This is a genomic window from Bacillus sp. FJAT-45066, assembly GCF_002335755.1.
Lineage (GTDB): Bacteria > Bacillota > Bacilli > Bacillales > Bacillaceae_I > Bacillus_CD > Bacillus_CD alkalisoli.
In genome coordinates this window covers 3,766,336-3,823,829 of sequence record NZ_NISQ01000001.1, presented here as the reverse complement: position 1 = coordinate 3,823,829, position 57,494 = coordinate 3,766,336, and the positions used below count along the sequence as shown (strand labels likewise).

The window sequence follows — 57,494 nt, the reverse complement described above, 5'->3', positions numbered from 1 at the left end:
CGCCTCCTTCACTTATCACATATATATGAGATTCTTCGTAAAAACTTGTTAAGAAGATTGTTTTTAGGGTATTTAAGTAAAACGTAGATAATAAGCATAGTTCATCTCAAATGGTAAAACATATGGGGAGACAAGGTTTTATCGTGACAAATAGTCTAAAATGCAGGATTTCTCGATGGTTTTGTAGAATAAGTTAGGAATAAATACAATAGAAAAAGACAGGTGAGACTTATGAAACAATTTGAAAAAATGGATGAAGTGGAAAGAAAGGCAAGAAAGTTATTAGAAGAACGTGGCGTTACGTTAAACGATATCGCTGATTTAGTATATTATTTACAATCTAAATACCATCCAGCTTTAGAAATGTCTGAATGCTTGGAAAATGTGGATAGAGTTTTATCTAAACGCGAAGTACAAAACACAGTTCTTACAGGGATCGAGTTAGACATTCTTGCAGAACAAGGTCAATTACAAGAACCGCTACTCCGTATTTTACAAGACGATGAAGGATTATATGGGGTGGATGAAGTTTTAGCTCTTTCTATCGTAAATGTGTATGGTTCAATCGGATTTACAAACTATGGCTATATCGATAAACAAAAGCCTGGAATTTTAGCAACGTTAAATGACAAAGACACTGGTAAATGTCACACTTTCCTTGATGATATTGTAGGAGCAATCGCAGCCGCTGCATCTAGCCGTTTAGCGCATCGCGCAGCGAATACGGAGTGATATTTTTAGGAAGGCTAGCTTAATTTATGATAAGCAGTTTAGAATGAACTTCATTTTTTTGATGAAGTTCATTTTTTTGTTTTTTCTGTGGACTTCATCTGACTTATCAAGTTCATTTTCTTATATTTTCTTTGGAAGAATGAACTTCATCGGCCTTATCAAGTTCATTCTTTCTTTTTTTCTTGAGCAAAATGAACTTCATCGACCTTATCAAGTTCACTTTTTCTTTTTTTCTTGGGCAGAATGAACTTCATCGGCCACTAATATCTAATTGTTCCAACCTCATAGTCTTTTTAAATATTCTTTATCCATTCTTCTAACGAATGTACAGTATAAGTTGGTTGAGTGTCATACGTTGTTAAATGTTCCTTTGTTGTAACACCAGTGTGAACTAACAGAGTATCTAAACCTGCATTAAACCCCGCTTTAATGTCTGTCTGATAGTTATCGCCTACCATTAACACTTCTTCACGTGGGACACCTAGTACTTTTAAAGCTTGTTCCATAATAATTTTTTCAGGCTTCCCAATGAATGTTGGCTCTGTTTCCGTTGAAACAGTTAAAACAGAAGTTAGAGAGCCGTTTCCTGGTAGTAGTCCCCGTTCAGTCGGTATAGCTATATCACCATTTGTTGATATAAATCGTGCTCCATTTCTAATGTTAATAGCTCCTAATGCTAATTTTTCATATGTAATAGTACGATCAATTCCAGAAACGACTACGTCTGCATTTTCATCCACGATTTCAAACCCTTTTTCCATTAGCGCCGTACGTATTCCTTCCTCTCCAATTACATATACTTTCGCATTTGGGTTCCAATCATAAATGTAGTTTGCCGTAGCATTACTAGTAGTAAATACTTGTTCATCAGTAGTAGGAATAAGAAAGTTACGTAATTTCTCCGCTACTTGTGCTGGCGTTCTTGAAGAGTTGTTAGTAACGAATAAGTAGGGAATACCTTTTTCAACTAATACTTTAACGAAATCGCTTGCCTCTTCTATTTTTTCTTTTCCTCGGTACATTGTACCGTCTAGATCAATTAAATAACCATTATACTTTTTCAAATGTTTCACTCTCCATTTCTTACTCTTTTATTATTGTTACCCATTGTGAATTTAAAAACAATAAGAAAAACGCCTTCTCTATAAGAAAGCGTTTTCTAATTAATTTTTGAATGCTGTGACCGGACCAAGTTCATTCGTTAAGTATGACCTAACAGATTCGCAAAAAGTCATTACAACATCTATATTTTCTCTAACAGTAGCTTCTAACCCAGTATGTTCAATTTCTAAATAGTCTTGAACTAATACTTTACGTAAACGGATCAATTGTTTTAGTTTTTCTTCTTGTTCTTTATTGACAACTTTTTCATCTAGTAAAATGTCAATGATGTCTTCATAGCTACCTGGGTCTCTCATGATAAATCCATCTATCATTGCATTACCAACATCTAATATTCCTTCAATGATAGAGATAGCTATTCTTTCTAATGCTTTTTTTTCTAAATTTGTTTCGTATTTCTCGTGAGTCTGAAATAATTCGATGTTCTCTTCTAAATAGATTAATGTACGCTCTATTTTTTCACGGTCTACAAAATACATGTTGAATGTTCCCCCTTTGATGTTTAATGAGAAGGTAAAATGTGAGGTTTTGCATAAAAATAACCTTGTGCAAGATCAACCTTATTTCTAGTTAATACTTGAACCTCTTCTCTTCTTTCGATTCCTTCTGCGACAACAAGCGAGTTTGTTTCTTTGGCGATTAATAGTAATCCTTGTAGCATCGTTTCTTTCACCCGATTGGAATCAATATCTTTTATAACAGATCGATCAATTTTTATAATATCTGGCATTATTTTGCTAATAGTATGTAAGCTTGCATAGCCTGCACCCGTGTCATCTACAGCAATTTTAAAACCAAACTTTCTTAACTCTTTTATATTTTGCTCAAAGTTTACTAAACCGTCAATGGAATCCTGCTCCGTTACCTCAATGACTATATTATTCGGAGTAATGGCTGGGTATTTGCTTAATAAACGTTGTACTTCCCCCATTAAATTAATATTATTCAACGAAGTTGGGGTGAAATTAAGAAAAACCCGTTCTTTACATTTGGCTTCTTTAATTAATTGGAAGGCTTTTTCTAGTATTAACATTTCCAAAGCAAATAACTTGTTTGTTTGTTTAGCAACGGAAAAAAGTTTTAATGGACTTTCCATCATAGAGTTCTTTGGACCTCTTGTTAGAAATTCCCAAGCTTTAATTTTACCGTTAGACACTTCCATAATGGGTTGAGCGAGTAGCGATATTTGTTTAGAAGCGATTATGGCATTTATATCGAAAAGTAAATTGTTATAATCACTCGCTTCTCTTTTTTCAGCCATTTCTACTGCATATTGATAAGCAGTTCGTAAAGACTCTTCTACTGACTGTTCCTTTAAATTTAGGAATACAAAACCATAGCTAGCATTTAGCTTTGACATTGTATGGTCTTTTAGCATATCCCATTGCAGGTCGGTAATCATTTCTTTAATCTTATTATCAAATTGTACTGAACAAGCTTTACTTGACTCTAGTTTGACAATTAATGATAAAGTATCACTATACTGATCTAATAGGCAAACAATGTGGTCGTCCCCTATATGCTTAATTACTTTCTGCTTAACGAGGTTTTTTATTTTTTCTTTGTTTATGTTACATTGTTCTTGTCCAATTTGCTCCCCGATTTGAGTTTTGTTCGGTATGTAAAAAGCGATCACCGCAATATCAAAACCTTGTTTCATCGTTTTTCTTATCGATTGTTCAATAGGATTTCTAAGAACATATATGGAAGGGTAATAACGAAGTGATTTTGTTGGTAGTAGTAACTTTAACCAATTTTGGAAAGTGTTTCTATCTCTATTTTTATGGCCTTCCCAATGACTCCCCATGTATGTACTCCCCTCTACGTTTGGTGATTTATGTATATTTCTTTTATTCAGTGAATTGATATGAATATTCTACCATATTAACCGGTTTTATAACAGAAAGTATTCTTTCTTTTTCTACAAGGAAATCAATTAATTCATTTTTTCTACTCACCTTTTGTTATACTATAAAAGGATAGACGAAAGAAAGATAAAAAGTCACACTAGCTTTAACTTATTTAGGAGGTTTCTTTTAATGGCAGAACGTTTTTTCTTATATGATGATACAGTGGATACGAAAACAAGATTTTGTAGTTTTATGGGCGAAAATAATCGTTTTGATTTAGCAATAATGAGAACAGATCGTTATTACGGAAAGTCCATTGTATTGGACATTCAGAGTAACAGATTTGCAATAATTGGTCATGATGATTTAGATGAGCCAGGATACATTGAGCATGCTTATCAATTAAATGAAGAAGAAGCAGAAGAATTAAGATCATTATTACGTGAAGTAGTTTAATTAAAACCGCTAAACCATTCAATTATTACGTTGAATGGTTTTTCTTTTTTTACAAAAGCTAAAAAAAACATAGTGAGGTGTGTAAAGATGAAGGATAAAAATCGTGATAAAGAAGAGTATCATGACTTTTCTAACGTGGAAGCAATGCATAATTATGTAACACCAGAAATTACGCCAGAAGGTCCATATGGTGCTCCAAGGGGAAAAGATACACCTGTTGAAAATAAGACCACTCCTTGGCGTGAAGATCAACGATACTATAGTGCTTTTAATTACGTAAACAAAGAATTACATGATGATTTGCCAAGACAACATCCAGGTGCCCATCCAATTCACGACGAAAAGGAATAACAAAAAACTACTAAGGCGGTAAGTTTAATTATCCCTCCCTTAGTAGTTCTTTATCATTCTAAAGATTTATCTATCGTTTCTCAACTGGATCTGAAACATTTGTTGTCGGACTCGGACTAATCTCCGGCTGCGGCTTTTTCACTTTTTTCATGACAAAATATGGACAGCCGAAATTACAATACTCATATATGTAATCAGGAAGCGTGCTTATTTTTGTATCATGAGTTGATTTCGGATTCGTGTCCTCAAAGAAGCCTTTTAATCGTAATTGTTGATAACCCCAGTCACCAACAAGGTAATCGTATTTATTTAATAATTCCACGTATCTATTTTTAAATGCTTCTTCGTTAAAAGCTTCTCGATGTTCTTCTATTATTTCATAACAATAATTTCCAACACAGATCATTTTATTGCCTCCAATTCCAAACTTGTTCTTATTTACATTATAGACCATTCTCCATCAATTTCTATGACAAAAATAAAAGAAAAAGGTCATTCTAATAAATGAGGAGGTGTAATCAATGCGAAAATCACTTGCATTGTTAGGTTTATGTGGGTTTACACTACTATCAACTGCATGTCAAGCTGATATGTCACCACAAGAAAGACAAGTTCGTCACGATAATATGCTTCACGGTGATTCCACATTAAACGTATATGACAGAAACGATTTGTATAATGAACGTAACCAAAATGGGTCAAATGCAAATCAATACGGCTTTGTACGTGAGCAAAAAAACCCTATTCCAAACCACCAAGGGTTTGATGTAAGAGCTACAATGGATTACGAAGAAATTGCGAATGCTATTAGTAAAATGGTGGTACAAATACCACACGTTCAAGACGTTGCAACATTAGTAACGGATGAACAAGTTTTAATTGCATATGAAACAAATAGCGACAGTCGTGAATTAACGGCAGATCAAGTTAGTAAATCTGCTTTATCCATCGTTCCTCGTTACTACCACGTGTATGTATCGGATGATCCGATGATGATGAAAGAGATAGAAGGGTTTGGTTTGTTAAATACTAGTAGCCCAAATGTAGAAAGCATATTAGAACCAACCATTCGCCATATGTTAAAATCTCCTCAAGGTAAAAAGCTTAACGATGGGGAAAATGCGAATGGGGAAGGCTTAAATGAATTAAATGAAGATACAATGCATGATGAGTATGGAAGAAGAGAAAAACAAAATCGCTAAAAAAATAAACGGTAAAAGAGGCTCGTTCTTTGAACGGCCTCTTTCTGTCTACTATGCATTAGCTTGTCTAGCTTTTGCTGCTTCGTTAACTTGTTCATCTGCGTGGTAAGAAGACCTTACTAAAGGTCCTGATTGAACGTGGCTGAATCCTTTAGACATCGCAATTTGACGTAACTCTTCAAACTCGTCAGGGTGATAGTACTTTTGTACTTTTATGTGTTTTTTAGAAGGTTGTAAATATTGGCCAATTGTCATTATATCTACATCGTTAGCACGTAAGTCATCCATTACTTGGATAATTTCTTCCTTCGTTTCCCCAAGACCGATCATTAAGCTTGATTTAGTTGGGATGTCTGGTTGCATTTCTTTTGCACGCTTTAAAAACTCAAGTGAACGGTCATATGTTGCACGTGCACGTACTCTCGGAGTTAATGAACGTACCGTTTCAATGTTGTGGTTTAAAATATCTGGACGAGCATCCATTAACATCTTCAAGTTCTCATACACGCCACCCATGTCAGACGGTAATACTTCAATTGTAGTGAATGGGTTTTCTCTGCGAACGGCACGAACCGTTTCTGCGAATACTTTTGCTCCACCGTCTTTTAAGTCATCACGCGCTACAGCAGTAATAACAGCATGTTTTAAATTCATTAGGCGTACAGATTCTGCCACTCTTTCCGGTTCTGCTAAATCAAGTTCAGTTGGTAGTCCTGTTTTTACTGCACAGAAACGACATGCTCGTGTACAAACAGCTCCAAGGATCATAAATGTTGCAGTTCTTCTAACAGCCCAACATTCATGAATGTTTGGGCATTTTGCTTCTTCACATACTGTGTGTAAGTTATTTTCTCGCATTAATTTCTTTAGGTCAGTATAATTCTCGTTTGTATTAAGCTTTATTTTTAACCAGTCTGGTTTACGTATGTATTCTTCTTTCTTTGCCATACTATCAACTCCAACTTTTAATAATTAACTCCAGAAATTTCTATTTTTAAAATCATTCCACATGGGAAAACTACTATTTCTCTTTTGTCACTTTACCAAACATCAGCATAAGAAACAAGTCCAAAACATTACTGTAAAGTTACTTCCATCATTTAGTATTTATTAAATTTCTATTTCACCACAAACTATAAACAAGAAAGTTACTGACAATTTACTTTTAACTTAGAGCGGTAATATTTCGAAAGGAGATTTACGATGATAAAAAAAGGTCTACTTTGTTTATTACTTTTATCAATGATTCTTCCTAGCCCTTCTTTTGCAGCTGAGAAACCATTATCTGATGATGAGATATATCAAAAACGGTTAGAGCTGTATTATAAAATGGAGGCAGTCACACAAATACCTTGGTATTACTTCGCAGGTGTAGACCAATACGAACGCAATATTCGAAGAGTGCGTAGAGATATCCCGAAGCTTACTGGCATTGTCGGTATTTACATAAAACCTGAACGTTGGGCTGGTCCGGCAAATCCTAATCCCCAAGATACTAATCCAACAACTATTCAACTGTTCGGTGGGTTAGGTAAAGACGGCAATGGTGACGGGATAGCTGATTCGACAAATGATGAAGATGTTCTTTACACCATTGCAACCTTTCTACAGTCATATGGCATGGACAAAGATAATATTAAAATTGGACTATGGGATTATTATCAAAGAGATAAGACCGTCGGGTTAATAATGGGTTATGTAAAGATTTATAAAAACTTTCAAACGTTAAAGTTAGATAAGCATGCATTTCCAGTTCCAATTCGTGCGAACTTTAGTTATAGGAATACATGGGGCGATGCTCGTGGTTGGGGCGGCAGGCGTATGCATGAAGGAACAGATATTTTTGCTGGATACGGTGTTCCCGTTCGTTCAACTAGTTACGGAGTAATTGAAACAAAAGGATGGAACAAGTTTGGTGGTTGGAGGATAGGAATTAGAGATGTGAACAATACGTATCATTATTTCGCACACCTAAATGGTTTCGCAAAAGATTTAGCAGTCGGGCAAATAGTGGAACCAGGACAAATTATCGGTTCAGTAGGAAGTTCTGGTTATGGTCCTCCAGGTACAGCTGGGAAGTTCCCACCACACTTGCATTATGGTATGTACAAAGACAACGGGTATACTGAGTGGTCGTTTGACCCATATCCGCATTTAAAGCAATGGGAACGCGCTGAACGAAGAAGAAGATAATTCGTCAAAGTTCGGGTGGTGCCTGGCCCCTATCCTAAAACAAGCAAAAACCGAACGAAAATATCGTTCGGCTTTTGCTTTAATTTTTACGAAGTTGCATTTTCTTTTGCTTTTTTAAGTGCCCACCATATGCTAGCACCTAAACCGCCCCAAATGATCGTTATCCCGATTACCATCATTACAATCGCACTTAATTCCATTATTTAGAAACCTCCTTTGAAGAGGATGTTGGTACTTCGATTGTTTCTTTTGACCATCTCAACTTAGAAAGAACGAAACCTAATACAATCACAGCGATTGCTACAGACCAACCAAATCCAATTGTAAATAATCTTGTAACACCATCGTCTGCACCGTATACATTTTTAATGTTATCGACAAGGCTTTGGATCATCATAAAACCTAACACAAGTGGCGTAATAATGGCTAATGAAGCTTTCCACCATATGCCTAGAATTCCATCTAGTTTGATGTCTGAAACGGAATTTGCATGGTTTTGTAGGTTAGTTAATTCTTTTGCAAAGTATACAACCACAATAATTTGTATTAAACCAGCAAGCGCTACACCAAAGCTATTAATGAAATAATCCATTACATCTAGGAACCATAGTCCGCCTTGAGTTGCGATTAGGATAGAAAATACCCCCGCTAAACCACCACCGTATAATACTGCTTTCGTACGAGAAATATTGAATTTGTCTTGTACACCAGCAACGTACGTTTCAACGATAGAGATTAAAGAAGACAATCCTGCCAGAACTAACGATCCGAAGAATAAGAATCCGAATAACTGATTTAATGCAGGTAATTCATTAATTATTGTAGGGAATACTGCGAACGCTAACACTGGACCAGCCTTTACTACATCAGCAACAGCTGAACCTTGTGTAAATGCTAAGAAGCCTAAGATACTGAATACACCAATACCAGCTAATAACTCAAACGAGGAGTTACTAAATCCAGTAATGAATGCATTATTCGTAATATCCGATTTCTTCGGTAAATAACTTGAATAAGTAATCATAATAGCAAATGCGATAGATAAACTGAAGAAAATTTGACCGTATGCTGCTACCCAAACTTTTCCATCGGTGATGGAGCTCCAATCAGGTTTAAAGAATGCATTCAAACCATCAACAGCACCTTCTAGAGTTAGAGCTCGAACAACAATGATTAGAAACAGAACTACTAATGTAGGAATAAAGATTCTGTTAGCTAACTCAACTCCACGTTTAATCCCTTTGAATAAAACACCTAACGTTACTGCCCAAACAATTAGTAGAGGAATGAAAACACCTGGAACGATACTTCCTACTTCACCAGGGTTTACTAACTGTAAGTAGTCTCCGAATAAGAAATCTTGTGTTTTTTCTCCCCAACTTAAATTGAAAGAGAATACAGAGTAGGACATCGCCCATGCGATGATGGCCGCATAGTACACGGAAATAACAAATGCGATACCAACTTGCCACCAACCGATCCATTCATACTTTTTATTCATTCTTGCATACGATAGTGGCGCTGACCCTCTATATTTATGCCCCATCGTAAATTCTAAAATTAATAGTGGTATACCTGCAGTTAAAAGTGCGAATAAGTATGGTAAGAAGAACGCTCCTCCACCATTATCATACGCTACTGCCGGAAAACGCCAAATGTTACCTAAACCAATTGCTGAACCTACTGCAGCGAATATAAACCCTGCCCTTGTCCCCCATTGCGGACGGTTTTCCATACCTTTTTCCTCCTCGTTCGCCTCTTATCCTTCTGCTAGAAAAAATAGATATATGTATAAAGACTATTTCGTAGCAACTAAAAGAATGCGAATCTTTTATTTTTTCTGATTATTCAATATAATTTATACATAGTATAACTAGACTTTATGACTATGTCAAAGCAATTTTTTTATTTATTTTAAATGGTATTATTTCAATATTTAATAGTATTTATGACCAGATGCTAATAACAGAATGTAAACTATTAATATTCCATTCATTAATTATTTTAAAATATTAACCGTCCAATAACAGAAAAAAGGTTGTCCAGAAAGAACTTTCTAAAACAACCTTTTTGAATAAAAAAGTCGTGCCGGTTGTGTGGCCGCTTTCCGCGGGGGAGGCGGTGAGCCTCCTCGAGCCCAAGGGCTCTGTGGGGTCTCACCAGCCTGCCCTCTCCCGCAGGAGTCGGCCACACAACCGGCACTTTATGTCGTAATCATCTTAAACTTCTTAGATATAACCTTTTAAATTATGTTGCTGCTTTCATTCCTCTAAATACAAACCCGACTATTACAAAACTTACAACTATCACTAGTAAGCCTACTAATGTGCTACCAGTCAGACCTAATGCGATAAATCCTAAAGACGCTACACCTGCACTAATTAAAGCGTAAGGCAGTTGCGTTAACACATGGTCAATGTGATTACAGTTTGCCCCTGTGGAAGAAAGAATGGTTGTATCTGAAATTGGTGAACAATGATCACCAAATACCGCTCCAGCTAAAACCGCTGCTAACACAGGTAATAATAACTCAATGTTCGTAGCTGCAGCAATTTGGCCACCGATTGGTAAAAGCAAAGCAAAAGTTCCCCATGAAGTTCCAGTTGCAAATGCTGTAAATCCTGCAATGATAAATACAATAACAGGTAACCAAGCGATGTTCATATTCGATTTTTCAACCACATCCGCTAAATATACTCCTGTTTCTAACGCATCAATTAAACTTGTAATCGTCCATGCAAATAATAAAATATAGATGGCAGGTAGCATGGATTTTGCACCAGCCGCTAAGCCTTTTGTAAATACAGAACTGCTAACATCTCCACTCTTCACTTGACGGAAGAACAACGCAACCGTGACAATTAACGCAAAGATTCCACCATATAATAAAGCTGCAGAAGGATCTGTTTCTTCAAAAATCGCTAATAGCGTTACATCGCCATCTAAAGCCGAGTAACCAGTCCATAACATTGCAGACACTACACCAACTACTAACGATACAATCGGCCATACTAAGTTTCCGATAGAGCCTTTCGTGCTAGACGGTAAGTCTTCCGATAATTGACCTGGCACTTCTTTTTCCGGATCGAATAATTGACCTTTTTCCATCGCACGAGCTTCATGCGTTTTCATTGCTCCAATATTTACATTGAAGTAACTTACTAAAAACACCATTAATAAAGCAGAAAGCACATATAAGTTCATTGGAATCATTTGAATAAATGCACTTAATGCCGACATGTTTGCTACATTATGTGTTACTAAAATACCACCGATAATACCAATAATGTACGCACCCCAACTAGAAATTGGCGAAACAACACAAATTGGTGCTGATGTAGAGTCAATTAAATAGGCTAATTTTGCTCTAGAAACTTTGTGACGATCTGTTAAAGGACGACTAATTTGTCCAACTGCAAGCGCATTAAAATAATCATCGATAAAAATGACAATTCCTAAAATAGCAGTTAAAAATTTAGAACCTCTTCTCGTCTTCACACGATCTAATGCCCACTCGCCGAATGCACGACTTCCACCTAATATAGAAATAAATGCCGTAATAATACCTAAAATAATTAAGAATAATAGAATGTAAACATACCAAGTTTCAATTGCTTTATCGTTAACTGAATAGAAAATAGCTAATACTGCGTTAAAAATAATCGTCGCCATTTCAATTGGATTAAAGTCTGCTAGCAACAATGCTGCAGCAACGATACCGGCTCCAAGTGAAATAAGTACACGCCTCGTCAGGATAACCATTATAATGGCTAACACTGGAGGAATTAATGAAAAAATTGTTCCTTCCATAAGAAAAAACCCCCTAAATTTGTTTTGGTTGCTGACTAACGCAAACCGGCTACAAAAAAAGAGGGCTTTTGAACATAAAAAGACGTAATGATAGAAGATAACTATCATTACGTCTACTTGTAATGTATGTTATATTCCATCCGATCAGTAGCCCTCCATTATGAACCCGTTCGCTCTAGTCATAATGACAGTGTTATCTTTATTCAAGATAACCCCAGCAAAAAAAGCATGACGGCTTTTTTTACTTCGGCAAAGCATCCTTTCTACTACTATCACAGGAGTCACCCTCCAGTAGTTTACTCTTATGCTATGCAACCTCTACCTCATTGTATGATAAGGTCAATATTAAATTTTATTATTTGAGTCCGTTTCATAATGTATTACTACTATACGAAAAACGAATAATTACAGCGTATTTTTATTAAGAACACCTTTAAAAACAAATAAATAGCTCCGTATAATAGTAAAACATTCATTTTTCACTAAACGAACCGTAATTATAAAATTGATTCATTAAAAAATATAACATATTGATTCTACTAGTACAACCGTAAAAATATGTTCTTTCTAGTATTAGCTAACTGCCGCTATACTCTCTTTATCGTTACACTTAACAATTGTTACATCTAGTTGCTCTTTAAGGTTTATATCATATGGAGTTTCTAATTCGTTTCCATTTTCTTCTATTACACGTAAAATTGGGCGTTCTGTCATCTCTTTGTTCTGTCCAATGACAATTGCTTTACGATTATCACTAAGTTCAACCGCTAAGCCATACGGATAAATGGCTACTGATTTTCTGAATGCATCAATGATGGCTGGATCATATAGAGAACCTGATCCTCCATATAAAATCTCTAACCCTTCATGAGGTAACATTGCATCACGATATACTCGATGAGAAGTAACTGCATCAAACACATCTGCTACAGCTAAAATTTTGCCAAATAAGTGTATGTCTTTTTCTTTAATGCCTCTAGGATATCCACTACCATTTAATCGTTCGTGGTGTTGGAAAGCACAATGTGCAACAAGAAGTGGCACCGTATGCATTTTTCGGATTAAATCAAAGCCTTTTGTTGTATGGCTTTTCATTTCCACAAATTCTTCACTCGTAAGTTTTCCAGGTTTATTCAGTACTTCTAAAGGTACTAGCATTTTGCCAACATCATGTAATATCCCACCTAGACCTAATATCTCTAAGTCTTTTTGAGGCAAGCCAAGTTTTAAGCCGATAGAAAGTGCATATATGGTTACATTTAATGAATGGGTAAATACATAGTTATCATGAACAAATACATCTGTTAATAAAGTAGAAACTTCATTATTCCCCTTCATATCAGAAAGTAGTAGTTGTATTAAATCTTTTAATTGTTTGGTAGATTGGTCCATTATAAACCACTTACTAAGTTTCTCACCTTTAAATGCTTCGAACGTTTCTGTTATTGTTTGTAATGCCTCTGTTTTAACACGGTCTGATACCATGGATGGAATAATAATATCATTCGTTCTCGCATCTTCTAAATAAACAAAAGTTACTTTTAGTTGGATTAGACGTGAAATCATTCTATCTGTTAGTGGAATTCCGCTTTTAAGCAAGATTCTTCCACTTTCGTTATAAATGGATTTAGCAAGCTTCATTCCTGGCTTCAATGATTTAGTATGTAATAATCTCATGATTTCTCCTATCTATCTCTCGACAAAATTTTTGATTATTTACCTTCATTATATATAAAAAAAAGAATATTTCATGGTTTTTTTGCAAAAAAACACGAATTATTCCTAAATAACTATATTTATACAATTTTATAAGTAAATATAGAATATTTTTTACGTTTACAACACAAAAATATGAAAGGCCGCATAAAAGGTAGCACGGCCCAATACTTGTTAAAGCATTTTTAATAGTGCTTCTTTACCTGGCATTCCAACATGAATCCCTCTGTTTTCTGCTTCTATCGTGACAGATTCTAACGGGGCTTCAAGCAACTGCTCGATTGTTCGAACGCCAACTGCTCTTCCAGCAATAATCCCACGATCCTTTAATTTTTCATTCAATAATGCAACATCGAGGGCACCGCACATTATATAGCCTTTTTCTGCAGTTACTGCCATAAAGTTCGTTTTAGGTAACTTAACGATTACAGCAGTAAACTGTTCTCCATTTATGATAATTGGTTTCATTTCGACCATGGATAATGCTCACTCCCTTCCATTAATACTTTATGAAGGGGGCGTAGAATTCGTGTAATGATTATTAGTCATTTGCACATTTCTTTTGTTAGCTTTTTTAGTTTCCAAGTAAGTACATCTCTGAGCAATTCGGGCATGTAGAATTGTTTTTTTGCTCTTTTAATGGTTGGGAACCATTTGCCGAACGTGAACATATCAATTGTTCCAACACTATAAGTTTCAGCTAGTTTTAGTGGTACGTTAGCGACTAAGATTTCTTTTATTATTTTTACTCCATCTTTGTTTTGTCCATAAATAATTTCCAAATTAGAAAAAGACATTTTCCCCATCACTTCTCCGCGAAATCCTAGTCCTTTTACACGAATTTGTTCATGTTCTTCTTTGTTTGCTTCTAGTATAATTTCTCTTAATTCTTCCCCTTTTAACTCCACTTTACAAGGATTAATAGGGTGGGGACATATTCGATGAATTTGTTCAGCAGAAATTACCCCAGCTTCTAAGTTGTTTAGAATAACTCCGTTGTTGACCATTCCTATATCAGCCCTACACCACTCCTTTAATGCTTCGGCAAGCGTAGAGGCTAATGGTGACTGCTCAAACCATCTGCTTATTAATGGGTAGCTAATATGGACAATTGGCTCACTTAGAGATTTCTTCGCTAGGTTGTAGGCGTCGTTAATTTCTTGTTCTAGCTCCTTGTTAGAATCAACATCATTTAATGAATGTAAAAGACATGATTTATGAATTTGATTGCCTTCTATTGCTATGTTTACCTCTCCAATATAAGCTCCATGTTTTCCTGCGCCACAAAGTAGCGTATTTCCTATCATCTTTCCTTCTGGTAATACGTGATGAGTGTGACCACCTAAAATGACATCTATTTCTGGAAATCTGCTTGCAAGTTGTTCATCATCGGAAATACCAAGATGAGATAACACAATGATGGCATCTGTTTTATCTTTTATGTTTTGTAAACAAGATTCCATTGCTTCGAACGGGTCTATAATGTACCACCCAAGCAAATCATAGAAAAGCTTATAATAGACCGTAACGCCAATAAATCCTATATTCATACCATTTATATTTTCAATTACATATGGTGAGAGCCAATCCGGCCTTTTTTTATCTTTTTCATATAGGTTTGCGGCTAGCACTTGGAAAGTAGCTGAGTCATACAATTCGGAAAGAGCATTATAATCTAAAGTAATTCCTTCATTGTTTCCGAACGTCACGTAATCATAGCCTAATTTGTTTAGCATGAGCGTGTTTATTTTTCCACTAGTTGCTTCTGTTATTGGATGAAAACGGTCCATATTGTCACCAATATCCATTAATCGAGTCGGAATAGTATCTTGTTGTTTTTCTAAGAATGTCGCTAGTTTTGGATATGTCTCAAAGTAACTATGTATATCATTCGTGTGAAGTATGCGGAACTGCTTCATTTGCTCGCTCCTTTTTTCAGTTCAATATTCTATATTAAGCATTGTAAAATATTTCTGTAGTATATGTATAGGTTTATATAGAAAAAACCTAAAAGCAGTGGTGCTTTTAGGTTAGTTTATTAATTCAAATGTTTTTAACATGTTATCCATTCTAACTCCGTGACCTTCATATGCTTCAAAGAAAAACTGTTGTTTTATAATAAATGTACCACCTTTTTCATTTGGGAAGATGTAGAATCGAACAACTTCATCGTTCCATTCATCTCCTTGTCTTGCTTCGAATAGCGTTGCAGATATTGGAGTATGAACGATTGCTTGTTCTTTTATGATTGCATATTCTTTTTGTACTATAGTTTGAATTTCCGTAAGTATCTCTTCTAAACTTTTCTCTGATTGTCTAATTTCCATAAATACTTCGGGATAAGAATTTTCAGTAGATTGTGTTTTTGCTGCTATTATTTTGTTGTCTTGTTCGTTTGTTACTGTATACATTTCTTCGTCAATATAAATGGCATAATCCGCTAATCGATCACTTTGGTTTTCTTTAATATCTAGTGAATAATCAACCTTTTCATCTGTTCCTTCTAGTTGTTCTGTAATCGTTTTTTCTGGAACTAGCAGGTCTTTTATGTTAGACATTAAGGCATGTCCTGTTGGGGTTGCAAGAACATATATTAAACCGATAGATGCTGCTATACTAGCAAAAAAGCTAACTTTCCTCCATTTTTTCACTTTTCTCTTATTTTTTTCTAGAGCAATTGTTTTTTTCTCAATTTCATTCCATATATCGTCTTTCATTTTTACTGCTTCTTCTGTTGAATTTTTTAATACATTGTGAATTTCATCATCTAGATTTTTTTTAGCCAACATAATCACTCCCAATTAACCGTTTTAGCTTTTCTCTACCTTTAAATAATCGTGACTTGACTGTGTTTAAATTTAAGTTAAGCATGCTAGCGATTTCTTTTTCTGAGAAACCGTTTAAATATTTTAATATAATTGGTGTTTTATTAATGGCATCTAAGTTTTCTAATGCTTCATGTAAATACATAAAGTCTTCTGATTCTTGTTGGACGCTAGTTGGAATGTTGTTATCGACAAGCTTTATGTTTTCGGATTCTTTCTTTAAGTAACGATAGCATTCATTAGTTAATATGGTGAAAAGCCAAGTTTTAAAATTTCGATCTATATCAAACGAGTCTATGTTTCGATAAACTCGTATAAACGCTTCTTGAACAACGTCTTTTGCGTTGTGGCTGTTTTTTGTAATGGACATGGCATATCTGATTGCATCTTCTGCATATAGGTCATATAGTTTTTTAAATGCATGAGAATCGCCATTTTTAAATTGAATAATCCATTCTCGTTCCACTAGGTTTCACCTCTTTTTATTCATTTCACTAATAATACCTTAGAAGTTCCTTAAAAGTTTTTTACATGAGTGAGTTTCATAATGTACAATTATTAAACGAAAAACGAATATTAAACCTATTCTTTCATAAAATTAAAGTTTTATATCGAACGTTATTTAATTATAATAAACGGAACATTCGTTTTTCACTAAACGAACAGTAATTATGAATTTGTTTCACATTATAAAAAAAACACAAAGATGAATTTGTGTTTTTTGGTAAGAATAGATCGAGTTGTTTTGGGGCTAGTCCTTCATATTCGATGTTTAACATCTCAATGAATTGTTTGGCGTTGTTTGCGGCATGACCGCCGGAGTTGTTATTGAATAGAATGTATATATCTTTACTCACTTTTGAAAGTTGTTCCACGTGATTTTTCCATTGATGGAGTTCTTCCTGATTGTAATCATATAAGTACCTTACTTCACGCCAGTCGGTCCCTTTTGCTGGTCTTGTCCAACCATGCTTGTTTCGACCGTGCATTCTTATAAGTGTTTTATGTTTCGTTGTAGGATGGAGAACGGTTGGAATAGATCCTGAGCCTGCTTGTGGTTCATCACAAATACTATGTATCCATTTTCCTTGTTCCATGAATTGTAATGTTTTTTGTTCAAATTGTGGGTGAAACCATGATTGATGACGAAATTCTAATGCTACTTCTATATCCCCCATTTGCTGTTTGCACCAACGTATGTATTGAACATGTTCTGATTTGCAGTCAAACCAAGGTGGAAATTGAAACAATACCATTGCTAGTTTGTTCGATTCTATAAATGAAACGATGGATTGTTTAAAAGCGTGAAACATTTCTTCTTTTGTTTCAAATGGAATTTCTCCACGCTGATGCCCAGTCATACCTTGATATGCTTTTACGATAAACTTGAAGTTTTCTGGTGTGTCTTTTACCCATTTTTCCACGTTACGTGTTGGTTGAATGGCATAAAAAGAGGAGTCAACTTCCACTGTAGGAAAGTGTGCTGCGTATTCTTTTAATTTATCACGAGTGGAAATACCGCTAGTATATAAACTATCATGGTCACCCCATCCAGTTACTCCTATATAAATCATGATTGTCACCTCGGGGATATTTTAACATAAATAGTAGAGGAAAAATAAAAAAATAGCTTTTGGAGAATGAAGATTATTGTGTTGGAGGTAAATAACTCAAAAAAAACCCGCCATTTTAGACGGGTTTCATAAAAAATCTATTTATCCAATAGAACCTTCCATCTCGAACTTGATTAGACGGTTCATTTCTACTGCGTATTCCATTGGAAGTTCTTTTGTGAATGGCTCGATGAAGCCCATTACGATCATTTCAGTTGCTTCTTCTTCTGATAAGCCACGGCTCATTAGGTAGAATAACTGCTCTTCTGATACTTTCGAAACTTTCGCTTCGTGCTCTAAAGAGATGTTGTCTGTGAACACTTCGTTGTAAGGGATTGTATCAGATGTAGACTGATTATCCATAATTAACGTGTCACACTCGATGTTGGAGCGAGATCCGCTAGCTTTTTTACCAAAGTGTACAATTCCACGGTACGTAACTTTTCCACCTTGTTTAGAGATAGATTTAGAAATGATAGTAGAAGACGTGTTTGGCGCTAAATGAATCATTTTTGCTCCAGCATCTTGGTGCTGACCTTTACCAGCTAATGCAATAGAAAGTGTCATACCACGAGCACCTTCACCTTTAAGGATTACTGCTGGGTATTTCATCGTTAATTTAGAACCGATGTTACCGTCAATCCATTCCATTGTTGCGTTTGCTTCACAAACAGCACGCTTAGTAACTAGGTTGTAAACGTTATTTGCCCAGTTTTGGATTGTTGTATAACGGCAATATGCGTCTTTTTTAATGATGATTTCAACTACTGCACTGTGAAGTGAGTTGGTTGTGTAAACAGGTGCTGTACAACCTTCTACATAGTGTACGTGTGCGCCTTCGTCTACGATGATTAGTGTACGCTCGAATTGGCCCATGTTTTCAGAGTTAATTCGGAAGTACGCTTGAAGTGGAGTGTCCACTTTTACGCCTTTTGGTACGTAGATGAAAGATCCACCAGACCATACTGCCGAGTTTAATGCAGAGAATTTGTTGTCTGTTGGAGGGATAACTTTCGCAAAGTGCTCGCGGAAGATATCTTCATTTTCTTTTAACGCTGTGTCTGTATCTTTAAATACTACACCAAGATCTTCTAAATCTGTTTGCATGTTGTGGTATACAACCTCAGATTCATACTGAGCAGAAACACCTGCAAGATATTTTTGTTCTGCTTCAGGAATACCTAATTTATCAAACGTTTGCTTGATTTCTTCTGGTACTTCATCCCAAGAACGCTCAGACCTTTCAGAAGGCTTTACGTAATACGTAATTTCGTCAAAGTTTAAGTTGCTTAAGTCGCCACCCCATTGAGGCATTGGCATGTTATAGAACTGCTCTAAAGATTTTAAACGGAAGTCTAACATCCATTGAGGCTCGCTTTTCATACGAGAGATTTCTTCAACGATTTCTTTCGTTAATCCAAGACCAGAACGGAAAATCGACACGTCTTTGTCTTTAAAGCCATATTTATAATCGCCGATTTCAGGCATTTTTTTAGCCATTTTACCTTTCCCTCCATTCAAGAGGTGAGCAGCTCGCAATAAAAAGATTGCCTTTAGAGCTGCTCCCTAAAACATTTTATTCATCTTGTTCGCTAGAAACACCTTTTTCCATTGCCTTCCAAGCGAGCGTTGCACATTTTATACGAGCTGGGAATTTTGAAACACCTGATAATGCTTCAATATCACCAAGGTCTAATTCATCTTCATCATACTCTTTTCCAAGCATCATGTCATAGAAGATTTTGGATAGCTGTAATGCTTTCTCTACTTCTAACCCTTTAATAGCTTGAGTCATCATAGAAGCAGAAGACATAGAGATGGAACATCCATCGCCGTCGAATTTTGCATCGACAACTTTTCCCTCTTCAATCTTCAGCGTTAAATGAATTCTATCACCACATGTTGGGTTGTTCATTTCGATTGTTACGCTATCTTCTTCTAAGGAACCTTTATTACGTGGATTTTTATAATGATCCATAATTACTTGTCGGTATAGAGTATCTAAGTTATTAAAAGACATCGCTGAAATACTCCTTCGTTTTCACTAGTCCTGCAACAAGTTTGTCGATTTCTTCCTCTGTGTTGTACAAGTAGAAGCTTGCACGTGCAGTAGAAGATACGTTCAACCATTTCATCAATGGTTGTGCACAGTGGTGACCTGCTCTTACAGCAATCCCTTCTGCATCTAAAACAGTTGCGACATCGTGAGGATGTACATCTTCTATATTAAATGTTACAAGTCCTGCTCTTTCTTTAGGTCCGAAAATGGTAATGCCTTCAATTTCAGACATACGCTCCATTGCGTAGTGAGCAAGTTTATGTTCATGTGCTGCAATATTTTCTAAACCTACTTCTTGTAGAAAGTCAATTGCTGCTCCAAGCCCAATTGCTCCAGCGATAATAGGAGTACCACCTTCGAATTTCCACGGTAGCTCTTTCCATGTTGACTCTTGTAAACCTACAAAGTCAATCATTTCGCCACCGAATTCGATTGGCTCCATTTTATCTAGCAAGCTTTTCTTTCCATAAAGTGCACCAATACCAGTAGGAGCACCCATTTTATGACCAGAAAGTGCGAAGAAGTCGCAATCTAAGTCTTGAACATCTACCTTCATATGAGGAGTACTTTGCGCACCGTCGACAACCATAATGGCACCTTTACGATGAGCAATTTCTGTAATCTCTTTTATCGGATTGATTGTTCCAAGAACATTTGATACTTGCATAATGGATACGATTTTTGTGTTTTCTGTAATCGTTGCTTCTGCATCTTGGATCGTAATTGTTCCATCTTGCTGAAGCGGCAAATATTTTAAAGTAGATCCTGTAGCTCTTGCCACTTGTTGCCAAGGAATGATGTTACTATGGTGCTCCATATAAGTAATGACGATTTCGTCACCTTCTTTTAAGTTAGCACGTGCATAACTAGAGGCTACTAAATTTAATGCTGTAGTTGTTCCACGAGTAAAAATAATTTCTTCACGGTGTTTCGCGTTAATGAATTTCTTCACTTTATCACGAGCACCTTCATATCCGTCTGTCGCTCTCGTTCCGAGTGTATGCACACCGCGGTGAACGTTAGAATTATATTCGCGATAGTATTTATCTAAAGCTTCGATAACAGCTAGTGGCTTTTGCGACGTTGCTGCACTGTCTAGATAAACTAACGGATGGCCGTTAACCTCTTGATGAAGGATAGGAAACTGCCTACGAATATCCTGGATATTCATTATTTTACTTTCCTTTCAATCACTTCAACTAACTGCTTTCTCACTTTTTCAATTGGAAGAGCTTTTACTACTGGTGCTAAGAATCCATGAATTACTAAGCGCTCTGCTTCTTGCTTTGAAATACCACGGCTCATTAAGTAGTAAAGTTGAAGTGGATCTACACGACCTGCAGAAGCTGCGTGACCTGCTGTTACATCATCTTCGTCAATTAGAAGAATTGGGTTCGCATCTCCACGAGCTTTTTCAGAAAGCATTAATACGCGAGATTCTTGCTCTGCATTTGATTTTGAAGCGCCATGCTCGATTTTACCAATTCCATTAAATACAGAACTAGCACTATCTTTCATAACACCGTGCTTTAATATTTGTCCATCTGTTCTTTTACCAAAGTGAATAACACTTGTCGTAAAGTTTTGCTTTTGTTCTCCACGGCCAACTACAACTGTTTTCGTGTCACCCATAGAGCCATCGCCCACAAGGTTCGTGATGTTTTCAGAAATCGTGTCACCATCGTTCATTAAGCCTAATGCCCACTCAATTTTCGCGTCACGTCCTGTAACTCCACGACGGTTTACGTAAGTTGTTACACCTTTACCTAGTGTATCTACTGCCCCGTAAATAACATTCGCATTGTTGTTAGCAATAACTTCCGTGATGATATTGAAGATAGCACCTTCGCCATCATTTATAGAAATGTAGTTTTCTACATATGTTACAGAAGCGTTGTCTTCTGCAACGATTAACACATGGTTAAACATTGCTTCTGCTTTGTCGTGTACATAAATAGCTTGAATTGGATCAGCAATTTCCACGTTTTTAGGAACGTAAAGGAATGCTCCACCGTTTAATAAAGCTGCATGTAAAGCAGTTAGCTTATGCTCATCTACTTTTACTCCATCTTTCATGAAGTATTTTTGTACTAAATCACTATGATTCTTTGCAGCAGAAATGATGTCCGTAAAAATAACACCTTTTGCAGCTAAATCTTCACTAATAGAAGAAAAAATTGGTGTGTTATCCACTTGCACATAAACGTTTGGTACATGATCAACATCTAATAATGATTTTACGTTTTCTGGTAAAGAATCTATAGAAGTGATGTTACTTTCAACTGTATGGTTTTGGAAGTTTGTAAAGTTCCATTTTGTAATCTTCGTCTTATCAGGCTTTGGTAACGGAAGTTCTTCCGCTAGTGCAAGAGCTTGTAAGCGAAGATCTAGCAACCACTGAGGTTCTCCGTGACCTTTAGAGAAGTTGCTTACGTATTCTTGGTCAAACGGTAATTTCGTCGTTTCTAACGTCATGATAATCCCCCTTACTTACGCTTCTTGCCCAACTGTTTCGTCTTCAATACCTAATTCTTGCTTAATCCAATCGTAACCTTCTGCTTCTAAACGATGTGCTAATTCTGGTCCACCAGATTTAACGATACGACCTTGCATCATAACGTGTACGAAGTCAGGAGTGATGTAGTTTAATAAACGTTGATAGTGAGTAATAATTAAGCAGCCGAAATCGTCGCCGCGCATTTGGTTAATACCTTTAGATACAACTTTTAATGCATCAATATCTAACCCAGAATCAATTTCATCTAAGATAGCGATTTTTGGCTCAATCATCATTAATTGTAGGATTTCGTTACGTTTCTTTTCTCCTCCAGAGAACCCTTCGTTTAAGTAACGTTGTGCCATTGCTGGATCCATTTCTAGGAATTCCATGTTTTTGTCCATTTTACGAATGAATTTCATTAAAGAAATTTCTTCGCCTTCTTCACGACGTGCGTTTATTGCAGAACGTAAGAAGTCAGCGTTTGTAACACCTGTGATTTCGCTTGGGTATTGCATAGCTAGAAAAATACCTGCTTGAGCACGCTCGTCAACTTCCATTTCTAATACGTCCTCATCATCAAAAGAAATGCTACCGCTTGTAACTTCATATTTTGGATGACCCATAATTGCAGAAGAAAGCGTAGATTTACCTGTACCATTTGGACCCATGATTACGTGGATTTCTCCACCTTTTACTTCAAGAGTTACACCTTTTAAGATTTCTTTGTCCTCGATAGACACATGTAAATCTTTAATTGTTAATTTAGAACCCATAATTCTTACCTCCAATGTTCTTGTGTTCTTTCTATTTAGACACATTTGTTATTTTCATTCTCATTTTATTCTCATTACAATCTTATAACAAATTAAATGTGTTAGCAACCTTTAAAGACTTGTTCAAATCTTTATTATTCACCCAATTTCTTCTATTAGTTAAGTCGTTTTTCATTTTTACCTACCGCTTAATTTCCCCTTAATTTGTGGATGTATGTAAAAATTCGTGGAATGAAGTTAATAGCAATAAGGGTTTTCACTATCTGTATAGTAATTATTATATACTATTTTAGTGATTCGTTGTTGTGTGTTTGTCCACAAAATGATAAAAAAGCTTTTGCCATTCTCTTTACATTGAGAATGACAAAGCTTTTTAGTTGTAAAAACTTATATAGATCGATGTTTCCTAGTTTGTTCTAGTCATCGTTTGCAAGTTTAGGGATGAAAAGTTACGTGTGACATTTTCGCTCTAGTTCCGCGACAATTTGCATACTTTTTTTGTATTCACGTTCTCTGTTCTTTTCTACTTGAATAATGTTGTTGATTTCTCTACTGTATTCTTCGTAACCAATTCCATGTGATTGAAACATTGCTTTCTCCATGTTACTAGTGTATTTCACTTGTACCTGATGGATAATAAATCAATCCTTTCTATTTAATAGTATTTTTAGTTACCTACGTTTTTGTGTTACCACATTTTAATGATCTGTAAACACATTTATAATCATAACAAAGTTGGTTATTTTACCCAAACAGCAAAAAACCACGTTTCTTCTATTAATATGGCATGAGGTTAAGTGAGAAGAAGCTATGGAACCTACACTTACAATAGCTAAATTTTGCTCGCGATAGCTCTATGTCCTATACGGTTCAAGGGGATAGGATTTGTTTTGTATGTTACTACATCGTCTATGAAATCATTGATAACGCTAGTAGAAAGCCATTGCCTGTCTCTACGTATCGTAAGAAAAACTAAGATTTTAACCGATTTTTGACATAAACCTACTGTTTTTTACTAAAAAAGCATAAAATCAATTATATTTTAACTAAAAATCCTCAGAAAGCATATACGTGTATGTCTATAAATATAGATTAATCTATGGTTTGTGTGTGCCTAACTGCTACTTGTGTTAACCTGGGGGCATAAGCTGTTCTCCTACACACGATTTCTGTGCTCCTGAAAGTGAAAGTTGAACGTCTAAACCAAAAAGCTGTGCGCCTAGCTAAAATATACCCCTTCTTATATTTACTTTCTGAGTGCACAGCTCGCCCTTTTCTGTTATTTCCCTACTTATTGAGACTATACTCTGTTTGGGCCTGTACTGTTCCCACGGACCTTATAAAAGAAAGAAAGCTTGAGAATTTTCCCAAGCTCCAGTTTTGTCGTTCCTATTGTTTTAGTTGGTTAAAATCTGAGATACACTCTTGCACAAGAGTAACTGCTTGACTCATCGCAGCTCCTCCACCGAATGCTGCTGTCACACCACAAGCTTCTAACATCTCTTCTTCCGTACATCCGTGATCGATACAACCTTTTGTATGGTACACAATGCAATATTCGTCTTGTGAGAACACACTTACTCCTAAAGCAATCAATTGCTTTTGTTTCTGATCTAGGGCACCTTCTTTAAAGCAGGCTTCCGTAAATTGATTATAGTGATGTGCTAATTCAGGCATTTTTTCTGAAAATAAACCTAAGCCAGCTTTATATTCATGTAGTGCTCCTTCAGCAAAATTGCGTGGTTGATATTCCATCCTAAAACAACTCCAATCAGAAATTTTACAACATTAGTATGTATTAGAAAAAAATAATCTATTCACTTATTCAGTCATATAAAAGTGTATCTTGTTGTTGGCTACTATGTATTGGTTGTTTTTTCCTTATGAAGAATGCTTCGAGAAGTATTTGCATCGCGTATAAAATGAATCCTTCTATTGAAAATAATAAAAACAGCTGATATTTTTTCATCCTCACAAGTGACCAAAACCCAATACTTTTAAACCAATCCATTAATACATAAACAAAAAATAAATGTGCGCAAATATTTATTATGAAAAACCTTAATATATTTCCGTAGCCTAACCTTAGCATTAACAACGCTCCCATAATATATGGTCCTAAAATTAGTGGAGCTTCCCCCATAATTTTCCGATGAGGACGTTTATATACCCACCACCACATTCGATTATGGGCTAGTAAACTCTCCCCAATTAATATAAATCCCATTAATAGAGAAGCAGGTAAAAACCTTTTTACATGTTGTTTACCTAACATAGGAATTAATAGCCAAGGAATAATTGCGAGTCCAAATAAATATAATTTTGTTTTCATCACATAACCTCCTTGTTTATTAAAATTACCTAGTCTAGTGAAGTTATGCTAGGTCACATAAATATAGTGAATATATGACTTAAAATCATTTAGAAATAAAAGGTGCAGCCACATCGGCTACACCTTTTACGTTTACTGCTTTCCAGCTGGAATGACAGAACCTTGGTATTTTTCTAAAATAAAGTTTTGAACTGCTTCTGTTTGTAAAGCTTCTACTAATGCTTTAATTTGTGCATTGTTCTCATCTTCTTTACGAACAGCAATAACATTAACATATGGGTTATTTTCAGGAGACTCTAAAGCGATTGCTTCTTCAGCTGGGTCAATACCTGCACCAATTGCATAGTTACCGTTAATTAGGATTGCATCGCCTTCGCCATTTTTATATGCAGTTGGTAAGAAAGCCGCTTCGAAATTTGTGTTGAACTTTAAACCTTTTGGATTTTCTACAATATCCTCAATCGTTGCTTTTGTACGCTCTACGCCTTCTGTTAATGTGATTAAACCTTTTTCTTGTAACATCGATAAAACACGACCATGATCAGGTACCGCACTACTTACTAAAATTTCTGCACCTTCTGGTAAGTCCTCTAGTCTTGCGTGTTTTGTAGAATATACGCCAATTGGTTCAATGTGAATGCCTCCAACATTAACAAAATTATAATCATGGTCAGCATTTTGTGCTGTTAAATAAGGAATATGCTGAAAGTAGTTTGCATCAAGCTCTTTGTCACGTAACGTTTGGTTAGGTAAAACATAATCTTGAAACACTTTAATTTCTAATTCTATCCCTTGTTCTTTTAATACTGGCTTAATTTGTTCTAAAATTTCTGCGTGTGGCACGTTAGAAGCTCCAACAACTAACTTACCTTCTTGAATACCTTTAGACCCACCACATGCTGTTAAAACTACTGCTAATAATGTAACTAATGCAAAACCAATTAATTTTTTCATTCTCTTCTCCCCTATCTTTTGTCTAATTTTCTTGTTATTGTATCTCCAATAAATTGGATGATAAATACGATGATTAAAATGATGACTGTACAAACAACTGTTACCACTGTATTGAATTTTTGGAAGCCATCTAAGAACGCTAAGTTACCTAGACCACCTGCTCCAACAAATCCTGCCATTGCCGTATAGCCAACAATTGCGATTGCCGTTACGGTAATTCCTGAAACTAAGGCAGGCATTGATTCTGGTAAAAGAACTTTCCATATTATTGTCGATGTTTTAGCACCCATTGACCTTGCTGCCTCAATGACACCTTTATCAATTTCTCTTAATGCAATTTCAACCATTCGTGCGTAAAATGGAGCCGCTCCAATGATTAAGGCTGGTAGGGCCGCATTCGCACCGATAATCGTTCCAACTAAAACTTTTGTAAAAGGTATTAATAAGACAATTAAAATGATAAAAGGTATGGACCGAAAAATATTTACTACGGATGAAGTGATACCATTTATTAATTTGTTTTCTAGTAGGTTCCCTTTTGATGTTAAAAATAAGAGTAAACCTAGAAGTATACCAAGAATAAAAGTAATTACAACAGAGATTGATGTCATATAGACTGTTTCGATGGTAGCATCCCACATTCGATCCCAATTCACTTGATCAAACATTTTGGACCACCTCCAGTTCTACTTGCTCCTGCCTGATAAAATCTAACGCTTTTTCAATTTCTTGTTCGTCACCATCTAAGTGGATGATTAACGTTCCATAAGGTCCGTTTTGCGTATGCGATACTTTTCCTTGCAAGATGTTTATACTAATATCAAACTTTCGAATAATGTTCGTTATGATTGGCTGTTCTGCCGTTTCGCCTACAAAAGTCAGTTGAATAATTTTTCCTTCTTGGTACTGGGCAACTAAATGTTGAATTGTTTCTTCTGCTTCCTCTGGTTCTGACACTTGCTGAACAAATTTTTTCGTAATGTTTTGCTTTGGTTTACGGAAAACATCTAGTACATTCCCTTGCTCAACTACCGCTCCATTTTCCATTACCGCTACTCTATGGCATATTTTTTGAATAACATGCATTTCGTGTGTTATTAAGACAATTGTTAATCCTAATCGTTTGTTTATATCTACTAACAACTCTAAAATCGAATCCGTTGTTTGTGGGTCTAAAGCTGATGTTGCTTCATCACAAAGTAGCACTTTCGGATTATTTGCTAATGCTCTAGCAATACCTACCCTTTGCTTTTGACCACCACTTAGTTGGGATGGATAGGCATCTTCTCTACCTTCTAAACCAACTAGTTTAATTAATTCTTCTACTCTTTCTTGTCTCTCTTTTCTTGCAATTCCGGCAATCTCTAGAGGAAACGCGATGTTTTCTCGAACCGTTCTAGACCAAAGTAGGTTGAAATGTTGAAAGATCATACTTATTTCTTGTCTAGCTTCTCTTAGTTGCTTCCCTTTAATCTTCGAAATGTTTCTCCCTGCAACCACAACATCTCCACTTGATGGTACTTCCAATCCATTCAGCATTCGGATTAATGTACTTTTACCAGCGCCGCTGTAGCCAATAATGCCGAAGATTTCGCCCTTATCTATTTCAAGGTTGATATTATCAACCGCTGTTACGTTTCCACTTTTCGCTAAAAAAACTTTTTTAACATTTTGTAAGTTGATCATAGATGTCTCACCTTCTTCCTTACTTTTAAACTAGCAATACTTACCACTGTTGATTTCCCCTTTATATTAAACACTATAGAAAAACAAAATGCCTTTCTGCATGATGACAGAAAGGCATAATAAATCCTTTCTCTCATCTATACAAAGCTAATGCTTTGTGTGAATTGGCACCATTTCAACTTTCGTTGACGGTTGCCGGGTTTCATAGGGCACTTCCCTCCACCTCTCTTGATAAGAGCAAACAGGTATATTTAGTTTTCAAATTATTATCGTACTTTAATTCACTAAATCTCTAATACTTTTAAGTGTTATCGAATTCAACGATTGTAATCTTAACATGGCTATTTTTGAGTGTCAATAACTATTTTTAGAAATACTCTGTTAAAACCGCTGTTGATTTCCGCGCAAGTCTCCGCTTTCCGCGGGCGTGGCTGGAGCCTCCTCGGCTTCGCCTGTGGGGTCTCCAGTCCCCCGCTTATCCCGCAGGAGTCTACGACTTGCGCGGAAATCAACTGCTAGATAACTATCTAAAATCAACACTAACCTCTAACACTTTAGAAAAAAATAAAAACCCTTCTAGAAGAGGGTTTGCGTTCTCTTCTTATCTTTCAGACGTTTAAGTCTGCTGGAATTAGCACCGTGTTTGAAAAACAACCGGTTGCTGGGTATCGTCGGGCCAGTCCCTCTACCTCTCTTGATAAGCAATATTTAATTGTATTTTATATTACATCACTAAGTTTTCTTCTGTCAATGAATTTTCTCTATCTCTACATAAAGAAAAAATGGAATCTAGCAATAGCTGATGTCGGAAACTCCCAGCAAATACAATATCCGACTTACGAAGAGCAGTATGGCCGGAAATAATAGAACTAACGGTTTCTAATGAGCCCTCTATTTTCACATCCACTCTTTCCACATCCTCAATTATTGCCAAATTAACTTTCGATAAGGAAAAGTAAATTTTTTCTTTTCCAGTAACGATCACACATGTTAAATTGTAATCCGGTAAAAGTGGATTAATATGTCCTTTTGCTTTAATACTTATAAATAATTTTTCAACTAGAGGTGTTATCAATTTGTATTCTCCCTCCGGAAATATATTCCTTTATATAGAGAATACTCCTAATTTGTCAAAATACCTTTTAATAAAGTTAGACAAATAATAATAATTTTTGCAAACTCTACTATTTCCCGAGAAATATGTCTTTTTATGATATTTTAGATAACAAACTTCGTTGGCTATTTATCGACTTTTTTCTAGAAAAAATGAAATAGAAATACACAGCACTTGTTAAATATAAGACTGCTGTAATACTAAATACAATGGCATATCCCCAATATTGTCCAAAATAGAAGACGATAGACATAGAAACTGGCCCCATACTTGCCCAACCGAGGGAGAATACCATTTGATTGACTGAATTGGCAAGCCCTTTAAATTTATCTTCCACTCTTTCCATCATCATGGATGTAATGATTGGGTTTGCTGCATTCATTAATGCTTGTCTAAATAAGAATCCAAGTACTGCTAGCCAGAATACGTTCGTAAAAGCAGTAATAAGCATAAAAGGTAACGATAAAACTTGTAGCAAAACGACGGCTTTTATTTCCCCAATCCTTCTTACTAATGCTGGACCTATAATCATAGCTACTGCAGTTACTGCCTGCCCCATGGAAAGAACAAATCCAATGGTTGTATTTGTCGTATCGAATCGGTCTGCAAAATAAAGGTTCAAATATGGAATAACTAGGCCTGAGCCGAATCCGATTAATATGTTCGCTATTGTAAAACTAGCGATTAATTTTAGTTGTGTTTTATTAGTAGTTAAAAGATTTCTAATGGATATTCTATCTTTGAGTTTTGTCTCTCGCTTCTTTTCTACCATCTTCAAAATTGGTAAAATTCCACCTAAGTAAATGGCTACTCCAATAATTAATGTCCATCTAACACTACTTACTGACGTTAGTCCAAAAAACAGGAATATGTCTGTTAAAACACCGCCTAGTAAATTTCCGACAACATTAGCTATCATCATAACGGCAAAATGTCGACTAAACAATTTAACACGCTCGGAATTTGTTGAGTTTTCCGCTAGCCATGGAATAGCCGTTACTTGAAGAAACGCTAGTGTTAGACCAGATAAAAATGCACAAGTTAGTAATAATAGTTCTCCTTCAAATGTACTTCTAAAAAGTAAAAAGAAAGAGGAGAAAAACAAGCCAAATACCATCACTTTTTTACGACCAATTTTATCGCTTATGATACCAGCAGGAATTAAGATGATTGCAGAGGCTAAAGCAGTCATGGCAATCATGTTCCCATTTACTTGTTCGGAATATCCTAACTCTCTTATATAGAAGTTGTACATGATCATAAAAATACCGAGACCGATTTGAGTCAGGATATTCGTAATGAAAAAGAGACGAATGTTTCTATTATATAAATTAAAGTCACGTTTAAAATTTAGCCAAAGTGCTGTCATAAAATGTATCTTCGCTTCCTCTATTAATATTTCGCTTCCCTAAATAATCATATACTTTTTCTGAAAATTTGCAAGAAAAAAACACCTAAACTTTAGGTGTTTCTCCGTAAATATTTTGTAAATTTTGAAATAGCCGATACAAGTAATCGACAGAATGGAAAGCATATAGTTTTTCTAGCATTTTTCCTTTATGGAAAACAATTAGACAAGGTACACTTTCTATTTGCCAGTGTGAGGCTAAAGGTTGAATGTAATTCACATCACTTTTTCCGAAGTGTATCGTTGGAAAAAGTTCAACGATTACAGACATCATTTTACTCGCAACATTACATGTACCACACATAGGAGTGTAAAAATAAATAGCCGTTAGTTGAGATTTTTCTATCTCTTGCTCCAATTTCTCCTTCGTCCACTCGTTCATCTACTCATCCTTTTTTCAAACTTTTCACGATAATAATATCATAAATGCTATAAGAATTGTGCGTGTATATGAATGTTAGCACTTAATAAAACAGTTGCGATATGATGAGATGGTGCACAAGCTACCTCTTTATACGTTCGATCTATATAAATATGTTCTGCTTCTGGAAATTCCCTCTTAAATAATTTTCGTAGCTTTTCTCCAGCAGGGTCAGCATCGACTAAAACATACACTTCTTTATCAAAAAATTCTTCAATTAGTTCGTCTAGCTTTGCAATACTAATCGTTCCATTCGTACATAAAATGGTTACAGGTTCTTTAATAATTTGTTCGATCTTCTTTTTATCTGACTTTCCCTCTACAATGATGACCTTTTCTGTCTCAAACGTCCCCATCTCATCACCTGTTTTTTAGGATATAAAGCTAAATAGATTACTTACATTATTAATATTCTATTCATCCGTATTGTACCCTGTATTGTTATGAATTTTTCTAGAAAAATGAAAAATGGGTGAATTAATAAATGGAAGCATGGTACTGCCTATTCGGCATATCCAATGGCTACACAATTTACTAATTCACCCATAAATTAACTAGTTAACACCAACCGTTTTCGTAATCGCAATCTACGTACTTTTCATCAGGTTTGGAAGGTACTTGGACATGTTGATAAACCTTTGTACCTTCATATTCAAAACCTTCTTTTAAGTGAAAGTGATTGCCATCACCTGCGAATTCTACTTTTCCAATAGGTTCTTTTTCTAAAAAAAGTTCAAAGCCAGTTGGACATAGTTTTCCTTCTACACGATCTGTTATGTCTAAACGTTGGTTTTGTAATGTCATGTTAGTCCACCTACCTGTTTATAGTTATAAGAACCATACAAATAGGTTGTCCTTTATGACGTTTTGTTATTAGTCTTCTTTTGTCATTTCTTCGTATTGCTCAGCTGTCATTAGCTTTTCTAATTCGCTATTGTCAGAAGGCTCTACCACAATCATCCATGCTTTTTCATAAGGAGATTCGTTTACAAATTCAGGACTATCGCTTAAATCTTCGTTTACTTCTACAACTTTACCGCTAATAGGTGCGTAAAGCTCAGAAACAGTTTTAACAGATTCAACGCTTCCGAATGGCTCGTCAGCAGAGATTTCGTCTCCAACTTCTGGAAGCTCAACGAATACGATGTCACCTAATTCAGATTGTGCGAAGTCTGTAATACCAATGCGAACTGTGCCGCCTTCTTCTTTTACCCACTCATGTTCTTCTGAATAACGTAATTCTTTTGGTGTATTCATTTTTAAGTCCCTCCAAATATAATGGTGTTTTTATTAAAAGCACTTTTGCATCATGCTTTTTTTATTTCCAAGCTTGTTCGAATTCTGCGTCTTTAAAACCGACTGTCACTTTTGTACCGTCTGTTGTAATTGGGCGCTTAATTAACATGCCATCAGAAGCTAATAGTTCTAGCATTTCTTCTTCTGTAGCCGTTTTCAATTTGTCTTTCAATCCTAACTCACGATACTTCATGCCACTAGTGTTAAAAAACTTCTTTAATTCTAGGCCACTTTTTTCATGTAGTTGTGTCAGTTGCTCTTTGCTTGGTGGTTGATCAACAATATGTACTTCATTTACTTCGACATTATGTTCCTCTAGCCACTTTTTTGCTTTGCGACAAGTGCCACATTTAGGATACCAATAAAATGTTACCGACATTACCTTTTGCACCACCTTACAAACAAAAATTTACTCATATATTGTAACATAAAGGATTCGTTTGCTCCTAATTTTAACTTATAAATTTTTTACTATTTCGACTTATTTTTCATTACTTAACTTATATACTTTATTTTGTATTCTAACAGTTGATGTTCGTGACAGGCACTCGCTTTCCGCGGGTGGTAAAAAGGAAGGTTATTTTCACTGTCGTGAAAAAACCTACTCCTCGGCGCAAGCGCCTGCGGGGTCTTCCTTGACACACTTTTCCCGCAGGACAAGGAATGCTCCGGAGCTATGCATCACACGAAGAAGATGCGGCGGGATTTTCGAGGAGTCTCGTGCCTGTCACGAACATCAACTAACTATGTATTAGAACCTTTAAGCTATTTCTAAATAAATCAAAACGACCTTCACCAATACAAAGATGAAAGTCGTCGAATGTTACAATTATTTTTCTTGATTATACTCAAGGTTTTTCCACCGAATAGCTGCAAGGACTGCGCATAGGACGGATACGATGGCTATTCCGGTGAATAGGTAAACGTGATTATACTCTTTTCCGTAGTATGCTTCAATTGTGGAGTGGAGCATGACTACGTTGACTGCCATTGTGATGAAGATGATGGCCCAACAAGCTTTTTTACCCATGGCGAATCTTCCTTCCGATGGCGTAGACTGTTCCGTTCACCACTTCAAGTTCAATTAATGGCAATTCTCTTTGTGGAGGTCCAGCAACAGGATGACCATTGTCGACACTAAAGTAACCTTTATGACAAGGGCATAATAAAATATCTTCTTCTTTCTCATAAAAAACCGGGCATTGTAAATGGGTACATTTATTATTGTAAGCTTTTAGTTTGCCGTTTACGGTATGAACTAAAATAGCTGGTTCATGGTCTGATGGATAGTTAAAGTTTACTGATTGACCTTTTGGCAAGTCTTCTAGGTCAATGATTTCGACCTTATGAATTGTTTCCGTACCGTCATCCATCATTGCTTTTATTGAAAAAGGTATTGTCGCTAATCCTAATGTAACAGAAGCTCCTACCGCAGATTTCAAGAAGGATCTGCGGTTATATTTTAAGTCATCTTGACGATTTAAATTATCGACTAAGTTGATCATGTCATCTTTTTCATTGCTCGTATTTCTGTTTGGCATGTGAAACACTCCTTTCTTTAATCATATTAATCTGTATAAACACCAAAGAATTCAGGTACGTAATCCCATTTGTTTCCTTCTTTTGGTTTCTTACCTTCTACTAAATTCATTTGTGTACGTTTTCTTCGTAATGCTTGCATTTCGTCAAAATCAATGAAGCGAATTGCATCAGAAGGACAAACAGATGCACACATTGGTGCGATATCATATTTCGTTCTGTCGTAACACATATCACATTTGTACATTTTATTTTCTTCAAAATCGAACTTCGGAATCCCGAATGGACAGCCGAACGTACAGTTACGGCAACCGATACATTTTTCTTCCATGGCAGAAAGAACAACGCCTTCTTCTGTGATTTGAATCGCATTCGCTGGACAAACACGTGCACATGCTGGCTCTTTACATTGCATACAAAGCATCGGGTATGTTTGTCGGCTTTCCATAAAATCAACGTACTCTACATAGTTACGTTCTTTTCCACCGTGATCTCCACATTCGCGACATGCAGCTTGACACGCCCTACAACCGATACAGCGTTCAAACTCTAAATACATAATTTTATTCAAAACTGTTCGCCTCCTTTATTACAATTTTTCTATTTTAACGGAACACACTTTAAATTCTGGCATTCTAGACGTTGGATCTAGCGCTGGGTTTGTTAACTGATTAATAGATAACTCTTTACCCCAGTGATATGGTACAAATAACGTGTCTTTTCGAATCGCTTTTGTTAAACGGACATCCAATACCATTGTGGAACGTTTTGTTGTTAATCTAATTTTTTCACCGTTAGACATGTTGTATTGGCTTGCTAATTCTGGATGCATTTCTACGTAAGGCGTTGGACATTGTTCCATTAAGAAATCTACACGGCGAGTTTGGCTACCAGATAAATAATGGAATACAACACGACCAGTTGTTAAAATGAGTGGAAATTCTTTTGTTGGAGTTTCTGCTGGTTCTTGCCACTTCACTACAGCTAAGTTCGCTTTTCCATCTGGTGTACCGAACTTCTCTTTAAACATCGTTGGAGTACCTGGATGGTCTTCGGAAGGACATGGCCAAAATACACCATCCTCTTTATCAATACGCTCCCAAGTAATTCCGTAATAATCTGCTTTTCCGCCTTTTGTCGCTACTCGGAACTCTTCAAAGATTTCACGAGGGTTGTTGTAAGGGAATAGGTGACCTTTATCCATACGTTCTGCAATCATTTTTAAAATTTCCCAGTCAGGCTTCGACTCGCCGATTGGATCCACCACTTTACGAATGCGAATAACACGGCCTTCTAAGTTCGTTGTCGTTCCTTCATCTTCCGCCCATGAAGTAGCTGGTAACACAACATCAGCAAATTCAGCTGTTTCAGATAAGAAGAAATCACTAACAACCATAAAATCTAACTTTTTGAAAGCATCCCAAACGTACTCGTTTTTTGGTGCAGACACTGCAGGGTTACTGCAAATAACATGCATAGAGCGGATTTTTCCACTATGAATTTCGTCAAACATTTCAAAAGCAGAAACACCTGCTTTTGGCATTTCTTCTGGTTTGATTCCCCAGACACTTGAGATATATTTTACTGCTTCAGGATCGGCAATCTTTCTGTATCCTGGCAGAGCATCTGCTTTTTGTCCATGTTCACGGCCACCTTGACCGTTTCCTTGACCAGTAAAAGTTGCCACTCCAGAAGCGAACTTACCAATCTGCCCACGTAATAAAGCCATAGAACTATATAGTGATACGTTATCAACACCTTTTGTTTGTTGCTCTACACCACGTGCAAACATAACAACTGACCTTGGTGATTGACCGTAAATGTGTGCAGCCTTGATGATTTTTTCTTCGTCTACTCCAGTAATTTCGGATGTGTATTTAGGTGTGTATTTTCTAACTGATTCTTTTAATTCTTCATAGTTATTGCAACGCTCCGCAACATATTTCTCATCCACATAACCGTGTTCGATTAATAGATGCATCATTCCATTTGCTAAAGCTGAATCTGTGCCTGGCTTTAGGTCTAAATGAACGTCAGCTACACGAGCGGTTGGTACTTCACGAGGATCGACAACAATTAGTTTTGCACCTTTGTCTTTTGCTTTCCATAACCATTGAATGCTCGTTGGATGACATTCTGCCGTATTTGTACCAGCCATAAAGAAGCAATCGGAATGTTCTAATTCAGGCCATGGTAATGTTGATCCTCGGTCGATACCGAATGTTTTCATAAACCCACCAGCAGCAGAGCTCATACAGAAACGTCCGTTATAATCAATGTAGCGTGTTCCAAGTACTGCTCTTGCATACTTACCAACTAAGTAACATTTCTCATTTGTCATCGAAACGCCACCGAACACAGAAAGTGAATCTTTTCCATATTCTCTTTGTAGTTTTTTATAGTTTGTTTCTATTAAATCTAACGCTTCTTTCCACGTTGCTTTTACAAATTGGCCATTTTTCTTAATTAATGGTGTTGTAATTCGCTCTTCATGATCAATCGTTTGATAAGCCGTTACACCTTTTGGACACATTTTCCCCAACGTTACAGGCCAGTCATAACGTGGTTCTACTCCAACTACTTTTCCAGATTTCTCGTTTACACGTATATGCATTCCACATTGCATTCCACAATAACAGCAATGGGTTGTAATTAATTTCTCCCCTGGTTTGATTAAGTTTTTGACGCCTTCTTTTACTAAAAACTCACTCATTATAAGCTCCTCCCATCATTCTTCTCATCGTTTTTCGGTAAGTTATAAAAATCTTCGGAACGTTTTTTTCCAAAGCCTGATAAATGAATTCCATTGTTTGTTTGAACTGGGCTATACGGATCACCATTCGGTGCATCCATATTTAATTGCTTCATTACTCTTATGCGACGGCGACATGCCGGACAATAATCTGCTAAATATGTTCCATCTGCTAGTTTCAAATCAAAGTCTTGAGCACCTAGTATTTCTTTTACGTCAGAAATTTGATCGTCACTACTATACGTTGTTCCACATCTCGCACATGCTCTCGTGTCAACTTGAACTTCCTCTTGATAGTTCAGCGGTACTGCTGTTGCAAGCGGGCGGATTGGGAAGTGGAACAGTTTTCCGAATGGGAAGTAAACGAGCAATAAAACAACTGTTACTTGGTGTATTAACGTTAGGTAGTGGTGTAAAAACCCACCCATAAATTTATAAGATAAAGTTAAGACTAATCCGCTCACTGTTACAGCTAGTAAAAGGTATAACGGAAATAAGTCGAATTCGACACGTTGTGTTACTTTTACATCTTGTTCTTTAATGCGGCGGTAAAGCGCCATGGACACACCAGCTAGTACCATAAGTGCTGTAATGTTTAATCCGTTGTAGATTAATTCTGCAATAACACCACTTGCAGCCATTTTCATTGTCGGGATGTTGAACATGATTACTTGATAGGTTGTTGGGTCTACTAAATCGAATCGCAGCCAACCGAATGTTAGTCCAAATGTTATGGCAAAAGAACCAATACATCCCCATGCGATTAAAAAATGTTGAACCCCTCTCCATATGCCTCGTTTGAAAATAAATTTTTGAAGAATGATGTTATCAAATGCTGTTTTTAAAATAGATCGTATATTTCTTTGCTTTCTTTCTCTTGTTTTTAAGTTTTTGAAACTTCTCTTAATCACTTGATGTGTTGCTGGACGAATGAGCCATGAGCACATTCTTACGGTTATTCCAATGGCAAATATAATAGATGATAGAAAATAACCTAATAGAACAACATCGAAGTGAAGGAAACTATCTGTACTAAACCATGTCGTAAATAATAGAAACAATGATACGAAGAATGCATACATGCTTGTTTTTGAATAAAAGGATCTTTGGAACTCCACTTTTTTCACTCCCTTAAACTGAAGGCCACTACCTCCGCTTTATGTAACTTCATTCTAGCCTTATGAAAATATCCTGACTGTGATATAGGTCACAACTAAATATGACAGTTTTATGTCGTTGCTTATTAGCCCTCTAGGTTTCTAAGTTGTTGATGTTCACTACATGCACTCGCTTTCCGCGGGCGGTCTCGTGAGCCTCCTCATCGCTCCGCTCTTGCGGGGTCTCACTTAACACGCTTTTCCCGCAGGAGTCTCGTACCTGTAGTGAACATCAACAATATACTCTTAAAATCAAATTGTTATTTTTCAAAAAAATAAAGACATCCCAAATTAAATAAACAAAATTTTCAAAGATAATTAACTTAATTATTTTTATTTAAAACATAGAGAAGATTGGAGCTGAAGGCACTTGACTCCTGCGGGACATAGAGGGAAGTGCGAGACCCCACAGGCGAAGTCGAGGAGTAGGTTTTTTCACGATAGTGAAAATAACCTTCCTTTTTCCCTCCCCCGGAGAGTCTTGTGCCTGCAGCGGAAATCAGCGGACAATTTAGTAAAGAAAAACAAGTACCCATAAATCCTTTAGAATTGACAACTTCGTGACGAGGTTAACTTTGTTTTTGATTTTGTGAGGAATGTCACATAAACGAACCCATGTAATCTTCTACAATTTACGTATAAGGAACAGCTTTATAAAAGAGAGGAAGATTAGATGAATACAAAACATGTCATTGCTATCGCTAGTGGAAAAGGAGGAGTAGGAAAATCAACTGTTTCTGCAAACCTAGCTGTCAGCTTAGCTCGCTTAGGAAAGAATGTTGCTTTAGTAGATTTAGATATATACGGATTCAGCATTCCAAAAATGTTCTCGATTACAGCTAAACCAAAAACGTTTAATGGAAAGATCATTCCAGTAGAAGCAGAAGGCGTAAAAATTATGTCGATGGGCTTTTTAATTAAAGGAAATGAGCCAGTCGTTTGGCGCGGGCCAATGCTTGGAAAAATGATTGAACATTTTACGAGAGATGTTATTTGGGGAGAGCTTGACTACATGATCCTTGACTTACCTCCCGGAACAGGTGATATCGCATTAGATATGCATCACTATATTCCACAGAGTAAAGAAATTATTGTTACCACTCCGCATCCAACAGCAACTCATGTGGCAGAACGAGCAGGTGTAATGGCCCAAAAAGCAAACCACGATATTTTAGGAGTTATTGAAAATATGAGCTATTTTACCCCACCTGGAAGTGAAGAAAAGTATGCTCTTTTCGGTAAAGGTGGCGGTGAGAAGCTTGCTGAAATATTAAGCACAGATGTTATTGCACAATTACCGATTGAGGCACTAAGTGATGATGCCGAAGTGACTGCCATTTATAAAGAAGATTCTATCTTGTATATGCAATACAAACAGTTAGCGGAAAAGATTGACCAACTTTTAATGGGGTGATAAAAATGGTAAGGCCAAACAAGGTTAGCTTGTCACAGCCTTTCGATTCATTACACGAATTAATTCAACTTGTGCATCATACGGTGAAAGTGAAAAAAGGTAGCTTTCTTTTCCAAGAAGGCATGTCAGCTAGCGAAATTTATGTTATTAAAAACGGCAAAATACAAGTGAGTAAAGGGGCTGCTGATGGAAAAGAGTTAACATTACGAATATGTAGCAAAAATGAAATCGTCGGCGAACTTACTCTTTTCACCGAAGATCCAAAGTATTTGTTAAACGCAAAAGCAATGGAAGATTGTGAAGTAATGGTCGTGAAAAAAGATGTTCTAGAAGAAGAGTTCCTCCATAACAATCAACTAGCCTTTGAATTTATGAAATGGATGAGCGATCACTTTAGAAGAACACAAACAAAATTTAGAGATTTAATTATGCTAGGCAAAAAAGGCGCGTTATACAGCACACTTATTCGAATGACCAATAGTTACGGTGTCATGACTGCTAATGGCATTGTGATTGATATGCATTTAACCAATCAAGTGTTAGCAAACTTTTGCGGAACGACTAGAGAAAGTGTCAATCGAATGTTGTCTGAGTTGAAAAAAGATAAAATAGTTTCAATTCATCGGGGTAAAATTACAATTCTTGATATTGATTTCTTAAAGAAGGAAGTTAATTGTGAGAGTTGTCCGATAAAATACTGTACGATTGAATGAAGGCCAGCTGAGAAGCTGGTTTTTTTAGTGTTGCTAAAAATAGAGAATGGGAGATAACTATAGGCTTGCCTTTAACGTTCATTTTCATCATAGAAAAATTCAAAAAATGAACATGAAGCGGTCTCTCACGTTCATTTTCACTAAAGAAAAACTCTAAAATGATCATGAAGAGGTCTCTCACGTTCATTTTCACTAAATAAAAACTCTAAAATGAACATGAAGCGGTCTTTCACGTTCATTTTCACTAAATAAAAACTCTAAAATGATCATGAAGAAGTCTTTCACATTCATTTTCAAAAAAGAAAAATTCTAAAATGAACATGAAGAGGTCTTTCACATTCATTTTCAAAAAAGAAAAATTCTAAAATGAACATGAAGAGGTCTTTCACATTCATTTTCAAAAAAGAAAAATTCTAAAATGAACATGAAGAGGTCTCTCACATTCATTTTCACTAAATAAAAACTCTAAAATGAACATGAAGCGGTCTTTCACGTTCATTTTCAAAAAAAGAAAAATTCTAAAATGAACATCAAGAGGTCTCTCAAGCTTATGTAACACAAAGAAAAGTAAAAATGAACTTTACATAAAAGAGGAATTAGAAGTATGTGAGAAAGTTTTTGTGATGAGAAAAAAATATAATCTGAAAGTAAAGTACCGATTGAACGATCGCTTCCCCTGCGGAAAGCGGTCATTCAATCGGCACGGTTTATATACCAAAACAAATGTACACCATTGCTATTTTGCTACTTTTTCCCCACGCATTGCCTCTGGAATGTATACACAATACGGTTCGCTTTCTAAATAGTCACCTGTTAATGCGTATGCTCGAGATCTTGATCCGCCACATACAAATCGGAATTCACATACGCCGCATTTTCCTTTATAAAGGTCAGGATTACGCAACTCTTTAAACAACGGTGACTCCCGATAAATTTCTGCTAACGGTTGCTCTCTAATGTTTCCTGCTTTTATCGGTAACAAGCCGCTTGGATATACATCTCCAATATGAGAAATAAATAGAAAGCCGTTTCCATCGTTTACTCCTTTAGGAGCTCTTCCTAATCCATCAATAGAACCTGTTAGTCCTTTAGTTAAAGCATGCTTATATTGAATGAGCTTTTCCGCATTCTGCGTTTCTTTTTTCTTTTGTTGAATAACAACACGACGATAATGTTGAGCCGCTGTTGTTTTTATATCAAACGGAACTCGCTTACTTGCTTCATATAACCAACGAAACACTTTTTCATGTTCAGCAGGAGAAATCATATCGGACTCTTTACCACGACCAGTTGGTACGAGGAAAAATACACTCCATAACACACATCCTAGTTTCTCCACGAGTTCAAGCATATCATCTAGAACATGTAAGTTATAATTAGAAATTACTGTATTGATTTGAATGGGAATCTCTAGTTCATGCAAATACGAAATAGCGTCCATCGTTAATTGAAATGACCCGCTCGTTCCGCGGAAGTGATCATGTATTTCAGCAGTTGGCCCATCTAAACTAAATGCCCAGCGTGATAACCCTACTTCTTTCGCTTTTTGTATCGCTTCTTTTGTTACATTCGGTGTTGCACTAGGTGTCATGGATACGCGAACACCTTTATCAATGGCATATTTGGCGATATCATATACGTCTGGCCTCATTAAAGGATCTCCGCCAGTAAACACAAGTAATGGATTTTTCATATCATATATTTGATCAATTAACTTTTTTCCTTCTTCAAACGTTATTTCTCTCGGGTCGCGCATGTATTGGGCTTCAGCTCGACAATGTAAACACTTTAGTTCACATGCCCTTGTTAATTCCCAAATGACAATAAACGGATCTTCGTTAAAATCTCTGTCCCACATAGCGTTTCCTCCCTCACTTTTATACTTTTATTGTAAAAGAACGAGGAAGGATAGTATGTGAGATGCATCACAATTTCTTCATGAGTCACAAACCTTTCATATTTATAAGATCCGTCTCCCGGTTAACATTTTGAAAGATATCATCCTGTATGTGTAATTGGTTTTCATTTAAATAAGTGACGTTTAAATCTTGTATGAATTCCATCATTTTTAGTTTGTCTTCTCTTAACTTCTTTTCTAAAATGGCCATAACGCTTGAGTAGTAAATCCCAACTAATGGCTGCACACGTCCGAAAGCATCTGGGAGGATAGCATCAACGTCTTTCGTTCGTTTATCAAGCATAATGTTCATCATCTTTTTAGAAAGTAGAGGCATATCACAAGGCAGAACAACATACCATTGTGAAGGAGCTCTTTTCATGCAGCTGTATATCCCAGCAAGTGGCCCTTTGCCGAGAAAAGGCGCTACATCTTCCACGATGTTTTTAAACCCTTTTGCTTGAAAAGTTGGAGTTAATATTGGAGAGCTACTTATAACCACTTCATTTGTCATTTCTTCCAGAATGTCTAAAGAGTACTCGTACATCTCCTTTTCGTTAAACTTGGCAAATGCTTTCGGACTGCCAAATCTACTAGACTTACCTCCAGACAACAAAATCCCTGTAACCTCGTTCACATGATCACTCCTTATATGTAAGTCGATTGTTTTAAAACAAATATTTTCGATATAGCTTTTTAGCAATAATAACGTTACAATAGGGTAAATAAACTTATGGTCGTTAAACTAATACAATTTTTAGAAAGTGGTGATCCAATGCCAGATAAAATATCTAAAGACTTAAAAGACTTTTTGCTCACTTTTGAAAAAACGCAAGAAATAAAAAAAGGTACTTACTTATTTCAAGAAGGTGTAGAAGCAAAAGAAATTTATGTCATTTTAGATGGCAAAATACAAATGAGTAAAATCACCCCAGACGGACAAGAATTAACAATGAGATTGTGCAGTAAGGACGATATTGTTGGGGAACTGACCCTATTTTGTTCTGGAGCTGTTTACATGCTTACTGCAAAAGTAATCGAATCAGGAAAAGTTGTCGTTGTACCAAAAGAAGCGCTAGAACAAAAACTTTCCGAAAGCAGCCACCTTGCTTTAGAATATATGAAATGGATGAGCAACCATTTTAGAAAAACACAAACGAAATTTCGCGACTTAGTATTGAACGGAAAAAAAGGCGCCCTATACTCCACGTTGATACGCATGACAAACAGTTTCGGCATATTGAAAGAGAACGGCATACTAATAAATACTCCATTAACAAACCAAGAGCTCGCTAACTATTGTGGCACCTCTCGTGAAGTTGTAAACAGAATGCTAAGCGATTTAAAGAAAAACAATATTTTATCTATCGATAAAGGTAAAATTACCATCCATGATTTAGACTTTTTAAAACTAGAAATCAACTGCGAAGGTTGCCCTGTGGAACTTTGTAGTATTGACTAAGAGCAGAAAGGAAATAATTCTGCTCTTTTTATTTTTGCTATGTAACACCGCTGTTGATTTCCGTGCAAGCCTTAGCTTTCCGCGGGGTGGATGGAGCCTCCTCGGCTTCGCCTGTGGGGTCTCCCGGCCCCCGCTACTCCCGCAGGAGTCTCCGACTTGCACGGAAATCAACTGCTAGATAGGTATCTAGAATCATCTCAACCTTTAGCATAGCTTTATATAAATATAATGACTCCTATAAAAAAGAGGACAGAGTTAACAATCTCATAAATGCCGACTTTCATGACACTTACATTTTTACCGTGAAAATAAATAGCTCTTACTAAGCTTGGTAAGAATGCAAAAATAAAAGCTGCGTATCCGAGTATTGGTAGTCCAATTATTACTGCAATGTGATAACCCCATGATAAGTACTTATATGTTGAGCTGTTCTTCTCTCGGATCATTGTTTTCACGTAAAAAGTACTTCCCACAAAAAATAGTAAGCTTAATGTGAATAGCAGCCAAGCTGTTTCATCAAGTGTGTTCGTACCAAGGAAGTAACTTGCTAGCCCTCCAATACAAAAAACGATAATGGCACTAAAATCGTTCCAAATGGCTCTCTCATTTTTTATTTTTGCAAAATAAGCATTAATAAAGAAAAATGGAATCATGCTTAATCCAAAATAAAATAAAGTTGGATTTTTGATAAGCGTTATAAGTAAAAATAGGATGGATGGAATAGCATAAATAATGGTCCATTTTAGATAAAGTTGAACTTTCTTCTTTTTTACTAACATGAGTAACGGATTGGTAGCTAAATATAAGAAAAACCATCCAAGAAAAAGTGGAATATGATATATACTAGGCTTTCCAGCTATAACCCCTAATAAAAACGGAATAATCAACATTGCCCATGCTCCGTGCTGCTTTGGCATTAATGGTTTCATCTCTATCACCTCTTTGTTTTACTACCTTTATTATAAACTTTCACGATTAGGTTGTTTGTGATGTTCGTCACATTCCTTCAAATTAGTTTAAAGGGGAAGATGTAATAAAATTGACGCTAATATAAAATTCATTTCTAGCTGTTGATTGGAGCGCAAGTCGGAGACTCCTGCGGGAGAAGCGGGGAGCGGGAGACCCCGCAGTCGCGAATGCGATGAGGAGGCTCCCGGCCCGCCCGCGGAAAGCGAAGATTTGCTCTCCAATCAACAGCGGTGTTTAGTTTATCATCTAAAAAGGCAAAAAAAATGAGCCAGATTATCTGCTCATCTTTTCTTCTAGTTTTTGTTGGTTAATGGACGGTAATTGTGCATTCCATTTGTATTCTCTCGTTTTGAAAGCGATGATTGTTTTGTAAAAAAAATTAATATTTTTCATAAAAAGAACGAACATTGCAATTGCAAAAAATACGTGAATTGCCAGGATGGCCGGTTGTTGTGCAATTTGGTTCATGTTTGGATTTAAAGTAACAAGCCCGATGATCCAACTGAATAAAAACGTGTGAACCGAGTAAACTTTGAACAATAAAACAATAGATGCACCAGTTAATACATAACCTAGTGAGCAAATTTTTAATAGTAGGATGGATTTCTTTTCTATTTTAACGTTTTGAGCTTCAGACTCTTCTTGTAGTCGATAATCATGTTTCCAAATAAACGCCATAATCCCTATTGCAACGAATGTGTAGGGAGTAATAACCCACAGGATGATATCCATTATATTCACTTGTTTCACCCTTTTTCTTTTAAGTTACTTTTATTATAAGAGATGGGTCAGATGCTAACTGTGATATTAATCACTTTATGGCGAGAAAGTGAATTTTTTTATACTTTTTAATACCGCTGTTGAATTCCACGCATATCTTCGCTTTCCGCGGGCGGGCCGGGAGCCTCCTCATCGCTCCGCTCTTGCGGGGTCTCCCGCTCCCCGCTTCTCCCGTGGGAGTCTCCGATATGCGTGGAATTCAACAGCTGAAAAGTAAACAAATTGAAACAATAAACATAAAAGCAACTATCAAAATAAAAAAACATTTTAATAATGAAGATGTTTTTGTTATAAGTTGAATGTTTCGTTTTAACTTGTGTTTCAATTCTTTTGTTTTGTGTTTCAATCTGATTAGTTTCTGTTTCAATTTACTGCATTTGTGTTTCAATTTTCCTTGTGGACATAATTTAACTATGCTTGTGTTTCAATTAATAATTTTGTGTTTCAATCTAAAGCGTTTCTGTTTCAATCTTCCAACTTTGTGTTTCAATCCATCTTAACTAAAAAAACTACTGAACCTTAAAAGTACAGTAGTAGCTTCTATTCCTTACTTACCCTCCACTCACAGGTGGGATGCATGCGACTATATCTCCTGCACGAACGACCATATTATCTGATGCAAACTCTTCGTTTACGGCGATCATTACTTGGTTCATGTTCGGTAGTCCATATTCTTTACTTAACAACTCTTTTAGTTGAGAAACAGTCATTTCCTCCATGTCTATGACTAACTTCTCTTTTCCATAAGCTTCTTGTAAAAAGGAAAATAATAAAATAGTAATCATTTCTCGATTCCCTCCGGTGCTCCATTAGGATAAGCGGTCTTTTCCAATTGGTCACCAATCCACATTTCGCCATCTTCCCAATGTTCTTTTTTCCAAATTGGCACGATCTGCTTAATACGCTCAATTGCATATTCGTTTGCTTCATAGGCATCTTTACGATGAGGTGTGGATACTGCGATAACAACGGCAATATCCGTGATGTCTAGGCGACCAATTCTGTGCGCAATGGCCACTTTTGCATCTACCCACTTTTCATTTATTTCATCTCCAATTTCGGCTAACTTTTTCTCTGCCATAGGAACATAAGCTTCGTATTTTAAATAAAGCGTTCGTTTTCCTTTTGTGAATTCGCGTACTGTGCCAATAAAGGTTGTAATGGCTCCTGCTTCACGACGCTCTACTTTTTTCACCAACTGCTCTACACTTATTGGTGCTGATACTATTTCAAACATTTTTCCCATTACTTAGATCCACTTCCTTCCCAATCCATTCTAATAACTTTTCTGTATCCGTAATATGGAAAACTGGTATTTCTTCCTTTATTTCTAAGTCTCCCCATACAACAACGGCAATTATGTCCGATAATTCTTTTAACAAATGTAAGTCTTGCTTACTTCTTAAAATAACTATTTTCGGGTATTTTTCTCGCTTATACCCTTCAACTATAACTGTCTCCGTACCAAGAAATTTGTAAAAAGATAAAATTCTCTCCAAGTTCCATCCACGACTATTGGAAACAAGTTGAATTCCACCAGATCCCTCCACCGTCGAAATCGTCGAACCTGCTTCCATATGTTTCAATGAATCTCTGCGCGGTCCATAATCAGGCGCTCCGCCGTGACCATGATGTTTGATTGTTGCAACTTCTAATCCCTTACACGTTAAACGACGTATTACGTTTTCCACTAGCGTTGTTTTTCCGCTATTTTGAAAGCCTACAATTTGAATAACTTTCATTCAGCTTCCTCTCCCCACGGCCACACGCTACCAGTTTCGTCTTCTAGTAATAATGCTTTTACTGCCATTCCTGTTTGAAAACCTCGTGTTCCTCCAGGTAAAACAATTAGAACATTTGCTCCAGAAAGAGATGTAACGACATTCGATTTATCTAAACCGCTAGGTCGAACTACTACTCTCCCACCCTCAAAAAATAGTGTTCCTCTTACAAATCTTGAGAATGGATTTGGTTTTGGGAAATCTTCGCCAAGTTCTGCCTCTACAGCTTGTAAATGTGGCATATCAGAAAATAACATCCTTCTGACAACCGGCCTTACAAACAATTCGTATCCAACAAAACAAGCGGAAGGATTACCAGATAGTCCGAACAATAGTTTTCCATTCCATTTTGCAACAGTTGTGACACTTCCAGGTCGCATTGCTACTTTATTGAAAAGCACATTAGCACCTAATTTTTCGTAAATGGCTGGCAAGTAGTCATAATCTCCTACAGAAACGCCGCCTGTTGTAATAAGCATATCTACTTGTGACAATGCATTTTTAACCGCCTCAAAACACGTGTCAAAGTCGTCTTCTAGTTTTCCAAAATATTTCGCAATTGCACCGCTTCGCTTTATTTGTCCTTGAACCATATAGGAGTTACTGTTTCTAATTTTTCCAGGTACTAACGGTTCCTCAACATCTAACAATTCTGTACCTGTTGCATACACACCAATGACTGGCTTTTTGGCTACTTGGACTTTTCCGTAACCGAATGTCGCTAAGAGCGCTTGTACACCAGGATTAATAGGTGTTCCTTTTTCTACTAAAGCTGTACCTTTTTTCGCATCTTCACCTTGAAAAGAAACATTGTCTCCTTGTTTAAAAGGTCTTTTAATGCTCATGTACTTTTTTCCGTCTTGCTCATATTCTTTCGTTAGCTCTAACATAACAACAGCGTTTGTAAAGGCTGGCATTTGTGCTCCGGTCATGATCCTCACTGCTTGTAATTTACCAATTTGCTTGGAAGAAACATAGCCCGCCCCTATTTCATCTACTATTTCAAATTCAACTGCATTTTGTCCGGAAGCTTCAATAGAATCTTCCGCTCGTATTGCAAAGCCATCATACGGTGATTTTGGAAAAGGTGGTACATCGTGGGTTGCCTTTAATGGTGCTGCTAAATACCGACCATAAGACTCTACTAAATCAACAGATTCAACTTTACCTTTTGGTGAAAATGGCATGATTCTTTTTACTGCTTCCCCTACTTGTATTGGTGTTCTTCTTTCTACCGGCATTTCATTCACTCCCTATATAAAAAATCGTTATGTTAAAGGTATCAAAGTCCATGAATCCGAAATGTGATATACGTCACACTTCACAAAAATGTGACATTTGCATCAAAATCAGCCTTAATTGTGTGATGCACGTCACACTCCAAGTTCAAAATTAAGGATAGGATAAAAGTGTAATAGAAAAAGAAATTGGAGGCGAAAGTAATGGCAAATGTATTTCATGAACAATCTAATGTAGGTGAAATTGTCGCGAAGTTTCCGAAAGCTGGTGACTACTTCAAGTCAGTCAGAATAGATTTTTGTTGCGGTGGGAACAGACCACTCATTGAAGCAATAAACGAACGTAACTTAGATTCAGAGGAAGTCATTAATGATATAAATACACTATACGAAGATGCTCAGCGTCGAAACGAAATCGGTGCAGATTGGCAATTGGCATCTTTTGAAGAAATTATTGATATCATCATTCAAAAACATCATCAATTTTTACAAGAAGAACTACCAGCACTTAGTCCTTATGTAACAAAAGTGTTAAGAGTACATGGGCATCACCAACCACACTTAGCAGAAATTCACTCGCTGTTCTATGAATTAAAGAAAGAATTAGAGCAACATACGATAAAAGAAGAAACGGTTATTTTCCCAGCTATTATGGAGGCAGAACGCACGGAAGTTTTACAAGCAACAGAAGAGCTTGCTAGTAAAATTAAAGAGTTAGAGGACGAGCACGATGCAGCAGGCGATATAATGAAACGTCTACGTGAAATTACAAATGATTTCCAACCACCTGAAGGAGCTTGTGGTACTTATCAATTAGTGTATCGCCGCTTAGCTGCCATTGAAGATGACCTATTCAATCATGTTCATTTAGAAAATAACGTATTGTTCCCGAAAGCACGTGATCGTTGGGCAATTTAATAGAGGAGTGAAATATCATGAATCAATGTGGCTTATTTCAACAAAGCGCACAAAATGTTCCACTGTGTGAAGCGCTTGGAATTTTAAAGGCGGAACACACTCCACTCAATGAAGCAAAGGCAAATGTGAATAGCATGGCCAGTCAGTTTTTAGAAGAATCAATGGAAGGCGATTATGCAGATGCGTTATTAACACTGCGTAAAGAAGTACAGTTATTTTTTGATAGTTTAAAAGTGCATTCCGAAAAAGAGGAAGGTATTCTTTTTCCGATGATGCATAAGTACATTGGAAAAGATTCTGGCCCGCTCGTTGTAATGGAATATGAACACGATGAAGCGAAACGAAACATAGTTAGCTTTTTAGAGGGTACTGATTTTATTGCTGAAACTATTACGGAGGAGAAGTTTCAGAAACTTGTCACTCATGTTAAGGAAGCATACGAGATTTTAACTGCGCATTTTATGAAGGAAGAAATGGTATTGTTTCCGATGGCGGAGCAATATTTAACAGTTGATGAAAAAACTGAACTATTATTGAAAGTGAAGTAAATGTTTTTTGGAAACTTGTGACTACTATTTCTCATTTTTATTCTCCTATGAAAAGGCTGGCGACATCTTATCACCAGCCTCTTTTTTTATCCTAAAAATTGATAGTATAGTTTTTTTGCCTCTACGATGGAGTTCGTTCCGTGCACAAAGACTCTTCCATCTAGGAAGAAAACTAATCGATAGTTTGGTAAGTGTAGCGAGACTAAGTAAGGATTTGTATTTACTTTACCATGTGTTGAAAGTTTAGTAGCAAGCTCATTTAAGTCGACTTTCTCTTTTTTTGCTGGGCGAATTTGTACGGTGTTTCTCCCACATAGTGCTTCTGTTTTTGTTTCGTATTCATAGGACAAATAAGGGTAGGATCTATCTTTCCCGCATGAAGGACAGTGTTTGCTTTTTGCTTGTTGAACGCCCATGGTATAATGTTGATTTTTCCATACATCAAATGTGAATAAGCCTTTTCTTACAGCTTCCAAGTCTTCCACCAGCACCTTAAGCGCTTCTGCCACTTGATATGCAGCAACAATCTGTACTGCAGGGCTGATGATACCAACACTATCACATGTCATGCCGCTAGACGGTATTACTTTTAGCAAACAGTGTAGGCATGGTGTTTTTCCAGGTAGTATCGTATATGTCATGCCAAAACTACTAACACAAGAACCGTAAATCCAAGGGATAGAGTGTTTTTGTGCAATATCGTTAATAACTAGCCTCGTATCAAAGTTGTCCGTTCCATCTATTATTAAATCTATTCCACTTACTAACTCTTCTAAAGTGGAAGCCTGTACATCCATTATATATTCACGAACTTCTACCTCAGAATTCACTTCTTTTAATCTATTTTTAGCAGCAATTACTTTCGGTGTTTGCTGTTTTGCATCTTGTTCTTTGTAAAGTTGTTGGCGCTGTAAGTTGCTCCAGTCTACGTAATCCCTATCTACAATCGAAATTTCCCCAACACCTGCACGCACTAACATTTCCGCCGCAGCACTACCAAGCGCACCAGCTCCTACAATAAGTACATGCTTTTGTTGCAATTTCTGTTGGCCTGTTTCTCCAATTGACTTAAATAATTGTTGCCGAGAATATCTCATTCATAATTCCCCCTGACTTACCTTTATTACATCACGATACACAATCTCAATCTGTGACGAACATCACAGATGGAAGTCTCACAGTTTGGTAACTTTATAATAAGATCTAAAATTTTTGAGGTGATTTCAGTGATTCCAAATAATAAGTTTACAAACGTTCAATTTGCTGTTTTAACAGTTAGTGATACAAGAACGGCAGATACAGACAAAAGTGGCCAAACGATTATGGAAATCGTTAAAAGTCATAATCATCGTATAGCCGATTACAAAATTGTAAAAGATGAGTTTGATTTAATTGTGGATGCTTTGAAGACTTGGTGTGGGGCTTCTTCAGAAGTACAAGCCATTATTATTACAGGTGGCACTGGCTTCACACCAAGAGATGTAACATATGAAGCAGTGACAACTGTGATTGAAAAAGAAATGACTGGCTTTGGAGAACTGTTCCGCCATTTAAGTTTTGAAGAAATTGGAACAAGGGCAATGTTTAGTAGAGCAACAGCTGGAAGTCTAAATTATCGTGCCATTTATGCCCTGCCGGGGTCCACTAATGCTGTGAAATTAGGAACGGAAAAAGTAATCCTTCCATCCGTATCTCATTTTTTAGAGGAACTCATTCGAGTGAAATAACTATTTTTTAAGGAGTGTTGTATGCATGTCTACTTTTTCTCATTTTAATAAAGAAGGCAGACCTAAAATGGTCGATGTATCGACTAAAAATGAAACAAGTCGTAGTGCCATCGCTAGAAGTACAATTGTTTTTTCTGAAGAATTGTATGAAGCTATTCAAGCTGGCGGCGTGAAAAAAGGAGATCCATTGCAAACAGCTCAAATTGCTGGTGTAATGGCAGCTAAAAAAACGTGGGACATTATTCCGATGTGCCATCCGTTATTATTGCAAGGGATTGATTTTGGTTTTGATTATGAAAAAATGGAGGAAGGTTACGCTTTGAGAGTGGAAGCGATGGTTAGGTGCAACGGGAACACTGGCGTGGAGATGGAAGCATTAACAGCCGTTTCTGTCGCAGCACTTACGTTTTATGATATGTGTAAAGCTATTGATAAATCGATGGTGATTAAGGAAACGTTATTAGTGAAGAAAACAGGTGGGAAGAGCGGAGAGTATAATCATCCTGGGGTTTAATAGATAGAAAGAATGCACTTCTTAGATTCAAGAAGTGCATTTTTTTTGAAATCAATTCAAATTAGTATTATCAAGTTCATTTTTCTTTTTTGCTTTAGCCAAAATGAACTTGAGACGCCTTATCAAGTTCATCTCCACCTTTTTATCATACATAGTTGAACTTCATCCCCCAATGTAAGACATCTCTATTTTTTTTCGTTGCTTTGCACTTTCTTCTGTTCGCTCTTCGGAGTAACGATCTGCCCTTTTCTCCCATATGCGTTTAATCATGTAAGTTAAGTATTCGTCTGATGCTCCTTCGCGTATAACATCTTTTAAGGAAGAACCTTCTGTTGCAAATAAGCAGTTATAAAACTTACCATCAGCTGAAAGTCTAGCACGTGTGCAACTAGAACAAAATGCTTCGGAAACAGATGTAATAAAACCGATTTGTGCATCTGTACCTTTATGACGGTATCTTTTCGCTACTTCTCCAAAATACGTTGGCTTTACTGGTTCTAACTCAAAGTGTTGAGATAGTATATCAAAACTTTCTTTTTTCGTAACAACGTAATCAAACTTCCAACCGTTTGAAGTACCAACGTCCATAAACTCAATAAAACGTAGTTGAACTCCAAGTTCTTTAAAGTATTTTGTCATCGGCACAATATGTTGGTCATTTAAACCTTTCTTCACAACCATATTTATCTTCACTTCAAGTCCTGCGTCTATTGCTGCTTGTATCCCTTTTAAGATTGGCTTAACACCAACACCACGGCCGTTTATCTTCTTGAGTAGTTCCTCATCTAATGTATCAAGGCTTATGTTAACACGTTTTAATCCAGCACCTGCTAGAGCTCTAGCTTGCTTTGGTAAGTGAACTCCATTCGTTGTTAAGGCTACATCTTTTATACCTTCAATTGCATTCAATTGCTCGACTAATATTGGCAAGTCTTTTCTTAACAGTGGTTCTCCACCGGTTAGCCTTACTTTTTCGACACCAAATGCTGCAAGAATTTTTGTAATGCGAACAATCTCTTCAAAACTTAACAGCTCTTTTTCTTGTAGAAATGGAAAATCTGGGCCGAAAAGTTCTGCTGGCATACAATATGCACATCTAAAATTACATTGGTCTGTAACAGAGATACGGATATCGCGCATCGGTCTTTTCAATTGATCTTTTAATGTTTGTATCATTTCGCCCATTTCACATCTCTCCAAGCTAGTTTTTTTTGATACTTTTATTGTAAGCCCGGTGCCTCTAACGTTCTGTGACATACATCACACCGGAAGCAAAAGGTATATTCTTGTGAAGAGATTGTGAACTATATAATAAAATAATTTAGATGTATTACTAAGTGTTGATGTTTGCGGAAGGTGCTCGCTTTCCGCGGGTGGTCTCGGGAGCCTCCTCAGTGCTCCGCACTTCCGGGGTCTCCCTTGACGCACTTTCCCCGCAGGAGTCTCCCACCTTCCGCAAACATCAACTTAATTAATCAATAACTTTTTTACTAATCCTATTAAAAAGACCCTACGTCCATTAGACATAAGGTCAATCTCTAAATTAACATTTCACTTCTGCATTTTTTCTTGCGTAGTAGTACCAAGTAACTCCTAAGCTGATAACATAGTAACCGATTAAAATATAAAGGGCCATATCGACTGCACCTGTTGTATCTACAGACCAACCGAAAATTTTCGGTATCAAAAATGCACCATAGGCTGCAATGGCTGCTGTGAAGCCAAGTACTGGTGCTGCTTCTTTTTCTGGGAAAATAAACGGAATCATACGGAATGTTGAACCGTTTGCAATACCAGTCGTAGTGAAAAGAATGAGGAACATAATTAAGAAACCAGTAAAGTTATTTTGATTAACAAAATAGATAACTCCAAATGTAGCTGCAATCATAATAACAATATCCCAAAATGTGACGATTGCTCCACCTAGTTTGTCAGATAGCCAACCACCGACAGGACGGATTAATGCTCCAAGTAAAGGACCAATGAATGCTAAATGAACAACGTTTAGATCTGCAAACTCCGTTTTTAATAAAAGCGGAAATGCTGCTGCATAACCGATGAAAGAACCGAAACACATTGTGTAAAGCCATGTCATAATCCATGTATGCTTTCTTTTGAAAATAACAGATTGTGCTTTGAAAGATTGTTTCGCAGAAGGAATATTATCCATTCCGAACATCGCTGCAATTACTACGATGATAATTGGTACTACCCAGATAAAGGCTGCATTCTGGATCCAAACTGTTGATCCAGTTGCTGTCGTTTGGTTTGCTCCACCAATTGCACCGAACACACCTAACGTAATAATAATAGGTGTTAAAAACTGAACAGCACTTACCCCTAAGTTTCCGATACCTGCATTAATTCCAAGAGCTGCCCCTTTTGCTTTTTTCGGATAAAAGAAACTTATATTAGCCATGGAGGAAGAAAAATTACCTCCACCAAAACCACAAAGTGCAGCTAGAATGGCCATTGTTGTAAAAGAAGTTTCAGGATTTTGCACTGCAATTCCTATTCCGATTGCTGGAATTAGTAACGTTGTTGTGGAGAATATTGTCCAATTTTTCCCACCAAATATACCTGGCATGAATGTGTAAAAAATACGTAATGTTGCCCCAGTTAATCCTGGGAGAGCTGCTAAAGTGAATAACTCACTCGAAGTAAACGCAAAACCTACGTCGTTAAGACGAACTGCAACAACCGACCAGATTTGCCATACTGCAAACGCTAAAAATAAAGCTGGAACAGAGATAGAAAGATTTCTCCTTGCATGTCGCTTCCCTTCTTTCTCCCAAAATTGTTCGTTTTCTGGATTCCAGTCTTTTCCGATTCTTGCCACTATTATGACCTCCTCTAACTTCCTTGTTTGAAAGGATGTTTATTGTAAGACTACTAAAAAGAATAAATTAACAGTATTCGTTGAAATTCACTAAAAATTGCGAGACTCCTGCGGAAAAACGAGCCAATCGGGACCCCGCAGGAACGAGGAGGCTCGATGGTTCGTCCGCGGAAAGCGAGCGAATTTTAGTGAATTTCAACATTATGTTTAATGCACTTTTATCATAAAAAAAGGAAAGCGTTGGAGATGTGACATTTGATACACTATTTAGATGGTTCAAAAAGTCTTCACAATTGGTTTATGTTGAGGAGATTTTCTTATGTTGTGTGAGTTTCATCACAGTAATAAATTCCACTAACCTTTACACTTATTCATAGCATGATTGATTAGGAAGGTGAGTGTTATGTTTACGGTTACGGTGACGTCTGAGAATAATATAAATATAGATAGTGTAATGCGAAAGCTAGGATGGACTAGTTTTAACGGTGAATATTCAAGAGTTTTAGATTATGGGAAAAAATTAATTACAATGAAATTAGATGCAGAAAATGATCGTACGTTAATCGGAGAATTTGCTCAAAATTTATCCATGAAAGAATATAAAGCGATTAATGGGTGGTTAAAAGAAATCTTATTAGCATTGGACGGTATGGTGAATGATGAGAATAGTAAACTAGGCTATTTAGCTGATGGCAGTCCCGCTTGTATTTTGACAAATTGGGAGAAGTGGGATACTTTTTTAATAAAAGCTCGTTTGCGTTCTCTTGAAGGAAAGAAAGTAATGGCGCTAGACCCTTCTGGGGAAATGTTAATTGAAGGTTTGTTAGTAGAATACAGCTCTTCTGTTGATGAAAAAGATGGCTCTTTATCTATATCTTCTTGTACGGTTATTACTTTGTTTGGTGAGCGTACCGTAAATGGAGAAGGATTGGCGATTGAAGCTGTATATGAGTGATAAAATTAACCCCAACCTCGAACGAACAACGAGATTGGGGTTTTGTATTTTTCTAGATTAAACTATATATTTCTGTGCTTCTAGCACACCAGCAGCGATTTCGCGTTTTTTCGCGATTACGTTGATTGGTGTGTGGCGAGTAAATTTACGTAGAGCGGACATCATCATACGTAATGTGTCACCTTGCTCTGTTGCAACAAGCGTTTCTTTTGAATCTGCTTCGATTTCGTTAAACGCTTCTTGGCAAAATACTTGTGTGTAAAGAATTTTTTGTTTTGCTTTTTCTTCGCCAACTTTTTTAATTGCTTTTTCTGTACGTAAGACAACAGATTCCATTGCGTATACGTTGCTAATGATGTCTGCAATATTGTGTAGTAGCTCTTGCTCTTTTTCAAGTGCTTTTCCGTACTTCTGAGCAACTAAGCCTGTTAGTAAGATTCCCATTTTCTTTGCATTCTTTACTAAATACTTTTCTTGCTCTAATACGCCGTCGCCTACTTCTTCTGGCATTAGCATCATTAATTCTTCTTGTAAGCCCATTGCCTTTTGAATTAAAGGCAGCTCGCCTTTTAATGCTTTACGAAGGAAAGTGCCTGGCACTAATAAGCGGTTGATTTCGTTTGTACCTTCAAAAATTCGGTTAATACGAGAGTCACGATACATTCTTTCAATCTCGTATTCTGCCATAAAGCCATATCCACCGTGGATTTGAACGCCTTCATCGGCAACATAGTCTAATGTTTCTGAACCGAATACTTTGTTTAAGGAACACTCAATTGCATATTCAGCAATTGCGTTTGCTACTGCTTTCGGGTCTTTCTCTTGTTCTGGTGTTAAACGACCTTGATTATCTTCATATAAACCTACTGTACGGTATACAGAACTTTCCGCTGCGTATGTTTTCGTTGCCATGTTCGCGATTTTTTCTTGAATTAATGAGAACTTTGCAATCGGTGTTTTGAATTGTTGACGTTGGTTTGCATATGTTGCTGAAAGCTCGATACCACGCTTAGAACCACCAACAACACCAACAGCTAACTTGTATCGACCGATATTTAAAATATTGAATGCGATAACGTGTCCGCGCCCTACTTCACCTAATAAGTTTTCTTTGGGTACAACTGCATCTTCTAAAATTAATGTACGAGTAGAAGACCCTTTAATACCCATTTTCTTTTCTTCTGGTCCAACAGAAACGCCATCAAATTTACGTTCTACGATGAATGCAGAGAAGTGCTCCCCGTCTACTTTTGCATAAACTACGAATACGTCAGCAAAACCAGCGTTTGTAATCCATTGTTTTTCACCGTTTAATACGTAGTGAGTGCCCTCGTCGTTTAGCTTAGCAGTTGTCTTTGCACCTAATGCGTCTGAACCTGAACCTGGCTCTGTTAATGCGTAAGCTGCTAACCACTCACCTGTTGCTAACTTTGGAAGGTATTTATGTTTTTGCTCCTCGTTTCCAAAAAGTACGATTGGTAATGATCCAATTCCTACGTGTGCTCCGTAAGATAATGAGAATCCTCCTGCACGTGAGAATTTTTCTGTAATTAAAGAAGAACTAATTTTGTCTAATCCGAATCCACCGTACTCTTCTGGCACGTCAGCTCCTAATAGTCCAAGCTCTCCAGCTTCTTTTAATAGTTTGACAGAAATGTCAAAGTTGTGATGTTCGATTTCTTCTAGGTTTGGAACTACTTCGTTTACGACGAATTCTTCCGTAGTTTTCGCAATTAGTTTATGTTCATCTGAGAAATCTTCTGGTGTGAAAACTTTCTCGCAATCAATATCATCTAATAAAAAGCTTCCGCCTTTTACAACATTTTCTAACGTATTAGACATGGTAAATCCCCCTTGGTTTGTAGTTTAGCAAGAGAG

At 36.6% G+C, this 57,494-nt stretch carries 62 protein-coding genes and 3 riboswitches; of the genes, 13 read left to right on the top strand and 49 right to left on the bottom strand.

The features are described 5' to 3' along the window. The first annotated feature begins 231 nt into the window (after positions 1-231). Positions 232-732, top strand: coding sequence for a phosphatidylglycerophosphatase A family protein (locus CDZ92_RS19090; protein WP_096156783.1), 501 nt, complete (start codon positions 232-234; stop codon positions 730-732). A gap of 293 nt (positions 733-1,025) precedes the next feature. Here the strand turns inward: CDZ92_RS19090 and CDZ92_RS19085 are convergent, their stop codons facing one another. From CDZ92_RS19085 to CDZ92_RS19075, 3 genes are all read right to left on the bottom strand, one after another. Then, positions 1,026-1,796 (bottom strand): TIGR01457 family HAD-type hydrolase, encoded by a 771-nt coding sequence (locus CDZ92_RS19085; protein WP_096156782.1) that lies wholly within the window; start codon positions 1,794-1,796, stop codon positions 1,026-1,028. Between the two features lie 99 nt (positions 1,797-1,895). Next, positions 1,896-2,333, bottom strand: coding sequence for a DUF86 domain-containing protein (locus CDZ92_RS19080; protein WP_096156781.1), 438 nt, complete (start codon positions 2,331-2,333; stop codon positions 1,896-1,898). A gap of 23 nt (positions 2,334-2,356) precedes the next feature. Further along, positions 2,357-3,661 (bottom strand): EAL domain-containing protein, encoded by a 1,305-nt coding sequence (locus CDZ92_RS19075; protein WP_096156780.1) that lies wholly within the window; start codon positions 3,659-3,661, stop codon positions 2,357-2,359. Between the two features lie 232 nt (positions 3,662-3,893). On the opposite strand from CDZ92_RS19075, the gene CDZ92_RS19070 reads away from it, so the two are divergent. Continuing rightward, on the top strand, positions 3,894-4,160 hold the full coding sequence (locus CDZ92_RS19070; RefSeq protein ID WP_096156779.1) for a DUF3055 domain-containing protein: 267 nt from the start codon (positions 3,894-3,896) through the stop codon (positions 4,158-4,160). Positions 4,161-4,247: 87 nt separating this feature from the next. Next, complete coding sequence (locus CDZ92_RS19065; RefSeq protein ID WP_096156778.1) at positions 4,248-4,511, top strand: cytosolic protein; 264 nt, start codon at positions 4,248-4,250, stop codon at positions 4,509-4,511. 70 nt (positions 4,512-4,581) lie between these two features. Here the strand turns inward: CDZ92_RS19065 and CDZ92_RS19060 are convergent, their stop codons facing one another. Next, a complete protein-coding gene (locus CDZ92_RS19060; protein WP_096156777.1) occupies positions 4,582-4,917 on the bottom strand; it encodes a YutD family protein in 336 nt (111 codons plus the stop codon). A 115-nt stretch (positions 4,918-5,032) separates the two neighbouring features. Here CDZ92_RS19060 and CDZ92_RS19055 point away from each other — a divergent pair, with 115 nt between their 5' ends. Further along, the gene (locus CDZ92_RS19055; protein WP_096156776.1) at positions 5,033-5,713 is read left to right on the top strand and encodes a YhcN/YlaJ family sporulation lipoprotein; all 681 of its coding nucleotides are present in this window, start codon (positions 5,033-5,035) and stop codon (positions 5,711-5,713) included. A gap of 51 nt (positions 5,714-5,764) precedes the next feature. Here CDZ92_RS19055 and lipA read toward each other — a convergent pair whose 3' ends face one another. Further along, complete coding sequence (gene lipA, locus CDZ92_RS19050; RefSeq protein WP_096156775.1) at positions 5,765-6,661, bottom strand: lipoyl synthase; 897 nt, start codon at positions 6,659-6,661, stop codon at positions 5,765-5,767. Positions 6,662-6,955: 294 nt separating this feature from the next. On the opposite strand from lipA, the gene CDZ92_RS19045 reads away from it, so the two are divergent. Next, positions 6,956-7,906, top strand: coding sequence for a M23 family metallopeptidase (locus tag CDZ92_RS19045; protein WP_227521568.1), 951 nt, complete (start codon positions 6,956-6,958; stop codon positions 7,904-7,906). An 86-nt stretch (positions 7,907-7,992) separates the two neighbouring features. Here the strand turns inward: CDZ92_RS19045 and CDZ92_RS19750 are convergent, their stop codons facing one another. From CDZ92_RS19750 to CDZ92_RS18895, 32 genes are all read right to left on the bottom strand, one after another. After that, positions 7,993-8,106, bottom strand: coding sequence for a methionine/alanine import family NSS transporter small subunit (locus tag CDZ92_RS19750; RefSeq protein ID WP_141395247.1), 114 nt, complete (start codon positions 8,104-8,106; stop codon positions 7,993-7,995). After that, positions 8,106-9,641, bottom strand: a complete 1,536-nt coding sequence (locus CDZ92_RS19040; protein ID WP_096156773.1) for a sodium-dependent transporter — start codon at positions 9,639-9,641, stop codon at positions 8,106-8,108. Before CDZ92_RS19040 ends, CDZ92_RS19750 begins: the two co-directional genes overlap by 1 nt. A gap of 512 nt (positions 9,642-10,153) precedes the next feature. Beyond that, positions 10,154-11,716: a Na+/H+ antiporter NhaC family protein gene (locus CDZ92_RS19035; RefSeq protein WP_096156772.1), complete on the bottom strand. Its 1,563-nt coding sequence runs from the start codon at positions 11,714-11,716 to the stop codon at positions 10,154-10,156. A gap of 140 nt (positions 11,717-11,856) precedes the next feature. Further along, a riboswitch (Lysine riboswitch) is annotated at positions 11,857-12,045 on the bottom strand. A 244-nt stretch (positions 12,046-12,289) separates the two neighbouring features. After that, a complete protein-coding gene (locus CDZ92_RS19030) occupies positions 12,290-13,393 on the bottom strand; it encodes an HD-GYP domain-containing protein (protein ID WP_096156771.1) in 1,104 nt (367 codons plus the stop codon). A gap of 213 nt (positions 13,394-13,606) precedes the next feature. Beyond that, positions 13,607-13,909, bottom strand: a complete 303-nt coding sequence (locus tag CDZ92_RS19025; protein ID WP_096156770.1) for a YunC family protein — start codon at positions 13,907-13,909, stop codon at positions 13,607-13,609. A gap of 68 nt (positions 13,910-13,977) precedes the next feature. Further along, positions 13,978-15,351 (bottom strand): bifunctional metallophosphatase/5'-nucleotidase, encoded by a 1,374-nt coding sequence (locus tag CDZ92_RS19020; RefSeq protein WP_096156769.1) that lies wholly within the window; start codon positions 15,349-15,351, stop codon positions 13,978-13,980. 111 nt (positions 15,352-15,462) lie between these two features. Then, the gene (locus tag CDZ92_RS19015) at positions 15,463-16,221 is read right to left on the bottom strand and encodes a hypothetical protein (RefSeq protein ID WP_141395246.1); all 759 of its coding nucleotides are present in this window, start codon (positions 16,219-16,221) and stop codon (positions 15,463-15,465) included. Next, a complete protein-coding gene (locus tag CDZ92_RS19010) occupies positions 16,211-16,723 on the bottom strand; it encodes an RNA polymerase sigma factor (protein WP_096156767.1) in 513 nt (170 codons plus the stop codon). The genes CDZ92_RS19015 and CDZ92_RS19010 overlap by 11 nt, the downstream gene beginning before the upstream one ends. A gap of 160 nt (positions 16,724-16,883) precedes the next feature. Continuing rightward, on the bottom strand, positions 16,884-17,831 hold the full coding sequence (locus tag CDZ92_RS19005; protein ID WP_096156766.1) for a DUF72 domain-containing protein: 948 nt from the start codon (positions 17,829-17,831) through the stop codon (positions 16,884-16,886). A gap of 141 nt (positions 17,832-17,972) precedes the next feature. Further along, positions 17,973-19,370 carry a Fe-S cluster assembly protein SufB gene (gene sufB, locus CDZ92_RS19000; RefSeq protein ID WP_096156765.1) on the bottom strand — a complete coding sequence of 466 codons (1,398 nt, stop codon included), beginning with the start codon at positions 19,368-19,370 and terminating at the stop codon, positions 17,973-17,975. Positions 19,371-19,446: 76 nt separating this feature from the next. Next, positions 19,447-19,890, bottom strand: coding sequence for a Fe-S cluster assembly sulfur transfer protein SufU (gene sufU, locus CDZ92_RS18995; RefSeq protein ID WP_096156764.1), 444 nt, complete (start codon positions 19,888-19,890; stop codon positions 19,447-19,449). Next, entirely contained in the window at positions 19,880-21,100 is a 1,221-nt protein-coding gene (locus tag CDZ92_RS18990) for a cysteine desulfurase (RefSeq protein WP_096156763.1), read from the bottom strand. The genes sufU and CDZ92_RS18990 overlap by 11 nt, the downstream gene beginning before the upstream one ends. After that, complete coding sequence (gene sufD / locus CDZ92_RS18985; protein WP_096156762.1) at positions 21,100-22,404, bottom strand: Fe-S cluster assembly protein SufD; 1,305 nt, start codon at positions 22,402-22,404, stop codon at positions 21,100-21,102. Before sufD ends, CDZ92_RS18990 begins: the two co-directional genes overlap by 1 nt. 15 nt (positions 22,405-22,419) lie before the next feature. Continuing rightward, a complete protein-coding gene (gene sufC, locus CDZ92_RS18980; RefSeq protein WP_096157072.1) occupies positions 22,420-23,205 on the bottom strand; it encodes a Fe-S cluster assembly ATPase SufC in 786 nt (261 codons plus the stop codon). A 446-nt stretch (positions 23,206-23,651) separates the two neighbouring features. Beyond that, on the bottom strand, positions 23,652-23,792 hold the full coding sequence (locus tag CDZ92_RS20155) for a hypothetical protein (RefSeq protein ID WP_176483675.1): 141 nt from the start codon (positions 23,790-23,792) through the stop codon (positions 23,652-23,654). Between the two features lie 799 nt (positions 23,793-24,591). Further along, entirely contained in the window at positions 24,592-24,957 is a 366-nt protein-coding gene (locus CDZ92_RS18975) for a carboxymuconolactone decarboxylase family protein (RefSeq protein ID WP_096156761.1), read from the bottom strand. Between the two features lie 70 nt (positions 24,958-25,027). After that, positions 25,028-25,534 carry a hypothetical protein gene (locus CDZ92_RS18970; protein ID WP_096156760.1) on the bottom strand — a complete coding sequence of 169 codons (507 nt, stop codon included), beginning with the start codon at positions 25,532-25,534 and terminating at the stop codon, positions 25,028-25,030. A gap of 132 nt (positions 25,535-25,666) precedes the next feature. Next, positions 25,667-26,488 carry a MetQ/NlpA family ABC transporter substrate-binding protein gene (locus CDZ92_RS18965; RefSeq protein ID WP_096156759.1) on the bottom strand — a complete coding sequence of 274 codons (822 nt, stop codon included), beginning with the start codon at positions 26,486-26,488 and terminating at the stop codon, positions 25,667-25,669. Between the two features lie 11 nt (positions 26,489-26,499). Continuing rightward, positions 26,500-27,156, bottom strand: a complete 657-nt coding sequence (locus tag CDZ92_RS18960; protein ID WP_096156758.1) for a methionine ABC transporter permease — start codon at positions 27,154-27,156, stop codon at positions 26,500-26,502. Beyond that, positions 27,149-28,174 carry a methionine ABC transporter ATP-binding protein gene (locus CDZ92_RS18955; RefSeq protein ID WP_096156757.1) on the bottom strand — a complete coding sequence of 342 codons (1,026 nt, stop codon included), beginning with the start codon at positions 28,172-28,174 and terminating at the stop codon, positions 27,149-27,151. Before CDZ92_RS18955 ends, CDZ92_RS18960 begins: the two co-directional genes overlap by 8 nt. A 130-nt stretch (positions 28,175-28,304) precedes the next feature. Continuing rightward, a riboswitch (SAM riboswitch) is annotated at positions 28,305-28,412 on the bottom strand. 360 nt (positions 28,413-28,772) lie between these two features. Beyond that, positions 28,773-28,878, bottom strand: a riboswitch (SAM riboswitch). A gap of 20 nt (positions 28,879-28,898) precedes the next feature. Beyond that, positions 28,899-29,249 (bottom strand): hypothetical protein, encoded by a 351-nt coding sequence (locus tag CDZ92_RS18950; protein WP_096156756.1) that lies wholly within the window; start codon positions 29,247-29,249, stop codon positions 28,899-28,901. Positions 29,250-29,382: 133 nt separating this feature from the next. Further along, complete coding sequence (locus CDZ92_RS18945) at positions 29,383-30,657, bottom strand: MFS transporter (protein WP_096156755.1); 1,275 nt, start codon at positions 30,655-30,657, stop codon at positions 29,383-29,385. Positions 30,658-30,742: 85 nt separating this feature from the next. After that, the gene (locus tag CDZ92_RS18940) at positions 30,743-31,078 is read right to left on the bottom strand and encodes a thioredoxin family protein (RefSeq protein ID WP_096156754.1); all 336 of its coding nucleotides are present in this window, start codon (positions 31,076-31,078) and stop codon (positions 30,743-30,745) included. Between the two features lie 47 nt (positions 31,079-31,125). Then, on the bottom strand, positions 31,126-31,473 hold the full coding sequence (locus CDZ92_RS18935; protein WP_096156753.1) for a toprim domain-containing protein: 348 nt from the start codon (positions 31,471-31,473) through the stop codon (positions 31,126-31,128). 202 nt (positions 31,474-31,675) lie between these two features. Further along, positions 31,676-31,921, bottom strand: coding sequence for a YusG family protein (locus CDZ92_RS18930; protein WP_096156752.1), 246 nt, complete (start codon positions 31,919-31,921; stop codon positions 31,676-31,678). Positions 31,922-31,990: 69 nt separating this feature from the next. Further along, entirely contained in the window at positions 31,991-32,374 is a 384-nt protein-coding gene (gene gcvH / locus CDZ92_RS18925) for a glycine cleavage system protein GcvH (protein ID WP_096156751.1), read from the bottom strand. 61 nt (positions 32,375-32,435) lie between these two features. Beyond that, positions 32,436-32,792 (bottom strand): arsenate reductase family protein, encoded by a 357-nt coding sequence (locus tag CDZ92_RS18920; RefSeq protein WP_096156750.1) that lies wholly within the window; start codon positions 32,790-32,792, stop codon positions 32,436-32,438. A 450-nt stretch (positions 32,793-33,242) separates the two neighbouring features. Next, a complete protein-coding gene (locus tag CDZ92_RS18915; protein WP_096156749.1) occupies positions 33,243-33,443 on the bottom strand; it encodes a hypothetical protein in 201 nt (66 codons plus the stop codon). Continuing rightward, complete coding sequence (locus CDZ92_RS18910; RefSeq protein ID WP_096156748.1) at positions 33,436-33,954, bottom strand: ubiquinol-cytochrome c reductase iron-sulfur subunit; 519 nt, start codon at positions 33,952-33,954, stop codon at positions 33,436-33,438. The genes CDZ92_RS18915 and CDZ92_RS18910 overlap by 8 nt, the downstream gene beginning before the upstream one ends. A 26-nt stretch (positions 33,955-33,980) precedes the next feature. Next, positions 33,981-34,523, bottom strand: a complete 543-nt coding sequence (locus tag CDZ92_RS18905) for a 4Fe-4S dicluster domain-containing protein (protein WP_096156747.1) — start codon at positions 34,521-34,523, stop codon at positions 33,981-33,983. 18 nt (positions 34,524-34,541) lie between these two features. Next, on the bottom strand, positions 34,542-36,665 hold the full coding sequence (gene fdhF, locus CDZ92_RS18900; protein WP_096156746.1) for a formate dehydrogenase subunit alpha: 2,124 nt from the start codon (positions 36,663-36,665) through the stop codon (positions 34,542-34,544). Continuing rightward, complete coding sequence (locus CDZ92_RS18895; protein ID WP_227521430.1) at positions 36,665-37,822, bottom strand: MFS transporter; 1,158 nt, start codon at positions 37,820-37,822, stop codon at positions 36,665-36,667. The genes fdhF and CDZ92_RS18895 overlap by 1 nt, the downstream gene beginning before the upstream one ends. Positions 37,823-38,534: 712 nt before the next feature. On the opposite strand from CDZ92_RS18895, the gene CDZ92_RS18890 reads away from it, so the two are divergent. Beyond that, positions 38,535-39,275: an Mrp/NBP35 family ATP-binding protein gene (locus CDZ92_RS18890; protein ID WP_096156744.1), complete on the top strand. Its 741-nt coding sequence runs from the start codon at positions 38,535-38,537 to the stop codon at positions 39,273-39,275. A gap of 5 nt (positions 39,276-39,280) precedes the next feature. Then, positions 39,281-39,988: a Crp/Fnr family transcriptional regulator gene (locus CDZ92_RS18885; protein WP_096156743.1), complete on the top strand. Its 708-nt coding sequence runs from the start codon at positions 39,281-39,283 to the stop codon at positions 39,986-39,988. Between the two features lie 736 nt (positions 39,989-40,724). On the opposite strand, the gene CDZ92_RS18880 is transcribed toward CDZ92_RS18885, so the two are convergent. Both CDZ92_RS18880 and CDZ92_RS18875 read right to left on the bottom strand, forming a co-directional pair. Next, positions 40,725-41,846, bottom strand: coding sequence for a TIGR04053 family radical SAM/SPASM domain-containing protein (locus CDZ92_RS18880; RefSeq protein ID WP_096156742.1), 1,122 nt, complete (start codon positions 41,844-41,846; stop codon positions 40,725-40,727). 85 nt (positions 41,847-41,931) lie between these two features. Continuing rightward, positions 41,932-42,522: a molybdenum cofactor guanylyltransferase gene (locus CDZ92_RS18875; RefSeq protein ID WP_157842672.1), complete on the bottom strand. Its 591-nt coding sequence runs from the start codon at positions 42,520-42,522 to the stop codon at positions 41,932-41,934. A gap of 138 nt (positions 42,523-42,660) precedes the next feature. Between CDZ92_RS18875 and CDZ92_RS18870 the strand changes: the two genes are divergently transcribed. Beyond that, the gene (locus CDZ92_RS18870) at positions 42,661-43,347 is read left to right on the top strand and encodes a Crp/Fnr family transcriptional regulator (RefSeq protein WP_096157071.1); all 687 of its coding nucleotides are present in this window, start codon (positions 42,661-42,663) and stop codon (positions 43,345-43,347) included. A gap of 215 nt (positions 43,348-43,562) precedes the next feature. Here the strand turns inward: CDZ92_RS18870 and CDZ92_RS18865 are convergent, their stop codons facing one another. The 6 genes from CDZ92_RS18865 to CDZ92_RS18840 all read right to left on the bottom strand — a co-directional run bounded on the left by CDZ92_RS18865 (position 43,563) and on the right by CDZ92_RS18840 (position 48,118). After that, the gene (locus CDZ92_RS18865; RefSeq protein WP_096156740.1) at positions 43,563-44,276 is read right to left on the bottom strand and encodes a YwiC-like family protein; all 714 of its coding nucleotides are present in this window, start codon (positions 44,274-44,276) and stop codon (positions 43,563-43,565) included. A 313-nt stretch (positions 44,277-44,589) separates the two neighbouring features. Beyond that, positions 44,590-45,048 (bottom strand): respiratory nitrate reductase subunit gamma, encoded by a 459-nt coding sequence (locus CDZ92_RS18860; RefSeq protein WP_227521567.1) that lies wholly within the window; start codon positions 45,046-45,048, stop codon positions 44,590-44,592. A gap of 599 nt (positions 45,049-45,647) precedes the next feature. Beyond that, positions 45,648-45,881 (bottom strand): molybdopterin converting factor subunit 1, encoded by a 234-nt coding sequence (moaD, locus tag CDZ92_RS18855; RefSeq protein ID WP_096156738.1) that lies wholly within the window; start codon positions 45,879-45,881, stop codon positions 45,648-45,650. After that, complete coding sequence (locus CDZ92_RS18850) at positions 45,878-46,342, bottom strand: molybdenum cofactor biosynthesis protein MoaE (protein ID WP_096156737.1); 465 nt, start codon at positions 46,340-46,342, stop codon at positions 45,878-45,880. The genes moaD and CDZ92_RS18850 overlap by 4 nt, the downstream gene beginning before the upstream one ends. Next, positions 46,326-46,838: a molybdopterin-guanine dinucleotide biosynthesis protein B gene (mobB, locus tag CDZ92_RS18845; RefSeq protein WP_096156736.1), complete on the bottom strand. Its 513-nt coding sequence runs from the start codon at positions 46,836-46,838 to the stop codon at positions 46,326-46,328. The genes CDZ92_RS18850 and mobB overlap by 17 nt, the downstream gene beginning before the upstream one ends. Beyond that, positions 46,835-48,118, bottom strand: a complete 1,284-nt coding sequence (locus CDZ92_RS18840) for a molybdopterin molybdotransferase MoeA (RefSeq protein ID WP_096156735.1) — start codon at positions 48,116-48,118, stop codon at positions 46,835-46,837. The genes mobB and CDZ92_RS18840 overlap by 4 nt, the downstream gene beginning before the upstream one ends. A gap of 201 nt (positions 48,119-48,319) precedes the next feature. Between CDZ92_RS18840 and ric the strand changes: the two genes are divergently transcribed. Together ric and CDZ92_RS18830 are read left to right on the top strand one after the other, a co-directional pair. After that, positions 48,320-49,033: an iron-sulfur cluster repair di-iron protein gene (ric, locus tag CDZ92_RS18835; protein ID WP_096156734.1), complete on the top strand. Its 714-nt coding sequence runs from the start codon at positions 48,320-48,322 to the stop codon at positions 49,031-49,033. 17 nt (positions 49,034-49,050) lie between these two features. Further along, positions 49,051-49,581, top strand: a complete 531-nt coding sequence (locus CDZ92_RS18830) for a hemerythrin domain-containing protein (RefSeq protein WP_096156733.1) — start codon at positions 49,051-49,053, stop codon at positions 49,579-49,581. Between the two features lie 86 nt (positions 49,582-49,667). Here the strand turns inward: CDZ92_RS18830 and CDZ92_RS18825 are convergent, their stop codons facing one another. Further along, the gene (locus CDZ92_RS18825) at positions 49,668-50,678 is read right to left on the bottom strand and encodes a MoeB/ThiF family adenylyltransferase (RefSeq protein WP_096156732.1); all 1,011 of its coding nucleotides are present in this window, start codon (positions 50,676-50,678) and stop codon (positions 49,668-49,670) included. Between the two features lie 129 nt (positions 50,679-50,807). Between CDZ92_RS18825 and CDZ92_RS18820 the strand changes: the two genes are divergently transcribed. Together CDZ92_RS18820 and moaC are read left to right on the top strand one after the other, a co-directional pair. Further along, positions 50,808-51,308: a MogA/MoaB family molybdenum cofactor biosynthesis protein gene (locus CDZ92_RS18820; protein WP_096156731.1), complete on the top strand. Its 501-nt coding sequence runs from the start codon at positions 50,808-50,810 to the stop codon at positions 51,306-51,308. 25 nt (positions 51,309-51,333) lie between these two features. Further along, positions 51,334-51,822 carry a cyclic pyranopterin monophosphate synthase MoaC gene (gene moaC / locus CDZ92_RS18815; protein ID WP_096156730.1) on the top strand — a complete coding sequence of 163 codons (489 nt, stop codon included), beginning with the start codon at positions 51,334-51,336 and terminating at the stop codon, positions 51,820-51,822. A 162-nt stretch (positions 51,823-51,984) separates the two neighbouring features. Here moaC and moaA read toward each other — a convergent pair whose 3' ends face one another. Together moaA and CDZ92_RS18805 are read right to left on the bottom strand one after the other, a co-directional pair. Beyond that, positions 51,985-52,998, bottom strand: coding sequence for a GTP 3',8-cyclase MoaA (moaA, locus tag CDZ92_RS18810; RefSeq protein ID WP_096157070.1), 1,014 nt, complete (start codon positions 52,996-52,998; stop codon positions 51,985-51,987). Between the two features lie 367 nt (positions 52,999-53,365). Beyond that, entirely contained in the window at positions 53,366-54,661 is a 1,296-nt protein-coding gene (locus tag CDZ92_RS18805; protein ID WP_096156729.1) for a NarK family nitrate/nitrite MFS transporter, read from the bottom strand. A gap of 403 nt (positions 54,662-55,064) precedes the next feature. Between CDZ92_RS18805 and CDZ92_RS18800 the strand changes: the two genes are divergently transcribed. Then, the gene (locus CDZ92_RS18800; protein ID WP_096156728.1) at positions 55,065-55,616 is read left to right on the top strand and encodes a hypothetical protein; all 552 of its coding nucleotides are present in this window, start codon (positions 55,065-55,067) and stop codon (positions 55,614-55,616) included. A gap of 57 nt (positions 55,617-55,673) precedes the next feature. Here the strand turns inward: CDZ92_RS18800 and CDZ92_RS18795 are convergent, their stop codons facing one another. After that, positions 55,674-57,458 (bottom strand): acyl-CoA dehydrogenase family protein, encoded by a 1,785-nt coding sequence (locus CDZ92_RS18795; protein WP_096156727.1) that lies wholly within the window; start codon positions 57,456-57,458, stop codon positions 55,674-55,676. Between the last annotated feature and the right edge of the window lie 36 nt (positions 57,459-57,494).

Excerpts from the sequence above, each read along its gene's own strand:
- CDZ92_RS19090 (WP_096156783.1), top strand. The coding sequence starts at position 232 with ATGAAACAATTTGAAAAAATGGATGAAGTGGAAAGAAAGGCAAGAAAG.
- CDZ92_RS19080 (WP_096156781.1), bottom strand. The coding sequence starts at position 2,333 with ATGTATTTTGTAGACCGTGAAAAAATAGAGCGTACATTAATCTATTTA.
- CDZ92_RS19075 (WP_096156780.1), bottom strand. The coding sequence starts at position 3,661 with ATGGGGAGTCATTGGGAAGGCCATAAAAATAGAGATAGAAACACTTTC.
- CDZ92_RS19070 (WP_096156779.1), top strand. The coding sequence starts at position 3,894 with ATGGCAGAACGTTTTTTCTTATATGATGATACAGTGGATACGAAAACA.
- CDZ92_RS19065 (WP_096156778.1), top strand. The coding sequence starts at position 4,248 with ATGAAGGATAAAAATCGTGATAAAGAAGAGTATCATGACTTTTCTAAC.
- CDZ92_RS19060 (WP_096156777.1), bottom strand. The coding sequence starts at position 4,917 with ATGATCTGTGTTGGAAATTATTGTTATGAAATAATAGAAGAACATCGA.
- CDZ92_RS19055 (WP_096156776.1), top strand. The coding sequence starts at position 5,033 with ATGCGAAAATCACTTGCATTGTTAGGTTTATGTGGGTTTACACTACTA.
- lipA (WP_096156775.1), bottom strand. The coding sequence starts at position 6,661 with ATGGCAAAGAAAGAAGAATACATACGTAAACCAGACTGGTTAAAAATA.
- CDZ92_RS19045 (WP_227521568.1), top strand. The coding sequence starts at position 6,956 with ATGATTCTTCCTAGCCCTTCTTTTGCAGCTGAGAAACCATTATCTGAT.
- CDZ92_RS19750 (WP_141395247.1), bottom strand. The coding sequence starts at position 8,106 with ATGGAATTAAGTGCGATTGTAATGATGGTAATCGGGATAACGATCATT.
- CDZ92_RS19040 (WP_096156773.1), bottom strand. The coding sequence starts at position 9,641 with ATGGAAAACCGTCCGCAATGGGGGACAAGGGCAGGGTTTATATTCGCT.
- CDZ92_RS19035 (WP_096156772.1), bottom strand. The coding sequence starts at position 11,716 with ATGGAAGGAACAATTTTTTCATTAATTCCTCCAGTGTTAGCCATTATA.
- CDZ92_RS19030 (WP_096156771.1), bottom strand. The coding sequence starts at position 13,393 with ATGAGATTATTACATACTAAATCATTGAAGCCAGGAATGAAGCTTGCT.
- CDZ92_RS19025 (WP_096156770.1), bottom strand. The coding sequence starts at position 13,909 with ATGGTCGAAATGAAACCAATTATCATAAATGGAGAACAGTTTACTGCT.
- CDZ92_RS19020 (WP_096156769.1), bottom strand. The coding sequence starts at position 15,351 with ATGAAGCAGTTCCGCATACTTCACACGAATGATATACATAGTTACTTT.
- CDZ92_RS19015 (WP_141395246.1), bottom strand. The coding sequence starts at position 16,221 with ATGTTGGCTAAAAAAAATCTAGATGATGAAATTCACAATGTATTAAAA.
- CDZ92_RS19005 (WP_096156766.1), bottom strand. The coding sequence starts at position 17,831 with ATGATTTATATAGGAGTAACTGGATGGGGTGACCATGATAGTTTATAT.
- sufB (WP_096156765.1), bottom strand. The coding sequence starts at position 19,370 with ATGGCTAAAAAAATGCCTGAAATCGGCGATTATAAATATGGCTTTAAA.
- sufU (WP_096156764.1), bottom strand. The coding sequence starts at position 19,890 with ATGTCTTTTAATAACTTAGATACTCTATACCGACAAGTAATTATGGAT.
- CDZ92_RS18990 (WP_096156763.1), bottom strand. The coding sequence starts at position 21,100 with ATGAATATCCAGGATATTCGTAGGCAGTTTCCTATCCTTCATCAAGAG.
- sufD (WP_096156762.1), bottom strand. The coding sequence starts at position 22,404 with ATGACGTTAGAAACGACGAAATTACCGTTTGACCAAGAATACGTAAGC.
- CDZ92_RS20155 (WP_176483675.1), bottom strand. The coding sequence starts at position 23,792 with ATGTTTCAATCACATGGAATTGGTTACGAAGAATACAGTAGAGAAATC.
- CDZ92_RS18975 (WP_096156761.1), bottom strand. The coding sequence starts at position 24,957 with ATGGAATATCAACCACGCAATTTTGCTGAAGGAGCACTACATGAATAT.
- CDZ92_RS18970 (WP_096156760.1), bottom strand. The coding sequence starts at position 25,534 with ATGAAAACAAAATTATATTTATTTGGACTCGCAATTATTCCTTGGCTA.
- CDZ92_RS18965 (WP_096156759.1), bottom strand. The coding sequence starts at position 26,488 with ATGAAAAAATTAATTGGTTTTGCATTAGTTACATTATTAGCAGTAGTT.
- CDZ92_RS18960 (WP_096156758.1), bottom strand. The coding sequence starts at position 27,156 with ATGTTTGATCAAGTGAATTGGGATCGAATGTGGGATGCTACCATCGAA.
- CDZ92_RS18955 (WP_096156757.1), bottom strand. The coding sequence starts at position 28,174 with ATGATCAACTTACAAAATGTTAAAAAAGTTTTTTTAGCGAAAAGTGGA.
- CDZ92_RS18945 (WP_096156755.1), bottom strand. The coding sequence starts at position 30,657 with ATGACAGCACTTTGGCTAAATTTTAAACGTGACTTTAATTTATATAAT.
- CDZ92_RS18940 (WP_096156754.1), bottom strand. The coding sequence starts at position 31,078 with ATGAACGAGTGGACGAAGGAGAAATTGGAGCAAGAGATAGAAAAATCT.
- CDZ92_RS18935 (WP_096156753.1), bottom strand. The coding sequence starts at position 31,473 with ATGGGGACGTTTGAGACAGAAAAGGTCATCATTGTAGAGGGAAAGTCA.
- CDZ92_RS18930 (WP_096156752.1), bottom strand. The coding sequence starts at position 31,921 with ATGACATTACAAAACCAACGTTTAGACATAACAGATCGTGTAGAAGGA.
- gcvH (WP_096156751.1), bottom strand. The coding sequence starts at position 32,374 with ATGAATACACCAAAAGAATTACGTTATTCAGAAGAACATGAGTGGGTA.
- CDZ92_RS18920 (WP_096156750.1), bottom strand. The coding sequence starts at position 32,792 with ATGTCGGTAACATTTTATTGGTATCCTAAATGTGGCACTTGTCGCAAA.
- CDZ92_RS18915 (WP_096156749.1), bottom strand. The coding sequence starts at position 33,443 with ATGGGTAAAAAAGCTTGTTGGGCCATCATCTTCATCACAATGGCAGTC.
- CDZ92_RS18910 (WP_096156748.1), bottom strand. The coding sequence starts at position 33,954 with ATGCCAAACAGAAATACGAGCAATGAAAAAGATGACATGATCAACTTA.
- fdhF (WP_096156746.1), bottom strand. The coding sequence starts at position 36,665 with ATGAGTGAGTTTTTAGTAAAAGAAGGCGTCAAAAACTTAATCAAACCA.
- CDZ92_RS18890 (WP_096156744.1), top strand. The coding sequence starts at position 38,535 with ATGAATACAAAACATGTCATTGCTATCGCTAGTGGAAAAGGAGGAGTA.
- CDZ92_RS18885 (WP_096156743.1), top strand. The coding sequence starts at position 39,281 with ATGGTAAGGCCAAACAAGGTTAGCTTGTCACAGCCTTTCGATTCATTA.
- CDZ92_RS18880 (WP_096156742.1), bottom strand. The coding sequence starts at position 41,846 with ATGTGGGACAGAGATTTTAACGAAGATCCGTTTATTGTCATTTGGGAA.
- CDZ92_RS18870 (WP_096157071.1), top strand. The coding sequence starts at position 42,661 with ATGCCAGATAAAATATCTAAAGACTTAAAAGACTTTTTGCTCACTTTT.
- CDZ92_RS18865 (WP_096156740.1), bottom strand. The coding sequence starts at position 44,276 with ATGAAACCATTAATGCCAAAGCAGCACGGAGCATGGGCAATGTTGATT.
- CDZ92_RS18860 (WP_227521567.1), bottom strand. The coding sequence starts at position 45,048 with ATGGATATCATCCTGTGGGTTATTACTCCCTACACATTCGTTGCAATA.
- moaD (WP_096156738.1), bottom strand. The coding sequence starts at position 45,881 with ATGATTACTATTTTATTATTTTCCTTTTTACAAGAAGCTTATGGAAAA.
- CDZ92_RS18850 (WP_096156737.1), bottom strand. The coding sequence starts at position 46,342 with ATGGGAAAAATGTTTGAAATAGTATCAGCACCAATAAGTGTAGAGCAG.
- mobB (WP_096156736.1), bottom strand. The coding sequence starts at position 46,838 with ATGAAAGTTATTCAAATTGTAGGCTTTCAAAATAGCGGAAAAACAACG.
- CDZ92_RS18840 (WP_096156735.1), bottom strand. The coding sequence starts at position 48,118 with ATGCCGGTAGAAAGAAGAACACCAATACAAGTAGGGGAAGCAGTAAAA.
- ric (WP_096156734.1), top strand. The coding sequence starts at position 48,320 with ATGGCAAATGTATTTCATGAACAATCTAATGTAGGTGAAATTGTCGCG.
- CDZ92_RS18830 (WP_096156733.1), top strand. The coding sequence starts at position 49,051 with ATGAATCAATGTGGCTTATTTCAACAAAGCGCACAAAATGTTCCACTG.
- CDZ92_RS18825 (WP_096156732.1), bottom strand. The coding sequence starts at position 50,678 with ATGAGATATTCTCGGCAACAATTATTTAAGTCAATTGGAGAAACAGGC.
- moaC (WP_096156730.1), top strand. The coding sequence starts at position 51,334 with ATGTCTACTTTTTCTCATTTTAATAAAGAAGGCAGACCTAAAATGGTC.
- moaA (WP_096157070.1), bottom strand. The coding sequence starts at position 52,998 with ATGATACAAACATTAAAAGATCAATTGAAAAGACCGATGCGCGATATC.
- CDZ92_RS18800 (WP_096156728.1), top strand. The coding sequence starts at position 55,065 with ATGTTTACGGTTACGGTGACGTCTGAGAATAATATAAATATAGATAGT.
- CDZ92_RS18795 (WP_096156727.1), bottom strand. The coding sequence starts at position 57,458 with ATGTCTAATACGTTAGAAAATGTTGTAAAAGGCGGAAGCTTTTTATTA.